This is a genomic window from Amycolatopsis sp. NPDC004169, from assembly GCF_040610315.1.
Lineage (GTDB): Bacteria > Actinomycetota > Actinomycetes > Mycobacteriales > Pseudonocardiaceae > Amycolatopsis.
Window position 1 is genome coordinate 57,224 of the sequence record NZ_JBEXMD010000028.1, and the last position, 54,806, is coordinate 112,029.

At 71.4% G+C, this 54,806-nt stretch carries 59 protein-coding genes (2 of these 59 running past the window's edge); 39 read left to right on the top strand and 20 right to left on the bottom strand.

Features of this window, described 5'->3' with window-relative positions; all coding sequences use genetic code 11:
• The 4 genes in view from hisD to ABZX11_RS31425 are tightly spaced (each overlapping or abutting the next) and all read left to right on the top strand, a layout consistent with a single transcriptional unit that may run on beyond the window.
• Positions 1-1,067, top strand: partial view of a histidinol dehydrogenase gene (hisD, locus tag ABZX11_RS31410; RefSeq protein WP_354919706.1) — the 3' portion only. It extends 259 nt beyond the left edge of the window; only the last 1,067 of its 1,326 coding nucleotides appear in the window; the start codon falls outside the window, past its left edge; the stop codon is at positions 1,065-1,067.
• Positions 1,064-2,164 (top strand): histidinol-phosphate transaminase, encoded by a 1,101-nt coding sequence (locus ABZX11_RS31415; RefSeq protein WP_354919709.1) that lies wholly within the window; start codon positions 1,064-1,066, stop codon positions 2,162-2,164. Before hisD ends, ABZX11_RS31415 begins: the two co-directional genes overlap by 4 nt.
• A complete protein-coding gene (gene hisB / locus ABZX11_RS31420; RefSeq protein WP_176175795.1) occupies positions 2,161-2,760 on the top strand; it encodes an imidazoleglycerol-phosphate dehydratase HisB in 600 nt (199 codons plus the stop codon). Before ABZX11_RS31415 ends, hisB begins: the two co-directional genes overlap by 4 nt.
• Positions 2,757-2,915 carry a hypothetical protein gene (locus ABZX11_RS31425; RefSeq protein ID WP_176175796.1) on the top strand — a complete coding sequence of 53 codons (159 nt, stop codon included), beginning with the start codon at positions 2,757-2,759 and terminating at the stop codon, positions 2,913-2,915. The genes hisB and ABZX11_RS31425 overlap by 4 nt, the downstream gene beginning before the upstream one ends.
• A 51-nt stretch (positions 2,916-2,966) precedes the next feature.
• Here the strand turns inward: ABZX11_RS31425 and ABZX11_RS31430 are convergent, their stop codons facing one another.
• Positions 2,967-5,141 (bottom strand): MMPL family transporter, encoded by a 2,175-nt coding sequence (locus tag ABZX11_RS31430; protein WP_354919714.1) that lies wholly within the window; start codon positions 5,139-5,141, stop codon positions 2,967-2,969.
• 207 nt (positions 5,142-5,348) lie between these two features.
• Here ABZX11_RS31430 and ABZX11_RS31435 point away from each other — a divergent pair, with 207 nt between their 5' ends.
• Entirely contained in the window at positions 5,349-5,942 is a 594-nt protein-coding gene (locus ABZX11_RS31435; RefSeq protein ID WP_354919717.1) for a TetR family transcriptional regulator, read from the top strand.
• Positions 5,943-6,372: 430 nt separating this feature from the next.
• Here the strand turns inward: ABZX11_RS31435 and ABZX11_RS31440 are convergent, their stop codons facing one another.
• Positions 6,373-6,921 (bottom strand): RNA 2'-phosphotransferase, encoded by a 549-nt coding sequence (locus ABZX11_RS31440; protein ID WP_354919720.1) that lies wholly within the window; start codon positions 6,919-6,921, stop codon positions 6,373-6,375.
• Between the two features lie 34 nt (positions 6,922-6,955).
• Positions 6,956-7,417 (bottom strand): redox-sensitive transcriptional activator SoxR, encoded by a 462-nt coding sequence (gene soxR / locus ABZX11_RS31445; RefSeq protein ID WP_176175800.1) that lies wholly within the window; start codon positions 7,415-7,417, stop codon positions 6,956-6,958.
• A 52-nt stretch (positions 7,418-7,469) separates the two neighbouring features.
• Between soxR and ABZX11_RS31450 the strand changes: the two genes are divergently transcribed.
• The 3 genes from ABZX11_RS31450 to ABZX11_RS31460 are packed head-to-tail and all read left to right on the top strand — an operon-like array spanning position 7,470 to position 9,527.
• On the top strand, positions 7,470-8,162 hold the full coding sequence (locus ABZX11_RS31450; protein WP_176175801.1) for a thiamine pyrophosphate-dependent enzyme: 693 nt from the start codon (positions 7,470-7,472) through the stop codon (positions 8,160-8,162).
• A 4-nt stretch (positions 8,163-8,166) separates the two neighbouring features.
• Positions 8,167-9,060, top strand: coding sequence for a transketolase (locus tag ABZX11_RS31455; protein ID WP_354919724.1), 894 nt, complete (start codon positions 8,167-8,169; stop codon positions 9,058-9,060).
• Between the two features lie 38 nt (positions 9,061-9,098).
• On the top strand, positions 9,099-9,527 hold the full coding sequence (locus ABZX11_RS31460; RefSeq protein ID WP_354919727.1) for an NUDIX hydrolase: 429 nt from the start codon (positions 9,099-9,101) through the stop codon (positions 9,525-9,527).
• Here ABZX11_RS31460 and ABZX11_RS31465 read toward each other — a convergent pair.
• The 3 genes from ABZX11_RS31465 to ABZX11_RS31475 are packed head-to-tail and all read right to left on the bottom strand — an operon-like array spanning position 9,513 to position 11,490.
• Entirely contained in the window at positions 9,513-10,055 is a 543-nt protein-coding gene (locus tag ABZX11_RS31465) for an NIPSNAP family protein (protein WP_176175803.1), read from the bottom strand. The genes ABZX11_RS31460 and ABZX11_RS31465 overlap by 15 nt on opposite strands.
• 37 nt (positions 10,056-10,092) lie before the next feature.
• Positions 10,093-11,265, bottom strand: a complete 1,173-nt coding sequence (locus ABZX11_RS31470) for an acyl-CoA dehydrogenase family protein (RefSeq protein WP_176175804.1) — start codon at positions 11,263-11,265, stop codon at positions 10,093-10,095.
• A 48-nt stretch (positions 11,266-11,313) separates the two neighbouring features.
• Positions 11,314-11,490, bottom strand: a complete 177-nt coding sequence (locus ABZX11_RS31475; RefSeq protein ID WP_354919731.1) for a hypothetical protein — start codon at positions 11,488-11,490, stop codon at positions 11,314-11,316.
• A gap of 171 nt (positions 11,491-11,661) precedes the next feature.
• Between ABZX11_RS31475 and ABZX11_RS31480 the strand changes: the two genes are divergently transcribed.
• The 3 genes from ABZX11_RS31480 to priA are packed head-to-tail and all read left to right on the top strand — an operon-like array spanning position 11,662 to position 13,964.
• On the top strand, positions 11,662-12,540 hold the full coding sequence (locus ABZX11_RS31480) for a hypothetical protein (protein ID WP_354919734.1): 879 nt from the start codon (positions 11,662-11,664) through the stop codon (positions 12,538-12,540).
• A 32-nt stretch (positions 12,541-12,572) separates the two neighbouring features.
• Positions 12,573-13,190 (top strand): imidazole glycerol phosphate synthase subunit HisH, encoded by a 618-nt coding sequence (gene hisH / locus ABZX11_RS31485; protein WP_354919872.1) that lies wholly within the window; start codon positions 12,573-12,575, stop codon positions 13,188-13,190.
• 36 nt (positions 13,191-13,226) lie between these two features.
• Positions 13,227-13,964, top strand: coding sequence for a bifunctional 1-(5-phosphoribosyl)-5-((5-phosphoribosylamino)methylideneamino)imidazole-4-carboxamide isomerase/phosphoribosylanthranilate isomerase PriA (priA, locus tag ABZX11_RS31490; RefSeq protein WP_176175807.1), 738 nt, complete (start codon positions 13,227-13,229; stop codon positions 13,962-13,964).
• Here the strand turns inward: priA and ABZX11_RS31495 are convergent.
• The 3 genes from ABZX11_RS31495 to ABZX11_RS31505 form a co-directional block, all read right to left on the bottom strand.
• On the bottom strand, positions 13,924-14,298 hold the full coding sequence (locus ABZX11_RS31495; RefSeq protein WP_354919737.1) for an SDR family NAD(P)-dependent oxidoreductase: 375 nt from the start codon (positions 14,296-14,298) through the stop codon (positions 13,924-13,926). The two genes, priA and ABZX11_RS31495, sit on opposite strands and share 41 nt — an antisense overlap.
• Entirely contained in the window at positions 14,295-14,444 is a 150-nt protein-coding gene (locus ABZX11_RS31500; protein ID WP_354919740.1) for a hypothetical protein, read from the bottom strand. The genes ABZX11_RS31495 and ABZX11_RS31500 overlap by 4 nt, the downstream gene beginning before the upstream one ends.
• Before the next feature lie 73 nt (positions 14,445-14,517).
• Positions 14,518-14,955 (bottom strand): SgcJ/EcaC family oxidoreductase, encoded by a 438-nt coding sequence (locus ABZX11_RS31505; RefSeq protein ID WP_354919743.1) that lies wholly within the window; start codon positions 14,953-14,955, stop codon positions 14,518-14,520.
• 73 nt (positions 14,956-15,028) lie between these two features.
• Here ABZX11_RS31505 and ABZX11_RS31510 point away from each other — a divergent pair, with 73 nt between their 5' ends.
• Genes ABZX11_RS31510 through ABZX11_RS31520 form a run of 3 tightly spaced genes read left to right on the top strand, consistent with a single transcriptional unit; the run spans position 15,029 to position 16,656 of the window.
• The gene (locus ABZX11_RS31510; RefSeq protein ID WP_354919746.1) at positions 15,029-15,478 is read left to right on the top strand and encodes a MarR family transcriptional regulator; all 450 of its coding nucleotides are present in this window, start codon (positions 15,029-15,031) and stop codon (positions 15,476-15,478) included.
• 50 nt (positions 15,479-15,528) lie between these two features.
• Positions 15,529-16,119, top strand: coding sequence for a TetR family transcriptional regulator (locus tag ABZX11_RS31515; RefSeq protein ID WP_354919749.1), 591 nt, complete (start codon positions 15,529-15,531; stop codon positions 16,117-16,119).
• 60 nt (positions 16,120-16,179) lie between these two features.
• Entirely contained in the window at positions 16,180-16,656 is a 477-nt protein-coding gene (locus ABZX11_RS31520) for a GNAT family N-acetyltransferase (protein WP_354919752.1), read from the top strand.
• On the opposite strand, the gene ABZX11_RS31525 is transcribed toward ABZX11_RS31520, so the two are convergent.
• Positions 16,640-17,026, bottom strand: a complete 387-nt coding sequence (locus ABZX11_RS31525; RefSeq protein WP_354919755.1) for a PPOX class F420-dependent oxidoreductase — start codon at positions 17,024-17,026, stop codon at positions 16,640-16,642. The genes ABZX11_RS31520 and ABZX11_RS31525 overlap by 17 nt on opposite strands.
• 312 nt (positions 17,027-17,338) lie before the next feature.
• Between ABZX11_RS31525 and ABZX11_RS31530 the strand changes: the two genes are divergently transcribed.
• Positions 17,339-18,268, top strand: a complete 930-nt coding sequence (locus ABZX11_RS31530) for a hypothetical protein (RefSeq protein ID WP_354919758.1) — start codon at positions 17,339-17,341, stop codon at positions 18,266-18,268.
• Here the strand turns inward: ABZX11_RS31530 and ABZX11_RS31535 are convergent.
• Both ABZX11_RS31535 and ABZX11_RS31540 read right to left on the bottom strand, forming a co-directional pair.
• Positions 18,258-19,235: a hypothetical protein gene (locus ABZX11_RS31535; protein WP_354919761.1), complete on the bottom strand. Its 978-nt coding sequence runs from the start codon at positions 19,233-19,235 to the stop codon at positions 18,258-18,260. The genes ABZX11_RS31530 and ABZX11_RS31535 overlap by 11 nt on opposite strands.
• Entirely contained in the window at positions 19,232-19,732 is a 501-nt protein-coding gene (locus ABZX11_RS31540; protein ID WP_176175813.1) for a SigE family RNA polymerase sigma factor, read from the bottom strand. The genes ABZX11_RS31535 and ABZX11_RS31540 overlap by 4 nt, the downstream gene beginning before the upstream one ends.
• Positions 19,733-19,899: 167 nt before the next feature.
• Here ABZX11_RS31540 and hisF point away from each other — a divergent pair, with 167 nt between their 5' ends.
• From hisF to ABZX11_RS31560, 4 genes are read left to right on the top strand one after another with little or no spacing between them, the layout of a single operon-like run.
• A complete protein-coding gene (gene hisF, locus ABZX11_RS31545) occupies positions 19,900-20,673 on the top strand; it encodes an imidazole glycerol phosphate synthase subunit HisF (protein ID WP_176175814.1) in 774 nt (257 codons plus the stop codon).
• Positions 20,670-21,047: a hypothetical protein gene (locus ABZX11_RS31550; RefSeq protein WP_176175815.1), complete on the top strand. Its 378-nt coding sequence runs from the start codon at positions 20,670-20,672 to the stop codon at positions 21,045-21,047. Before hisF ends, ABZX11_RS31550 begins: the two co-directional genes overlap by 4 nt.
• A complete protein-coding gene (hisI, locus tag ABZX11_RS31555) occupies positions 21,044-21,406 on the top strand; it encodes a phosphoribosyl-AMP cyclohydrolase (RefSeq protein ID WP_176175816.1) in 363 nt (120 codons plus the stop codon). Before ABZX11_RS31550 ends, hisI begins: the two co-directional genes overlap by 4 nt.
• Positions 21,403-21,765 (top strand): DUF1304 domain-containing protein, encoded by a 363-nt coding sequence (locus ABZX11_RS31560; RefSeq protein WP_354919766.1) that lies wholly within the window; start codon positions 21,403-21,405, stop codon positions 21,763-21,765. Before hisI ends, ABZX11_RS31560 begins: the two co-directional genes overlap by 4 nt.
• Before the next feature lies 1 nt (position 21,766).
• Here ABZX11_RS31560 and ABZX11_RS31565 read toward each other — a convergent pair whose 3' ends face one another.
• Both ABZX11_RS31565 and ABZX11_RS31570 read right to left on the bottom strand, forming a co-directional pair.
• Positions 21,767-21,934: a DUF397 domain-containing protein gene (locus ABZX11_RS31565; RefSeq protein WP_354919769.1), complete on the bottom strand. Its 168-nt coding sequence runs from the start codon at positions 21,932-21,934 to the stop codon at positions 21,767-21,769.
• A gap of 11 nt (positions 21,935-21,945) precedes the next feature.
• Positions 21,946-22,782: a helix-turn-helix transcriptional regulator gene (locus ABZX11_RS31570; protein WP_354919772.1), complete on the bottom strand. Its 837-nt coding sequence runs from the start codon at positions 22,780-22,782 to the stop codon at positions 21,946-21,948.
• A 198-nt stretch (positions 22,783-22,980) separates the two neighbouring features.
• On the opposite strand from ABZX11_RS31570, the gene ABZX11_RS31575 reads away from it, so the two are divergent.
• On the top strand, positions 22,981-24,000 hold the full coding sequence (locus ABZX11_RS31575) for a DUF3592 domain-containing protein (protein WP_354919775.1): 1,020 nt from the start codon (positions 22,981-22,983) through the stop codon (positions 23,998-24,000).
• A complete protein-coding gene (locus tag ABZX11_RS31580) occupies positions 23,997-25,010 on the top strand; it encodes a DUF3592 domain-containing protein (RefSeq protein WP_354919777.1) in 1,014 nt (337 codons plus the stop codon). The genes ABZX11_RS31575 and ABZX11_RS31580 overlap by 4 nt, the downstream gene beginning before the upstream one ends.
• Here ABZX11_RS31580 and ABZX11_RS31585 read toward each other — a convergent pair.
• The gene (locus tag ABZX11_RS31585; protein ID WP_176175821.1) at positions 24,986-25,600 is read right to left on the bottom strand and encodes a TetR family transcriptional regulator; all 615 of its coding nucleotides are present in this window, start codon (positions 25,598-25,600) and stop codon (positions 24,986-24,988) included. The two genes, ABZX11_RS31580 and ABZX11_RS31585, sit on opposite strands and share 25 nt — an antisense overlap.
• A 95-nt stretch (positions 25,601-25,695) precedes the next feature.
• On the opposite strand from ABZX11_RS31585, the gene ABZX11_RS31590 reads away from it, so the two are divergent.
• The 6 genes from ABZX11_RS31590 to ABZX11_RS31615 all read left to right on the top strand — a co-directional run bounded on the left by ABZX11_RS31590 (position 25,696) and on the right by ABZX11_RS31615 (position 31,530).
• Positions 25,696-27,255 carry an anthranilate synthase component I gene (locus ABZX11_RS31590; RefSeq protein ID WP_354919780.1) on the top strand — a complete coding sequence of 520 codons (1,560 nt, stop codon included), beginning with the start codon at positions 25,696-25,698 and terminating at the stop codon, positions 27,253-27,255.
• A 58-nt stretch (positions 27,256-27,313) separates the two neighbouring features.
• Positions 27,314-27,841, top strand: a complete 528-nt coding sequence (locus tag ABZX11_RS31595) for a Trp biosynthesis-associated membrane protein (RefSeq protein ID WP_176178256.1) — start codon at positions 27,314-27,316, stop codon at positions 27,839-27,841.
• A gap of 124 nt (positions 27,842-27,965) precedes the next feature.
• Complete coding sequence (trpC, locus tag ABZX11_RS31600; RefSeq protein WP_176175823.1) at positions 27,966-28,775, top strand: indole-3-glycerol phosphate synthase TrpC; 810 nt, start codon at positions 27,966-27,968, stop codon at positions 28,773-28,775.
• Entirely contained in the window at positions 28,754-29,983 is a 1,230-nt protein-coding gene (gene trpB / locus ABZX11_RS31605) for a tryptophan synthase subunit beta (RefSeq protein ID WP_354919875.1), read from the top strand. Before trpC ends, trpB begins: the two co-directional genes overlap by 22 nt.
• On the top strand, positions 29,980-30,771 hold the full coding sequence (gene trpA / locus ABZX11_RS31610) for a tryptophan synthase subunit alpha (RefSeq protein WP_354919783.1): 792 nt from the start codon (positions 29,980-29,982) through the stop codon (positions 30,769-30,771). The genes trpB and trpA overlap by 4 nt, the downstream gene beginning before the upstream one ends.
• A gap of 99 nt (positions 30,772-30,870) precedes the next feature.
• Positions 30,871-31,530, top strand: a complete 660-nt coding sequence (locus ABZX11_RS31615) for a peptidoglycan recognition family protein (RefSeq protein WP_354919786.1) — start codon at positions 30,871-30,873, stop codon at positions 31,528-31,530.
• On the opposite strand, the gene ABZX11_RS31620 is transcribed toward ABZX11_RS31615, so the two are convergent.
• Complete coding sequence (locus ABZX11_RS31620) at positions 31,522-32,880, bottom strand: glutamine synthetase family protein (RefSeq protein WP_354919789.1); 1,359 nt, start codon at positions 32,878-32,880, stop codon at positions 31,522-31,524. The two genes, ABZX11_RS31615 and ABZX11_RS31620, sit on opposite strands and share 9 nt — an antisense overlap.
• 53 nt (positions 32,881-32,933) lie before the next feature.
• On the opposite strand from ABZX11_RS31620, the gene ABZX11_RS31625 reads away from it, so the two are divergent.
• Genes ABZX11_RS31625 through lgt form a run of 4 tightly spaced genes read left to right on the top strand, consistent with a single transcriptional unit; the run spans position 32,934 to position 37,755 of the window.
• On the top strand, positions 32,934-34,361 hold the full coding sequence (locus tag ABZX11_RS31625) for an APC family permease (RefSeq protein ID WP_354919792.1): 1,428 nt from the start codon (positions 32,934-32,936) through the stop codon (positions 34,359-34,361).
• On the top strand, positions 34,358-35,482 hold the full coding sequence (locus ABZX11_RS31630; RefSeq protein ID WP_354919795.1) for an amidohydrolase family protein: 1,125 nt from the start codon (positions 34,358-34,360) through the stop codon (positions 35,480-35,482). Before ABZX11_RS31625 ends, ABZX11_RS31630 begins: the two co-directional genes overlap by 4 nt.
• Complete coding sequence (locus ABZX11_RS31635; RefSeq protein WP_354919798.1) at positions 35,479-36,648, top strand: amidohydrolase; 1,170 nt, start codon at positions 35,479-35,481, stop codon at positions 36,646-36,648. Before ABZX11_RS31630 ends, ABZX11_RS31635 begins: the two co-directional genes overlap by 4 nt.
• Before the next feature lie 18 nt (positions 36,649-36,666).
• Positions 36,667-37,755 (top strand): prolipoprotein diacylglyceryl transferase, encoded by a 1,089-nt coding sequence (lgt, locus tag ABZX11_RS31640; protein ID WP_354919801.1) that lies wholly within the window; start codon positions 36,667-36,669, stop codon positions 37,753-37,755.
• A 526-nt stretch (positions 37,756-38,281) separates the two neighbouring features.
• On the opposite strand, the gene ABZX11_RS31645 is transcribed toward lgt, so the two are convergent.
• Entirely contained in the window at positions 38,282-39,067 is a 786-nt protein-coding gene (locus ABZX11_RS31645) for an SDR family oxidoreductase (RefSeq protein ID WP_354919804.1), read from the bottom strand.
• Positions 39,068-39,366: 299 nt separating this feature from the next.
• Here ABZX11_RS31645 and gltB point away from each other — a divergent pair, with 299 nt between their 5' ends.
• The 6 genes from gltB to ABZX11_RS31675 all read left to right on the top strand — a co-directional run bounded on the left by gltB (position 39,367) and on the right by ABZX11_RS31675 (position 51,650).
• Complete coding sequence (gene gltB, locus ABZX11_RS31650) at positions 39,367-43,920, top strand: glutamate synthase large subunit (RefSeq protein ID WP_176178258.1); 4,554 nt, start codon at positions 39,367-39,369, stop codon at positions 43,918-43,920.
• Positions 43,921-43,988: 68 nt separating this feature from the next.
• The gene (locus tag ABZX11_RS31655; RefSeq protein WP_354919807.1) at positions 43,989-45,497 is read left to right on the top strand and encodes a glutamate synthase subunit beta; all 1,509 of its coding nucleotides are present in this window, start codon (positions 43,989-43,991) and stop codon (positions 45,495-45,497) included.
• 115 nt (positions 45,498-45,612) lie between these two features.
• Entirely contained in the window at positions 45,613-48,837 is a 3,225-nt protein-coding gene (locus ABZX11_RS31660) for a hypothetical protein (RefSeq protein ID WP_354919810.1), read from the top strand.
• Between the two features lie 109 nt (positions 48,838-48,946).
• Entirely contained in the window at positions 48,947-49,822 is an 876-nt protein-coding gene (locus ABZX11_RS31665; RefSeq protein ID WP_354919813.1) for a peptidase, read from the top strand.
• Positions 49,823-49,903: 81 nt separating this feature from the next.
• Positions 49,904-51,298 (top strand): alpha/beta hydrolase, encoded by a 1,395-nt coding sequence (locus ABZX11_RS31670; RefSeq protein WP_354919816.1) that lies wholly within the window; start codon positions 49,904-49,906, stop codon positions 51,296-51,298.
• A 40-nt stretch (positions 51,299-51,338) separates the two neighbouring features.
• Positions 51,339-51,650 carry a hypothetical protein gene (locus ABZX11_RS31675; RefSeq protein WP_354919819.1) on the top strand — a complete coding sequence of 104 codons (312 nt, stop codon included), beginning with the start codon at positions 51,339-51,341 and terminating at the stop codon, positions 51,648-51,650.
• Between the two features lie 9 nt (positions 51,651-51,659).
• Here ABZX11_RS31675 and ABZX11_RS31680 read toward each other — a convergent pair whose 3' ends face one another.
• Positions 51,660-52,256 carry a hypothetical protein gene (locus tag ABZX11_RS31680; RefSeq protein ID WP_354919822.1) on the bottom strand — a complete coding sequence of 199 codons (597 nt, stop codon included), beginning with the start codon at positions 52,254-52,256 and terminating at the stop codon, positions 51,660-51,662.
• A 24-nt stretch (positions 52,257-52,280) separates the two neighbouring features.
• Here ABZX11_RS31680 and ABZX11_RS31685 point away from each other — a divergent pair, with 24 nt between their 5' ends.
• Complete coding sequence (locus tag ABZX11_RS31685) at positions 52,281-53,672, top strand: class II 3-deoxy-7-phosphoheptulonate synthase (protein ID WP_176175837.1); 1,392 nt, start codon at positions 52,281-52,283, stop codon at positions 53,670-53,672.
• On the opposite strand, the gene ABZX11_RS31690 is transcribed toward ABZX11_RS31685, so the two are convergent.
• Positions 53,669-53,959 (bottom strand): hypothetical protein, encoded by a 291-nt coding sequence (locus tag ABZX11_RS31690; RefSeq protein ID WP_354919826.1) that lies wholly within the window; start codon positions 53,957-53,959, stop codon positions 53,669-53,671. The genes ABZX11_RS31685 and ABZX11_RS31690 overlap by 4 nt on opposite strands.
• A gap of 80 nt (positions 53,960-54,039) precedes the next feature.
• On the opposite strand from ABZX11_RS31690, the gene ABZX11_RS31695 reads away from it, so the two are divergent.
• Positions 54,040-54,165: a hypothetical protein gene (locus ABZX11_RS31695; protein WP_354919829.1), complete on the top strand. Its 126-nt coding sequence runs from the start codon at positions 54,040-54,042 to the stop codon at positions 54,163-54,165.
• Here the strand turns inward: ABZX11_RS31695 and ABZX11_RS31700 are convergent.
• Positions 54,162-54,806: the 3' portion of a wax ester/triacylglycerol synthase family O-acyltransferase gene (locus ABZX11_RS31700; protein ID WP_354919832.1), read on the bottom strand. It continues 651 nt past the right edge of the window; only the last 645 of its 1,296 coding nucleotides appear in the window; the start codon falls outside the window, past its right edge; it ends in the stop codon at positions 54,162-54,164. The two genes, ABZX11_RS31695 and ABZX11_RS31700, sit on opposite strands and share 4 nt — an antisense overlap.

Here is a 54,806-nt window from a genome sequence, read left to right on the forward strand (position 1 = left end):
TGGAGGAGTCGATCACCCGGGCGCGGAAGGTGCACGCCGAGCAGCGCCGCACCGACGTCACGACGACCGTCGTCGAGGGCGGCACGGTCACGGAGAAGTGGGTGCCGGTCGAGCGCGTCGGGCTGTACGCCCCGGGCGGGCTGGCGGTGTACCCCTCGACCGTCGTGATGAACGTCGTCCCGGCGCAGATCGCCGGCGTCGGCTCGCTCGTCGTCTGCTCGCCGCCGCAGGCCGCGTTCGGCGGGCTGCCGCACCCGACCATCCTCGCCGCGGCCGAGCTGCTCGGCGTGGACGAGGTGTGGGCGGCCGGCGGCGCGCAGGCCGTCGCGCTGCTGGCGTACGGCGGCACGGACACCGACGGCGCCGAGCTGGCGCCGGTCGACATCGTCACCGGGCCGGGCAACATCTACCTCACCGCGGCCAAGCGCCTGCTGCGCGGCCTGATCGGCATCGACGCCGAGGCCGGGCCCACCGAGATCGCCATCCTCGCCGACGAGACGGCCGACCCGGTGCACGTCGCCGCCGACCTGATCAGCCAGGCCGAGCACGACCCGCTGGCCGCGAGCGTGCTGGTCACGACGTCGGTGGAGCTGGCCGACGCCGTCGACGAGGAACTGGTGAACCGCGTCGCCGCGACCAAGCACAGCTCGCGGGTCGCCGAAGCGCTGGCGGGCAAGCAGTCCGGCATCATCCTGGTGTCCACTGTGGAGGACGGACTGCGCGTCGTCGACGCCTACGCCGCCGAGCACCTGGAGATCCAGACGGCGGACGCGCGCGCGGTCGCGGCCCGGGTCCGCAACGCGGGCGCGATCTTCGTCGGCGCGTACGCCCCGGTCTCGCTCGGCGACTACTGCGCCGGGTCCAACCACGTCCTGCCCACCGGCGGCTTCGCCCGCCACTCCTCGGGCCTGTCCGTGCAGAGCTTCCTCAAGGGCATCCACGTCGTGGACTACTCCGAGGACGCGCTGCGGGAGGTCGCCGGCCGCGTCGTCGCGCTGGCCGACGCCGAGGACCTGCCCGCGCACGGCGAGGCCGTCACCGCGCGGTTCGGAGGTTCGGTCCGATGACGATCGGCGAAGAGGTCACGCTGGACCAGCTGCCGCTGCGCGAGGACCTGCGCGGCAAGTCGCCCTACGGCGCGCCGCAGCTGGACGTTCCCATCCGGCTGAACACGAACGAGAACCCGTACCCGCCGCCCCCTTCGCTGGTCGCCGACGTGGCCGAGGCCGTTCGTCTCGAGGCCGCCGAGCTGCACCGCTACCCGGACCGGGACGCGGTGGCGCTGCGGCAGGACCTGGCCGACTACCTGAGCGTGTCGACGCGGGTGGTGCTGTCGGAGGCGAACGTCTGGGCCGCGAACGGGTCCAACGAGGTGCTGCAGCAGATCCTGCAGGCGTTCGGCGGGCCCGGGCGCAGCGCGCTCGGCTTCGAGCCGTCGTACTCGATGCACCCGATCATCGCGTCCGGCACCCGCACCGAGTGGGTCCCGGCGCCCCGTCGGGACGACTTCACGCTCGACACGGCCGCGGCGGCCGCGGTCATCGCTTCCCGGCAGCCGGACATCGTGTTCGTCACCAGCCCGAACAACCCGACCGGCGGCTCGATCCCGCTCGGCGAGCTGCGTGCGGTGCTGGACGCGGCCACCGGGATCGTCGTGGTCGACGAGGCGTACGCGGAGTTCTCGTCGCAGGACAGCGCGGTGCACCTGCTGGCCGACTACCCCTCGCGGCTGATCGTCTCGCGCACGATGAGCAAGGCGTTCGCCTTCGCGGGCGGTCGCCTCGGCTACCTGGCGGCGGCGCCGGCGGTGGTCGACGCGCTGCAGCTGGTGCGCCTGCCGTACCACCTCTCGCGGCTGACGCAGGCGGCGGCACGGGCGGCGCTGCGGCACGCGGACGCCACTTTGGCCAGCGTGCACAAGCTGGCGGCCGAGCGTGACCGCGTCGTGGAAGCCCTGGCGGGCCTGGGTTACGACCCGGTGCCGAGCGACTCGAACTTCGTCCTCTTCGGACGGTTTTCGTCCCCTTCGGACGCTTGGAAGTCCTATTTGGACCGCGGGGTGCTGATCCGCGACCCGGGCATCCCCGGGCACCTGCGCGTCAGCATCGGCACCCCGGAAGAGAACGACGCCTTCCTCGAGGCGAGTAAGGAAGTTTCCCGATGACCCGCATCGGCAAGGTCGAACGGACCACCAAGGAGTCCTCGATCTCCGTCCAGCTGGACCTCGACGGCACGGGCGAGGTCGAGATCTCGACCGGCGTCCCGTTCTACGACCACATGCTGACCGCGTTCGGCGTCCACGGTTCGCTGGACCTGAAGGTCGAGGCCACCGGCGACGTCCACATCGACGCCCACCACACGGTGGAGGACACGGCGATCGTGCTGGGCCAGGCGATCCGCCAGGCACTGGGCGACAAGAGCGGCATCCGCCGCTTCGGCGACGCGTGGATCCCAATGGACGAAACCCTGGCCCACGCGGCGATCGACGTCTCCGGCCGGCCGTACTGCGTGCACGTGGGCGAGCCGGAGCAGTTCAACACGTTCACGATCGGGAACAACTACCCGTTCGTGCTCACCCGGCACGTGTTCGACTCGCTGGCGTTCCACGCCCAGATCGCCCTGCACGTCCGGGTGATCCACGGCCGCGACCCCCACCACATCGCGGAGGCGGAGTACAAGGCGGTGGCAAGGGCCCTGCGCGCGGCGACGGAGCCCGACCCCCGCGCGGGCGGCATCCCGTCGACGAAGGGCGTCCTGTGAGCAACGGAGTCGTCGGCGTGCTCCTGCTCGCCCTCGGCGGGTTCCTCGTGGGCGGCGTCTGGTCGACCTGGAAGACGGCCAAGTTCCTGGCCGTGGTCCTGGGCATCGCGGCCGTCCTCGCCATCGGTGGCGCGATCTTCTGGTTGTCGAGCTGAGAAACGGCGAAGGGCCCCTCTCGCACGAGAGGGGCCCTTCGCCGATTTTCGCTAGCGGTTCGCGCCGACCAGTTCCCGCTCCTCGGGCTCGTCCAGGTGCTTCGTGAGCTTCTCGCCCTCGACGTCCACGTCCGGCAGGATGCGGTCCAGCCACTTCGGCAGCCACCACGCGCCGCGGCCGAGGAGGGACATCACCGCCGGGACCAGCGTCATGCGGACCACGAACGCGTCCACCAGCACGCCGAACGCCAGCGCGAAGCCGATCGACTGGATCAGCGACGACTCGGCCAGGATGAACCCCGCGAACACGCTGATCATGATCAGCGCCGCCGCGACGACCACCCGTGCGCCGTGGCGGAAGCCCGTCACCACCGCTTCCTGCGGCTCCGCGCCGTGGACGTGCTCCTCGCGCATCCGCGTCACGAGGAACACCTGGTAGTCCATCGCCAGCCCGAACAGCACGCCGATCAGCAGGATCGGCAGCATGCTCATGATCGGGCCGGTCGAGGCGACGCCGAGCAGGTCCGTCAGCCAGCCCCACTGGAACACCGCGACCACCGCGCCGAACGTCGCCGCGACCGAGCCGAGGAAGCCGATGGTCGCCTTGAGCGGCACCACCACCGAGCGGAACACCAGCATCAGCAGCACGAACGCGAGCCCGACGATCAGCGCCAGGTACGGCAGCATCGCGTCCGACAGCTTCTCGGAGACGTCGATGTTCGCCGCGGTCTGGCCGGTGACGGCCAGTTTCGCGTCCAGCGAGCCGGATTCGGCGCGGATCGCGGCCACCAGATCTTCGGTCTGCGTGCTGCTCGGGCCGCTCTTCGGGATCACCGTGAGCAGCGCCGTGTCACCGGCCTGGTTGACGCGCGGCGGCGTGACGGCGGCGACGTCCGGCAGCTTCTGGATGCCGGCCGCGGCTTGGCCGAGCGCGGCCTGGCGGTTGGCGCTGCCGGAGACGTCGACGACGACCAGCAGCGGCCCGTTGGAGCCTTCGCCGAAGCTGCGGCTGGCGATCTCGTACGCCTTGCGCTGCGTCGAATCCGGTGCCGCGGTGCTGTCGTTGGGCAGGCCGAGCTGCATGCTCAGCGCGGGCAGGGCGACGACGGCCATCCCGGCCAGCGCGACCAGCAGCACCGGGAGCCGGTGGCGGCCGACGAACCGCGCCCAGCGTTCGCCGTGCGTCGTTTCGACCGGCTTGCGGCGAAGGCGGATACGGCCGCCGGCGACCCGGGCGCCGGCGAAGCCGAGGATCGCGGGCAGCAGCGTCAGGGCGATGAGCACGGCGATCGCGACGGTGACGGCGGCGGCGACGCCCATCTGGCCGAGGAACGGGATGCCGATCACGGTGAGGCCGGCCAGCGCGATGATGACGGTGAGGCCGGCGAAGACCACGGCCGAGCCCGCGGTGCCCGCGGCGCGTCCGGCGGCTTCTTCGGGGTCGCGGCCGATGGCCAGTTCGTGGCGGTAGCGCGACACGATGAACAGCGCGTAGTCGATGCCGACGGCGAGGCCGATCATCAGCGCCAGGACCGGCGTGTTCGAGTTCAGTTCGAGGAAGCCGGAGGCGAGGAAGATGCCCGCCATCCCGGTGCCGACGCCGATCAGCGCGGTGAGCAGCGGGATCCCGGCCGCGAGCAGCGAGCCGAAGGTGATGATCAGCACGACGGCGGCGACGGCGACACCCAGACCCTCGGTGGCCCCGGTCGCGGGCACGCCCTGCACGGCGTCCCCGCCGAACTCGATGGTGAACCCGGCGGCGCGGCCGGCGTTGGCGCTGTCCAGGAGGGCCTGACGGTCCTCGTCGGTCAGTTCGTACGCTTTCGCTCCGTAACTGACCTGGGCGAGCGCGACGCGTCGATCGGGTGAGATCGACTGCGCCTGGAACGGGTCGACCACCGCGGCGACCTTCGGCGCCGTCTTCAGTTGCCCGACGAGCGCTTCGACGGCCGCCTTGCCCTTGGCGTCGGTCACCGTGGTGCCGGCCGGGGCTTCGATGACCACGCGCGCGGTGGCGCCACCGGCGTTGGCCTGCGGGAACTTCTCGGTGAGCTGGTCGATCGCCCGCTGCGACTCGGTGCCGGGGATCGTCACCGAGTTCGACAGCTGGCCCGAGAGCGTGAGCGCGCCCAGGCCGAGTGCCACCAGGACCGCCGCCCAGACGGCCGCGACCAGCGCTCTGCGCCGGAAGGAAAACCGGCCGAGCCGGTACAGGAAGGTCGCCACGAGTCAGCTCCGTTTCGCCCGAACGGGGTCGGTTCACTCCATAGGGTCCCTTCCCAAGCTAGCCGATCGGCAAGGAGAGGTCCAAGCCGATCGGCAAGTATGTGACTTGCCGAACAGCAAGGTTTATCGCTAGCCGTTCGGCTAGTAAGGCGGTTTGCCGATCGACAGAGCGTGACGTAGGCTCCGACGGCTCGCTGAGGAGGAAGAATGACCGCCGGCCCGGCCGAGGACACCCGGACCCGACTGCTGCAGACCGCGCTGCGGCTGTTCACCGAACACGGGGTCGAAGGCACGTCGCTGCAGATGATCGCGGACGCGCTGGGCATCACGAAGGCGGCGGTGTACTACCACTTCAAGACGAAGGCGGAGATCACCGAGGCGGTCGCCGAGCCGGGCGTCCGTGATCTGGACGAACTGGTCCGCCGCGCGGCGGCGCAGAAGCGCCGCGGTGCGCAGGTGGACCTGCTGCTGGAGGGGTTCGTCGACCTGGTGATCCGCCACCGCGCGCTGGTGGCGCTGTTTTCGAGTGACCCGGGCATCGCCCGTGCGATCGAGAAGTCGGCCCACGGCGGCATGGAGGGCTTCGGCCAGGCGCTGCTGGGCATCCTGTCCGGCCCCGACCCGGACACGACGGCCCGGGTGAACGCCTTGGTGACGTTGACCGGGATCGCGATGGCGGGAGGTTCCCCGGACCTGGCCGGCCTCGGCGACGAAGAGCTGCGCACGGAACTGCTGGATGTGGGCCGCCGCCTCCTCGGCCGCCCCCGCCGCCGAACCCTCACCCCGGTTTCCCCGCTCTAGATCCGCTTGCAGTCACGCGAGATCCGGCCTTGATCACGCGAGTCACGGGTACTTGAACGGCCGACTCGCGTACCTGGGCGGACGACTCGCGTGCCTGGATGGCCGACTCGCGTATCTGGAGTGTCGGTTGGCGTACCTGGGCGGACGACTCGCGTACCTGGATGGACGACTTGCGTATCTGGAGGGTCGGTTGGCGTACCTGGGCGGACGACTCGCGTACCTGGATGGACGACTTGCGTATCTGGAGGGTCGGTTCGCGTGCCTGGAGGGTCGGTTCGCGCGGCTGAAGGCGGAACTTGCGTGACGGAAGTCCGAACTCGCGTGATTGGAGCCGGATCTCGCGTGACTCGAGGCGGGTCTCGTGTGATTGGAGCCGGGGCTCGTGTGATTGGGTGGCGATCTTGCGTGATTGGAGGGGCATCACGCGTGATTAGCGGGGTATCTCGCGTGAGTGGGGGGTTAGGTAGGGCGGGGGGACTGTGGCGGTGAGCCAGACTCCGTTGGCGCTCAGCTGGAACGTGTGGCCGGCGGCGGACATTGCGGCCGCGTCGATCTGAAGGATCACCGGTTTGCCGCGGCGGGCGCCGACGTTTCGGGCCGTGTCGAGGGTGGCCGAGAGGTGGACCGCGTGGCGGTTCATCGGGCGGAGGCCCTCGCGGAAGATCGCGTCGAGGGAGGCCGCCACCGTTCCGTGGTACAGCACGTCCGGCGGTGGGGTGTCCGGCAGCCCCAGGTCGACCGGGACGCTGTGACCCTGGCTCGCGCGGATGCGCGTTCCCGTTCCGTCGAACGCGAAACGGCGCTTGTTGTTCTTCTCGACCACTTCGTCGAGTTGTGCACGCGTGATCGAGAGCGCGCGCAGGAGGGTGTCGACCGGCACCCAGCCGCCGGGGGCGAGGGTCAGGCCGATGGCGGCCGGGTCGTGGCGAAGGTGCCGTGAAAGCCGCTTCGAGATGCGGATCAGTTCCTTTTCGTTCATTTCCTCCCCAGCATCCTCCCCGCGCGCAAGCGGTTTAGATGCCGCCTTCGACCGCCGGGCGGAGCTTGCTCGCACCCGGGCCGAAGCGGGAGAGCTCGTCGTCGTTGTTGTACAACGCGCAGCTGCGCAGGGACAGGCACCCGCAGCCGACGCAGCCGGTGAGCCGGTCGCGCAGGCGCTGCAGGGCGTCGATGCGCGCGTCGAGCTCGTGCTGCCAGTCGCGGGACAGGCGCGCCCAGTCCGCCTTCGTCGGGGCGTGGTCCTCCGGCAGCGTTTCCAGCGCCGTGCTGATGTCCTCGAGCGAGAGCCCGACCCGTTGTGCCGCACGGATGAACGCGATCCGGCGCAGCACCGAGCGCGGGTACCGGCGCTGGTTGCCCGCCGACCGCTCGGAACTGATCAGCCCCTTCTCCTCGTAGAACCGCAGTGCCGTGTGCGGAACCCCGCTGCGTTCCGCCACCTGTCCGATGCTGAGATGTTCAGCGAGCCTGGTCACCTGGTCAGGCTATCCTTGACTTCGAGTTTAGTCGAGGTTGCATCGTCGGGTCATGACCACTGCGACCGAACTCGGCTACGCCGATCTGCCCCGGCTGATTTCGCTGATGACCGGGGACGAAAAGCACACCGCCGCCGCCGAGTCCACTTTGGACGTGCTGTGGGTGCTCTACGACCGCGTGCTCGACGTCACGCCGGAGAACTTCCGCGAGCCCGGCCGCGACCGGTTCCTGCTGTCCAAGGGACACGGGCCGATGGCGTACTACGCCGTGCTCACCGCGAAGGGCTTCCTCGCCGAGGCGGAACTGGCGACGTGGTCCGACCCGGTGTCACGGCTGGGCCACCACCCCGACCGGCGCCGCGTCCCCGGCGTCGAGATCTCCAGCGGCTCCCTCGGCCACGGCCTGCCGATCGCGTTCGGCACCGCGCTCGGCCTGCGCGCCCGCGGCCTGACGAACGCGAAGGTCGTGACGCTGGTCGGCGACGCCGAGCTGGACGAGGGCTCGAACCACGAGGCGATCGTCGTCGCGGCCCGCGAAGGCCTCGAGAACCTGACCACCGTGGTGGTCGACAACCAGTCCTCGACGCGCGGCTGGCCGGGCGGCATCGAGCGCCGGTTCGCCGTCGAAGGCTGGGCGACGCGCACGGTGTCCGGCCGCGACCACGACGCGCTCTACGACGCCTTCACCACCTCCCACCCCGGCCGGCCGCTGGCCGTGGTCGCCGTCGTCGAACCGAAGGGCTGAACCCATGGCACCGATGCGGGAAACCTTCCTCGCCACCACCGAGCGGATCATCGACACCGACCCCGACGTCGCCGTCGTGCTCGCCGACATCTCGGCCGCCCAGCTCGCCGGCGCCGCGCGGCGGCACCCGGACCGGGTGATCAACGTCGGGATCCGCGAGCAGCTGCTGGTCAGCACCGGCGCCGGGCTGGCCTTGGCGGGCCTGCGGCCGATCGTGCACACGTTCCCGCCGTTCCTGGTGGAGCGCGCGTTCGAGCAGATCAAGCTCGACTTCTCGCACCAGGAGGTCGGCGGGGTCCTGGTGTCGTGGGGTGCGTCCTACGACATGTCGACGGCGGGACGCACGCACCAGTCCCCCGGCGACGTCGCCCTGATCGATTCGCTGCCGGGCTGGACGGTCCACGTGCCGGGTCACCCGGCCGAGGCCGAGCGGCTGCTGCTGGAGTCGATCCCCGGAGACGGCCGCGTCTACCTGCGGCTTTCCGCGCAGGAGAACGCCTCCCCGCACCTGGGGGTGGGGTTCACGACGGTGCGCTCCGGATCGTCCGGCGTGGTGGTGGCGGTGGGCCCGGTGCTGGACCGCGTCCTGCGCGCGACGGCGGGCCTGGACGTGACGGTGCTGTACGCCTCGACGATCCGCCCGTTCGACGCGGCGGGGTTGCGGACGGCGGTGCACGCGGCAGCTCCTTCCGTGGTGCTGGTGGAGCCGTACCTCGCGGGGACGTCGGCGTGGTGCGTGGCGGAGGCGCTTTCCGATGTGCCCCACCGCTTGCGGTCCCTGGGCGTCCGGCGGGACGCGGAGGTCCGGGTGTACGGCGGGATCGAGGACCACGACCTCGCGCACGGGCTGGACGCCGGCTCGCTCGGGCTGTCGATGCGGGAGTTCCTCGGGAAGTAGCAAGGTCGCGGGCGGGGCGGACCGATACCGTTACGCCCATGGCGTTCAGGATCCGGCCGCTCGCGTTGGGGATCGTCCGGCGCGGTGACGCGCTGCTCGTCTTCGAAGGGCGCGATGACTTCAAGGGCGAGACCTACTACCGGCCGCTCGGGGGTGGGATCGAGTTCGGGGAGAGTAGCAAGGAGGCGCTCGAGCGCGAGTTCGGCGAAGAACTCGACGCCGCGATCACGGTGGGCCACCGGATCGGGGTGCTCGAGAACGTCTTCACCTGGCAGAACCGGCCTGGGCACGAAATCGCCTTTCTCTACGAAGTCGAGTTCGTCGACGCCGGGTTCTACCGGCGCGACGAAATGAAGATCCTCGACGACCCCGCCACCGCGCGGTGGGTCGACGTCGCCGAGTTCCGGGACGGGCGCAAGATCCTCTACCCCTACGGGCTCACCGAACTGCTCTCAGCGGATCAGTGACCGCGCGGTCGGCACCAGCTCGAACGACGACGGCGACGCCACCCGGCTGAACCACACCGAGAACGGGCCGTCCGCGCGGACCGGCAGCTGCGGGAACGTGTTCTCCGACGGCTCGGTCTCGAACGCCGCGAACGCCGAATCGGGCGGGGGAGCGGGCGGCGACACCGTCACGTGCACGCCCGTGCCCGGCGGTGGCGCGGCCAGCCCGGGGCGGACCGGGCGCAGGAGCAGCACGTTGTCGGAGTCGATCATCGTCGCGTTCGCCGCCGACCGGTGGGCCTTCCAGACCGGGCCGAAGTAGAACTCCTCCAGTGCCGCCTTGCGCTCGGCCATCGACCGGAACCCGCGCAGCCACACGAACTCGTCCGGCGACGCCCGGGAGCGGAACAGCCCGAACAGGTGCGCACCCGCGGCCTCCTGCGGCTCGACGAACTCGCGCTCGAACAGCTCGATCAGCTCATCGCGCCGGCCGGGGTGCAAGGTGTACCGCCGCAGTTCCACCACGGCTTCGAAGTCGGAAAACGTCATGTCGGCGAAGCTAGCGGGCACCACCGACAAAAACGGATCAGCGGAAGGCCGCGAGCCCCGTGACCGCCTGACCGAGTGACAGCGCGTGCATCTCCTCGGTGCCCTCGTACGTCAGCACCGTCTCCAGGTTCGCCATGTGCCGCATCACCGGGTACTCCAGCGAAATCCCGTTGGCGCCGAGCATCGACCGGGCCGTGCGGGCCACGTCCAGCGCCGAGCGGACGTTCGCCATCTTCCCGAAGCTGACGTGGTTGTGGTGCAGGGCGCCGGTGTCCTTCAGCCGGCCGATCTGCAGCGCCACCAGCCCGGCGCGGTTGACCTCGACGACCAGGTCGGCGAGCTTGCGCTGGGTCAGCTGGAACCCGGCCAGCGGCTTCCCGAACTGCGACCGCGAGAGCGTGTACTCCAACGCCGCCTCGTAGCACGCGCGCGCCGCGCCGACCACGCCGAACAGAATGCCGTAGCGCGCTTCGTTCAGGCAGGACAGCGGTCCGCGCAGGCCCCGCACCTCGGGGAACGCGGCCGACTCGGGCAACCGGACGCCGTCGAGGACGAGTTCGGCGGTCAGCGACGCCCGCAGCGACAGCTTGTGCTTGACCTCGTTCGCGGTGAACCCCGGCGTCGACGTCGGGACGACGAAGCCGCGGATGCCGTCGTCGGTCTGCGCCCAGACGACCGCGACGTCGGCGACGGTTCCGTTGGTGATCCACATCTTCGTGCCCGAGAGCACCCAGTCCGACCCGTCGCGGACCGCCCGCGTGCGCATCGAGCCCGGGTCGCTGCCCGCGTCCGGCTCGGTCAGGCCGAAGCAGCCCAGCGCCTCGCCGGTGGCCATCCGCGGCAGCCACTCCTGCCGGTGCTCTTCGCTGCCCCACTTGTGGATCGCGTACATCGCCAGCGACCCCTGCACCGAGACGAAGCTGCGCAGCCCCGAGTCGACGGCCTCGAGTTCGCGGCACGCGATGCCGTACGCGACGGCGCTGGTGCCCGCGCAGCCGTAGCCCTCCAGGTGCATGCCGAGCAGGCCGAGCGAGCCGAAGCCCTTCGCGAGCTCGGCGGCGGGGAGGGAGCCCGTTTCGTACCAGTCGGCGACGTGGTCGAGCAGCTGGTCCTTCGCGTACGCGCGGACGGCGTCGCGGATGGCGCGTTCCTCCTCGGCGAGCCCGGCGTCGAGGTCGAGGAAGTCGTGCGGGTCAGGGGTGCGACTCATGAGGACTCCCGGGGGACGCGTCGATGCGGCCACCGCAGGAAACCACAGTCAGGCGTCTGTCCTCCGCGTGGCGTTCGTCACGCGCGCGGCAGACGGGCCGGACGCGTGCCGGGAGCGGGTCTGCTGGCGGGGGATCAGCAGCTCGGTGAACTGCGGGAACGGCACGCTCTCGATGTCGTCACGCCAGGCGTGCAGCATCCGGGACAGCAGGTCGTCCTCAGCCATCTTCGCCTCCTCGGCGTCCGGTCGTGCCGTCTTTGGCCACACGATCGGGTGAAGTGATACCCGGCGGGCGGGACGGTCAAACGGGGTTTCTTCAAGATCTTTTCGGGGCGTGCGTGGTCTGTGGCAGGATGGCGCTGCCGCCGCCAAGGCCTCAACTCCCGAGGAGCGCACATGCGCGCACTGCGGACGGCAAGTCTGCTCGGCTTCACCACTGCCACCCTGCTCGCGGGAACCGGCGCCACCGTCGCGACCGGCGCCACCGCGCACGGCAGCCACTGGCGGCAGGTCGGCCACACCACCGTCGAGAACCGCATCAGCGGAGAGGGCCTGGCGACCCGCCGGCTGCCGGGGCAGGCCACCGAGCTCGTCTACCGCAACGGCGCCACCATCCCGCAGCCGCTCAAGGACGAAGGCTGGGGCCACGTCGGTGACCCCGACTCGCTGCGCGGATACGTCTTCGACGTCTACCAGGACACCCGCACCCCGGCGCCGGCCACGAAGATGTACCTGGTCACCCGGCCCGACGGGACGACCACGGAGTTCGTCCACCCGTTGCAGCCCGACGAACCGGCCGCCAACGCGAACGCCCAGGTCGCGGCCACCCCGGACGGTCAATGGCTGGTCTCCGGTCCGCTGGGGGAGATCGACCGGCTCTACGTCTCGCCGACGCCGTTCCTCAACCCGCGCGGCCCCCGGCAGGCCGGCGACCTCCCGGTCGCCGCGCGCATCCACCTCGACCACCACATCCGCAGTGCCCAGGGCTGCGACTTCGTCGGCCCGACCCGCCTGATCTGCGCGACGAGCGACCCGTACAACGACCTGTACCCGACGAACCTGCAGCTCCTGCAGATCGACCTGCCCCGGCCCGTCAACGGCCGTGACGTCACGGCGAGGGTGCAGGAGATCGGCCAGGTCCCGCTGGTCAGCACCTGTACGGGCACCTTCACCCCCGAAGGCGTCGACTACGACGACGGCGTCCTTCGGGTCGAGGTCGTGCCGCCATCTCCGTGCAACACCGTGACCGACGTCTATTCGTTCGAACGGCACTGAGAGGGACGGCTACGCTGGGTGGCGTGTCTCGTGTGGTGATCCTCGACTACGGTTCCGGCAACCTCCGCTCCGCCGAACGCGCTGTGGCGCGCGCGGGCGCCGATGTCGAGGTCACCGCCGATCCGCATGCCGCCGTCGAAGCCGATGGGCTGGTCGTGCCCGGGGTCGGGGCCTACTCCGCCTGCATGGCCGGGCTGCTGGACGTGCACGGGCACCGGATCATCGGCAAGCGGCTGGCCGGCGGGCGGCCCGTGCTCGGCATCTGCGTCGGCATGCAGATCCTCTTCTCCCGCGGCGTCGAGCACGGCGAAGAGACCGAGGGCACCGGCGAATGGCCCGGCGTCGTCGACCGGCTGCACGCCGACGTCCTGCCGCACATGGGGTGGAACACCGTGCGGGCGCCCGCGGACTCGCAGCTGTTCGCCGGTCTCGACCCGGACGAGCGGTTCTACTTCGTGCACTCCTACGCCGCGCGCAAGTGGGAGCTCGACGGCTTGGCCGGGCAGGAACCCAAGGTCACCTGGGCTCACCACGGCGAGGACTTCGTCGCCGCGGTCGAGAACGGGCCGCTCTGGGCCACCCAGTTCCACCCGGAGAAGTCGGGTGACGCCGGGGCGCAGCTGCTGCGCAACTGGCTGGCGACCCTCTGACCGGGTGATCCGGGTCTCCGCCCTAGAGTTACCCGCGTGACTTTCACGCTGCTTCCCGCCGTTGATGTGGCCGATGGCCAGGCCGTCCGACTCGTCCAGGGCGAGGCCGGCACCGAAACCTCCTATGGCAGCCCGCTCGAAGCGGCGCTCGCCTGGCAGCGCGACGGCGCCGAGTGGATCCACCTGGTCGACCTCGACGCCGCCTTCGGCAAGGGCAGCAACCGCGAGCTGCTCGCCGAGGTCGTCGGCACGCTCGACGTCCAGGTCGAGCTGTCCGGCGGCATCCGCGACGACGCGTCCCTGAAGGCCGCGCTGGACACCGGGGCCCGCCGGGTCAACCTCGGCACCGCCGCGCTCGAGGACCCGGAGTGGACCTCGCGGGTCATCGGCGAGTACGGCGACCGGGTGGCGATCGGCCTCGACGTGCGCATCACCGACGCCGGCCACCGGCTCTCGGCCCGCGGCTGGACCTCCGACGGCGGCGACCTCTGGGAGGTCCTGGAGCGCCTCGACCGCGACGGCGCGTCCCGCTACGTCGTCACCGACGTCAGCAAGGACGGCACCCTCCGCGGCCCGAACCTGGAGCTGCTGCGGGACGTCGTCGCCCGCACGGACGCGCCGGTGATCGCCTCGGGCGGGGTGTCGAGCGTGGCCGACCTCGTCGCGCTGGCCGGCCTGGCGTCCGACGGTGTCGAGGGCTCGATCGTCGGGAAGGCGCTGTACGCCGGAGCGTTCACGCTGCCCGAGGCGTTGGCCGCGGTCGCGAAGGTCTAGCCGAACAGGGACACCGCGGTCCGGCGGGGCAGCAGCCCGGCGACCGCGGTGAACACGGCGTTCGGCCGGCCCGAGACCACCGTTGGGCCCTGGCGAGGGCTTCCGAGAACGACGTCACGAACGCCTTGGTGGCGCTGTGGACGCCGAGTCCGGGCTTGGGTGTGAACCCCAGCGTCGAGGACACGTTCACCAGCGCGGCGCCCGGCCGTGCGTGGGCGAGGAAGGCGTGCGCCAGCGTCACCACCGCGCGGCAGTTGAGGTCCAGCACTCCCAGTGAGTCCTCGAGCGGCGTTTCCGCGAAGCCGCCGTGGACTGCGAAGCCCGCGTTGTTCACCAGCAGCGTGTAGGGCCCGGAAAGCGTTCGGCCGTCGCCCGCAGGCCCTCGGCCGTGGCCAGGTCCGCGGCCAGGTGGTCATGGCCCGGCCCGAGTTCCGCCATGAGGGCGGTGAGGCGGTTTTCGTCGCGGGCGACGGCCGTCACCGCGTACCCCGCGCCCGCCAGTCCCGTGGCGAACGCCCGGCCGATGCCCGCGCTCGCCCCGTCACCAGTGCTTTCACTGCTTCGGCTTCGTTTCCGGCGCGAACGCGAACGAGATCCGCTCCACCAGCGGCTTCCGCTGGGTGTTGTGGAACGCCGCGACGAGCCAGCGCCCGCCGTCGCGGAGCAGCGTGTACGTCTGGACCTTCGACAGCTTCTTCGGCGCTTCGCCCTTGTACGTGTCCCCGTTGGTGCTCACGATCGCGACGTCCGCGCCGAGGAATCGCACGTCCAGGAACTCGTGCGCGAGCTTGGTGCCCTTGAGGAACTTCTCGAACAGGACGCGGTGGCTGCTCACGACGTCGTCACGACCGGAGTAGCGGGTGCCGACGAAGGTCACGTACGTCGCGTCTTCGGTGAAGTGTGCGCCGTAGGCGTCGGCGTCGCCGCGGTTCCATGCGTCGGCGAGGGAATCGAGCACGGCGGTGACGGCGGCGCGGTCGGTGGTCATCATGGTCGTCTCCTATACTTAGCTTCACTCGTGCAGTATCTGCACGCGTGCAGATATTAATCAGGAGGAGGAGCCGGTGGCAAGGGAACGGCACGTGGTGTTCCGGCGGTACCTGGACGCGGTGGGGCTGCACGGCCTGGCGGGCGCGGAGGCGGCCGGGCTGCACGCCACCGAGTGGTACGCGCTCAGCCTGCTCGACCTGGAAGGCGCGCTGACCTCGGGCGAGCTGTCCACGCGCACGGGCCTCACCACCGGCGCGACGACCCGGCTGATCGACCGGCTGGAGCGCGCGGGGTACGTCCGCCGCGCCGCCGACCCGGCCGACCGCCGCAAAGTCGTGGTCGAGCCGGTGCCGGACGCGCTCGCCGGCGTCGAGGCGATCGTCGGGCCGGCGCGGGCGCGGATCGCCGAGGTCATCGGCCGGTACTCGGCGGCGGAGCAGGAGGTGTTGTTCGACTACTTCGCGCGGGCGGCGCCGGCGTACCGCGCGGCTTCGGAGGAGATCCGGAAGGCGACGCGGAAGTAACTCCAGATGTAGTACTTTGGCCGAAGTGCTTCTACGACCGGAGCGACACCATGGTGCGACGCAACCCCGAGCGGCGGGCGGCCCTGCTGGACGCCGCGATCGAGGTCCTGGCCGGTGACGGCGCGCGCGGGCTCACCTTCCGCGCCGTCGACCAGCGGGCCGGTGTGCCGGTCGGCACGGCGTCCAACTACTTCTCCAGCCGCGGCGAAATCCTCATGCACGCGGGGGAGCGGGTCTACGAGCGGCTGGTGGACGACGCGGTGATCGCGGGCGGCCTGGAAGGGCCGCGCGACCGGGCGCGGGTGACGCAGCTGATGCACGAGCTCGTCGACCGGGTGGCCGCGTTCCCCACCGGCTTCCTCGCCCTGCTGGAACTGCGGCTCGAAGCCACGCGCCGCCCGGAGCTGCGGGACGTGCTCACCCGGCGGATCCGCGCGGACGTCGACTTCAACGTCGGGTACCACGAGAAGTCCGGCCTGCCCGGCGACGGCACGACGGTCGTCCTGCTCTGGCTCGCGCTGAACTGGCTGATCCTGGAACGGCTGACGCTGCCGGACCTGTTCACCGACGAGCAGCGCCTCGACCTCGTCACGGCGTTGGTCGAGCGGCTGCTGGCCGGGCAGCCGACACCGCCGCCGTGATCGGCCGCTTGAGGCCGAAAAGCGGCTGACAGCGACCCACTCGGGTCGTAGGTTGCCGCGGTGGAGGAGATCGTCACCCAGCTGGAAATGACCGCGCCCGATCAGCTCAACCCCGCTCCGCCGGTCGACGGTGTCGGGCTCCGGACCGTCCGGCCCGGGCCACTGATCCGTGCGCTGCACGTCCGGATCGGCACGCCGTACCGGTGGCCGAGCGTCACCCGCGGGGACGACGAGTGGGACCGCTGGCTCGCCGAACCGCGCCGCGAGTACCGGCTCATCGAGTACCGCGGTGAGATCGCCGGCGCCGCGGACTTCGAGCCGCAGCCCGGGAACGATGTCGAGATCACCACCTTCGGCCTGGTGCCGGAGTTCGTCGGCAAGGGCCTCGGCGGGTTCGCGCTCACCCTCGTCGTCGCCGACGCGTGGGCGCTGCCCGGGACGCGGCGGGTCTGGCTGCACACCTCGACCCTCGACCACCCGAACGCGCTGCCGAACTACCTGCGGCGCGGCTTCCGGGGCTTCAGCCGTCCACTTTGACCGCGATGCCGACCGTCCGGTCCTCCGGCCCGCGCAGCTTCGAGAAGAACATCGTGACGCGCCCGACGATGCCGTACTTGCGGGCGATCGCGCGCCGGACCTGCTCGGTCTCCGCCGCGTCCAGCAGCCGGGCCTGGCCGGACACCTTCGCGCCGTGCGTCTTCCGGCCGCGGACGTCGCAGGCCTGGACCTCGACGCGGCCGTCGTTGCGGATGCGCTTGACCTTGCCGGCCGCGCGCACCGACCAGAACACCAGCTCGCCGTCGCGGCCGGCCACCCAGATCGGGGTCGGCGCGGCCCGCCCGTCGCGCCGGAACGTGGTCAGGACGACGTAGCGCTCGGCGGCGAGGCGGTCGGTCTCGGAGGTCATGCGCCCACGGTAGCCGGGTGGCGGACGGCGATGCCCGGGTAGCGGGTGATCAGCTTGGTGTCGTCATACTTGACGACGCAGCTGAAGCCGAACGCCGGCGCCGCGGCCCGGCCGCCGGCGGGCAGGGTTGAGCGGTGCCTCGGAAAGGTGCCGCCAGGTGGCGGTCGCGGGGAAGGCCATGTCCCACCGTGACCAGCGTGAAAAATGCCTAGGCCGTTCGTCACCGAAACCCCACACGCTCGGCCGAAGCGTTTCACTGCCCCCTCCTGCAACGCTTCGATCGCTGGATTCCCCGCACACTGGAGGGCATCGATGGCGGTCGGACAGCAAGTACCGGTTCATCCTCAAGCAGGCTTCTTCGGCGCCGGACCGTACCCCGCGCGCCGGGCCGCGATCGCCGTGGCCGCGGTCGTCGCGGGGTTCGTGCTGACCGCCATCTGGTCGGCACCCTTCGTCGACTCCGTCATCGGGGACAGCGTCGCGAACGGCCTCCTCGGCTACGACGCCAAGGCCACCCCGATCAGCGGCGTCCTCGCCGGGACGCTGTTCGCGTTCGTCTCCGGCCTCGCGGGCTCCTTCACCGCCTGCAACATCGCCGCCTTCGGGGCCGTCGCTCCGCTCGTGGGCGACCGGACGGCCAACAAGTTCAAGCCGCTCGGCTGGATCGCCGCCGGGATGCTCACCATCTCGGTCGTCTACGGCGTGATCGTCGCGCTCGTCGGCACGCGCATGCCGCAGTTCGACACCGCCAAGACCACCGGGCTCTCGCCGCGCAGCGTCCAGTCCATGATCGCCTTCGGTGTCGTCGGCCTGGTCTTCCTGCTGATGGGCCTGGTCGCGCTCGGCATCCTCCGCAACCCCTTCGCGGACTTCACCCGGCGGCACCCCGCCGCGCCGCTGGTCCTGATGGGCGCCCTGATCGGCGGCTTCCTCATCGGACGGCCGTACCCGCTCTTCCGGATCATGTTCCGCAGCGCCGCCGAGCAGCACAACGTCCTCTACGGCGCCGCCGCGTTCGCGCTGCAGTCGCTCGGCAACATCGTGGTCATGGCCGTGTTGTTCCTCGTCCTGACCTACGCCACGGGCGGGCGCGTGCAGCGCTGGCTGGCCGCGAAACCGGCGCGGGTCGCGATCGTGACCGGGGCCGCGCTGCTGGTCGGCGGCACGTTCACGCTGCTCTACTGGGACGTCCGCGTGCTCGGCAGGCTCGGGATCATCTGGTTCCCGATGATCAACTGGTGACCTTCCCGAGCCAGCCGTAATCGGGTGCCGGGTCGAGCTGGACGCCGTTCGCGACGGCGACCAGCTCGGCCTCGGGCCGCGCGCCCGACACCCGCAGCCAGCGCCCCGACGGCAGCCGGGTGAACACCATCGCGTCCCGCCCGGGCGCCGGGGCCACGAAGAATCCCTCGCCGCCGCGGACGGTCACCGACAGCGCCACGTCCGGCGTGGGCGGGTTCGGCCCGGCGGTGACGCGCACCAGCGGCACCGACGGCCGGGCCGGGTCGGCCGCGGTCAGCTCGGTGCCGGCGTTGCCGGGTCCGGAGCCCTGCACCACGGCCGAACGCTCGGCCAGGCCGGCCGGCAGTGCGCCGAACCGCACCTCGCCGCGGACCCCGACCTTCCGGCCGGTAACCGAGTCGGCGACCCGCTGAGCGGTCGCGCGGGCGTCAGGGAGCCCGAGGACCTGCACGACCAGCACGTGCTCGTCGTCGGCCAGCCAGGTGAGCTCCGCGGTGCCGCCGGTGCCGGTGAGCATGGCGACCCGGCCGTGCACCAGGGCCTGGTCCTTGATCGCCGCGATCTTCAGCGCCGTCTGCGACCACTCGGGGTCGGCGGTGGAGTACGCCGTCAGCGTGACCCGGGCCGCCCCGGCCGCCCACTGCCGGACCTGCGGGGCGATCCCTGGCCCGCCTTCGCGGTACTGCTCGGTGAAGCCGTCCGGCAGCCACTCGGGACCGTAGCCGAGCACCGGGCGGCTCGCGGCAGGCACCGGATCGGGCCTGGTCAGCAGCTGCGTGCCCGCCACGACGCCGACGATGAGCACCACCACCGCGGCGGCGACGAGCGCCAGCCGGCTCGACGGCTGCCGCTTCCGCCCGGCGCGCGTGAGCGCGTCGCGGACCGCGTGCCCGTCCGGGGCGCGGGTGGCGAGGCGTTCGAGGCTGTCCCGGATCAGCGTCTCGGTCTCGTGCTCGCTGCGGGTCATTCGGGGGCTCCGGTGGTGACGGTGGTGTGGTTCAGCCCGGCCTGGCGCAGGGTGGCCAGCGCCCGGGAGATCTGGCTGCGGACGGTCGAGACGCCGCACCGCAGGACCGCGGCGATCTCGGCGTCGGAGTAGCTTTCGTAGTACCGCAGGACGATCGCCGCCCGCTGCTTGCGGGGCAGCGTGGCGAGCAGGCCGAGCATCGCGTCCCGCTCGTCGTAGGCGGCCGACGGGTCGGGTTCCGGCGGGCCGAGCGCGTCGAGGACGTCGTGGCTGCTCGACACCATCCGCCGCACCGCCCGCCGCCGCCAGGACAGGTACTCGTTGGTGATCATCCGCCGCACGTAGGTCGGCGGCGCGGCGATGCCGTCCCACCGCTGCTGGGCGCGCAGGAGCACGTCCTGGACGACGTCCTGCGCCAGGTGCGGGTCACTGGTCAGGACGGTGGCGTAGCGGAGCAGCCCGTCCAGCCGCTCCGCCACGAACTCTTCGAAAGTCACACGCGTCCTCTCCGTCACCCTCTGGACGCGCGAGGGGGCGGCGCCGCTGCACGGCGGACGCGAGTTTTTTCACCGCGGCAGGACGTCCTCCAGCCGGACGAAGGCGAATCGGGTGGCCGGGCCGTGCCATCCGCGGAGGTCCGAACCCCCTTGACTACGCTGAAGGCATGTCTGTCGCGGTGCGGGTGATCCCCTGTCTCGACGTCGACGCGGGCCGGGTCGTGAAGGGTGTCAACTTCGCCGGCCTCCGTGACGCCGGTGACCCTGTCGAGCTGGCCCGGCGCTACGACGCCGAGGGCGCCGACGAGCTCACCTTCCTCGACGTCACGGCCTCCTCCGGCGACCGCGAGACCACCTACGACGTGGTCCGCCGGACCGCCGAGCAGGTCTTCATCCCGCTCACCGTCGGCGGCGGCGTCCGCAGCAACGACGACGTCAACCGGCTGCTGCGGACCGGCGCCGACAAGGTCAGCATCAACACCGCCGCCATCGCCCGGCCCGAGTTCCTCAGCGAGGCGTCGAGACGGTTCGGTGCCCAGTGCATCGTGCTGTCCGTCGACGCCCGGCGCGTGCCCGAGGGCGGCGAGCCGACCGCGTCGGGCTTCGAGGTCACCACGCACGGAGGCCGCCGGGGGACCGGCATCGACGCCGTCGAGTGGGCCGCCCGCGGCGAGGAGCTCGGCGTCGGCGAGATCCTGCTGAACTCGATGGACGCCGACGGCACGAAGAACGGCTTCGACCTCGAGCTCATCCAGCTCGTGCGCAAGGCCGTGCGCGTCCCGGTGATCGCCAGCGGCGGCGCCGGGGCCGTCGAGCACTTCCTGCCCGCGGTGCGGACCGGGGCCGACGCCGTGCTCGCCGCCAGCGTGTTCCACTTCGGACAGCTGAAGATCGGCGACGTCAAGAGCGCCCTGCGCGAAGGCGGGGTCGAGGTCCGGTGAAGTCCTGGCAGGCACCCGTCGAGGTGAAGGTGACCGCCGGCCTGCTGGTCGGGCTGCCGGTGGCGTGGGCGCTGCTGAACCTCGTCCTGGTGCTGAGCGCCGGGTCGAGCCTGGCGGTGTACCGGATGCCCGCGCTCGCGCTGATCCTCGGCGGCGTGGTGACCACCGGCCTCGTGCTGAAGATGGGCAGCGCCCGCATCGGCGGGCTGGTCGTCACCGTCGCCTTCGCCCTGCTGCACGCGTTCCTGCTGCTCGCCGCCGAGCTGTGGTGGATCAAGCTGTTCTCCGGTCTGTCCTTCGCCGGCTACGGCTACGCGTTCGTCCTGCTGAACTCGATGCCGCTCAAGCGGCACATCCTGGGAGCCACCGCATGACCCTGGACGCGGCCGTGTCGGCGCGACTCAAGCGCAACGCCGACGGCCTGATCGCCGCGGTCGTCGTCGAGCACGCCACTTCGGACGTGCTGATGATGGCCTGGATGAACGACGACGCCCTCGCGGCGACGCTGGCCACCCGCCGCGGCACGTACTGGTCGCGCAGCCGCGGGAAGCTGTGGGTCAAGGGCGAGACGTCCGGCCACTACCAGCACGTTCGCGAAGTGCGCATCGACTGCGACGGCGATACTGTCCTGCTGCGCGTCGACCAGACCGGCCCGGCCTGTCACACCGGCACGCACACCTGTTTCGACACCGAGGAGCGCCTCCTCCTGGCGGATGAGAAAGAGCACGCGTGACCATCGTCGCCGACATCCTGGTCGGGCTCGTCGCCCTGATCCACCTCTACATCGTGGTCCTGGAGATGTTCCTCTGGACGACCCCCCGCGCCCGCGCCGGCTTCGGCACGACGAAGGAGTTCGCGGAGGAGACCAAGACGCTCGCCGCGAACCAGGGGCTCTACAACGGCTTCCTGGCGCTCGCGCTGATCTGGGGGCTCATCGCGAGCGACCCGACGGGCTTCCAGCTCAAGCTGTACGGGATCGTCTGCGTGATCGTCGCGGGGCTCTACGGCGCGGCGACGGCCAGCAAGCGGATCCTGTTCGTGCAGGTGGTGCCGGGCACGCTGGCGCTCATCGCACTGCTGCTGGCGCGGTAGGTCAGCGAAACCGGTCGAGAACGGAACGCCAGGCCCGCGCGGAGACCGTCAGCTGACCGGCCCGGCGGGCCTTGGTGTCCCGCACGCCCACGACCGGCCCCAGCGCCACCTCGACACAGTTGTCGTTGGGGCCGCTGCAGGAAGACTTGCGCCAACCGGTTGAGCCCACGATCGCCTCCGTTATCGGGCGGCCTCCCGCAGCAGGGCCTGGGAAGCCTCTTCGCTCAGAGCTAGTCCGCGCAACACCTTAGCATCGTGCTTATGGCCGGTGACCTGCGATTCCTCGTGCAGGAAGGCGGTCGAGTAGATGTGTTCGACGGAAGCGATCGCTGGCGAGCCGGGAAACTCGTAGATGTCGAAGGGGCCCATCAGGCCGGGGTGGTAGCCGATTCCGGCGGGAACGATGTGCAGGCTGATGTTCCGGCGCGCCGACATGTCCAGCAGGTGATCGAGCTGATCGGACATGACTCCGGCACCGCCGAAGTTTTCCTGCAGGGAACGCTCGCCGAGCAGCGCGGTGAATCGGACCGGGTCGGAGCGGGTGAGGATCTTCTGGCGGGCGAGCCGCATTCGCAACCGCTTGTCGGCCTGCTCGATCGTCACCCCCGCGGAATTGTCCATGATCGACCGGATGTAGTCCGGGGTCTGCAGCAGCCCGGGAATGATCAACGGCGACCAGGTGATGATGGCGGTCGCGGTCCGTTCGAGATCCAGCCTCGTGGTGAGGGCGAAGGGAAGATCGGCGTTGCTCGACGCGAGCCAGTTGGGTTCGCGGGCGTGGCGGGCGAGCGTCCGGATCCGGTCGCGTTTCTCGCCGTGGATGCCCAGCAGCGCGAGGATCGCCGACACGTCCTCGACGCTCGGCAGGCGTTGCCCCTTTTCCCACGCCGACAACAGCTGCGGCAGGATTCCCAGCTCGTCGGCGAGCACGCGCAGACCGACGTTGCGTGCTTCGCGTTCTTCGCGCAGTGAAGCGGCGAGAGTGCGCGCGGCGGGCCCCGAAGACGTTGGCTTCATGAGCCGATAATACGAATCCCGTCGATTCCCCGAATGTGCGAATGGTGTCCACGAAATGCGAGAAAGTGCCATTCCTTCCGGCATCCGGGTGACGATCGCCTGCTCACTTGCACGCTCGGCGCGGCCGTCCGGTTGCCTTCGTCCGCTGTGCCTTTTCTCGCAGCGTCACCGCAGCTCACGAGCTTCTAAGCTCGGCTGATGGATCCCTTCGGCGGTTTCGTCCGGCGGCGGTGGGTGTGGTTCGCGCTCCCGGCGGCCGTGGTGGCCGTTTTCTCCGCCTCCCCGGAAGTGGTGGCGGCTTACGGGATGGTTCCCGCTCTCTTCGTCGCGCTCGTCGCGGTGGCCGGTTCGGCGGTGTGGGCCGTCCGCCGCCTGCTGGTGTCGGCCCGGAACCGCGCCGCCGCTGGCGCAAACGGGTTCGGGGGCTGGCTGCCGCCGCCGACCGATCACGACCACGACCGCCGGATCGACTTCGCGGCCGAAACCGGGCGGCTGCGCGGGATCGCGTGGCGCACGAGCGGGTTCGTCCTCGTCTGGGCGGCGCTGGCCGGAGCCGGCGTCACCGGCCTCGTCCTGCTCGACCAGGCCGCCGACGAACTCCTCGCGACCGGTGCCCGGTTCCCCGGCGAGGTGGTGTCCGTGCAGACCTACAGCCGAGGCGGGATGGCGTTCCAGGTGACTTACGGCGCCCGCACCGCCGAAATCGTCCGCGACTCGAGGCACACCTACCACGTCGGCGAGCAGGTCACCGTGATCGTCGACCGCGCCGATCCGGACCGGGTGCGGACGTCGTCCGAGACGAACGAGAGCCGGTTCGCCGTCAACCTCGGCATCGTCTCGATCGTGGCCGGCTCGCTCGGGACGCTGTTCGCCGCACTGGCCGCGGTGAGCTGGTGGCTCCGGGCCCGCGCGGTCGCGGTCACCGGCTGGCGCAACGCGACGGTCGACATCGTGCGCGTCTTCGTCCCCAGAGGCCGTTCCGTGCGGCGGCCGCCGCCGGAAATCCACGTCCGCTACCGCGAGGGCACCGGGATCACCCTGCGGGCGATGTCGTCGACGCACGGCGCCAACGCGCTCGCGGACTTCACCGACCGGCTCGCCTGGGTCGGCGGCTGGGGACGGCACATGGTCGTCCTGTTCCCGAACGGCCCGCGCCGCCCCGGGCCGTACGCGGTCCCGGCGTACGCGCTGGCGAGGCGCACCGAGGACCGTCGGTGACCGGGCGGCGGGGGTGGCTCGTGCTGATCGTGGCCGCGGTGCTCGTCTTCCTGTTCTTCGGCGCGGGCACGGCGTACTCGCTGCTGACCCCGGACTACGCCTTCGCCGACGGCGAACTCCTCGGCGAGGCCGCCATCCTGACCGGTTCCCTGGCGCTCGCCGCGTTCGGTGCCCGTCGCCTGCACGCACCCGATGTGCGGCTGCGCGACCAAGTGCCGGACTTCGGCGCCTGGCTGCCCGGGCGCGAGGGCTCCCACGGCGAAGGCCGCGTCGACCTGGACGCCCAGACCGCGCGCCTGCGCCGGACCGCCCTGGTGGCCACGGCGATCGCGGGCGCCTGGGCGCTGCTGTTCGCGAGCGGCCTCGCCGCCGTGATCGCCGCCGACCGCGCGGCGGCGGACCTGCTGGCCACCGGCGTCCACGCCGAGGGCACGGTGCTGTCGGTCGAGGAGCCCGCCCGGGGCGCGCCGACGATGTGGGTGCGCTACCACACACCGGGCGCGTCCTGGACCGAGGAAATCGTCCGCGATTCCGGGCGCGACTACCACGAGGGCGAGACGGTGACCGTGGTCTACGACCCGGCCGACCCGGCGCACGTTCGCACCACCCTCGAAGCCAACGGGAGCCAGGTCGTCGGATGGCTCGCCGTCGCGGCTCTGGTGGCCGGGTTCCTCGCGCTGCCGTTCGCGGCGAGCGCGGCGTGGGGCTGGTGGCGCCGGGCCCGCGCGGTCGCGGAGACGGGGTGGCGGATCGCGACGGTGACCGTCGTGCCGCGCGTCCAGCGCGGGCAGTGGATCGAGGCCGCCTACCGCGACGGTAGCGGGATCGGGCTGCGCTGCGTCCCGTCCCTGCACCGTCCGGGCGAGCTGGCCCGCCGCCGCGCGTGGGTGGGCGGCTGGGGACGGCAGATGGTGGTCCTGTTCCCATACGGGCCGGACAAGCCGGGGCCGCAGCACGTCCCGGTGCTCGCGGCCGGGCCGCGGGCTCAGCCGATGTCGCCGGTGAGATAGCGCTGCAGGGTCGGCGCGATCGCCCGGACGAGGACCTCGACGTCCTCGGTGGTGACCGGCTCGAACTTCGCCACGTACCGGACCATGCCCAGGCCCACCATCTGCGTCGCGCACAGGTTCATCCGCAGCGGGATGCGGTCCGAGTCGATCGAGGTGATCAGGGCGCTGAAGAAGCGCTGGAAGAAGTCGCGCAGGACGTGGCCGGCCTGCTCGTGGCCGGTGATGCTGCGGATGAGCGCCACGAACTGGCCGCCGCCCGCGCTGTCCCAGCGGGTGATGAACGTGCGGACGATCCGCTCGCCGAGCTCGTCGTCCGGGCCCTGGCGCAGCGCCTTCTGCAGCTCCACGGGGTCGAACGGCAGCTCGAGGACCGCCTGCGCGAACAGGCCCTCCTTGCTGCCGAACCAGTGGTTGACCATCGCCGCGTCGACGCCGGCGCGGGTGGCGATCGCCCGCACGGTCGCACCGTCGTAGCCGGTCTCGGCGAACACGGCCCGCGCTGCTTCGACCAGCGCCGTGCGGGTGTCCTGGCCGGCCGGCCGGCGGCCGCGGCGGCGGGCGTTAGTCTCGGTGTTCCCGGTGGTGCTCACGGCTCCATCATGACGGACGGGCCCACCGAATTCAACATTCATTGAATTTGACACCCGGCATCGCCCGCCGACGGAGAACCCAGCACAATGGGGCCATGGTCAGCGCATCCGCCGGTTCGGCCGGTCCCGGCACGGTCAGCCCGTCCCGCGAGGACTTCCGCGTCCTCGCCGAGAGCCGCCGCGTGATCCCGGTCGTGCGCCGGGTCCTCGCCGACGGCGAGACGCCGATCGGGGTGTACCGCAAGCTCGCCGCCGACCGGCCCGGCACGTTCCTGTTCGAGTCCGCCGAGAACGGCGCGTCCTGGACCCGCTGGTCGTTCATCGGCGTCCGCAGCCCGGCCGCGCTCACCGTCCGCGACGGCGAAGCGGTCTGGACCGGCACCCCGCCGGTCGGCCTGCCGTCCGAAGGCAACCCGCTGCAGGTTCTGCGCGAGACCATCGAAGCCCTGCACACCGAGCCGCTGCCCGGGCTGCCGCCGCTGACCGGCGGCATGGTCGGCTACATCGGCTACGACGCCGTCCGCTGGCTGGAAAAGCTGCCCGAGCTGGCCGAGCGCGACCTCGACGTGCCCGAGCTGACCATGCTCCTGGCCACCGACCTGGCCGCCTTCGACCACCACGAGGGCACGGTCACGCTCATCGCGAACGCCGTCAACTGGGACGACTCGCCCGAGCGCGTGGACGCGGCCTACGACGACGCCGTCGCCCGGCTCGGCGCGATGACCGAGCAACTGCAGGTGCCCGCGCCCGCCACCGTCGCCGCGTTCGACCGGCCCGCGCCCGAGTTCACCCGGAAGCGGTCCAAGGAAGACTTCCACGCGGCCGTGGAGAAGGCCGTCGAAGCGATCAAGGCCGGCGAAGCGTTCCAGATCGTGCCGTCGCAACGGTTCGAGATCCCGACCGCGGCCGACGCGCTCGACATCTACCGCGTGCTGCGGACGTCCAACCCGAGCCCGTACATGTACCTGCTGCGGCTGGAGGGCTTCGACATCGTCGGCTCCAGCCCCGAATCCCTGGTCACCGTGCGGGACGGCAAGGCGACCACGCACCCGATCGCGGGCACCCGCTGGCGCGGCGCCGACCCGGAGGAGGACGCGCAGCTGGCCAAGGACCTGCTGGCCGACGAGAAGGAGCGCGCCGAGCACCTGATGCTCGTCGACCTCGGCCGCAACGACCTCGGCAAGGTCTGCAAGCCCGGCACCGTGCGCGTCGTCGACTTCTTCCAGATCGAGCGCTACAGCCACGTCATGCACATCGTGTCCACCGTCACCGGCGAGCTGGCCGAGGACAAGACGGCGTTCGACGCGGTCACCGCGTGCTTCCCGGCCGGGACGCTGTCCGGCGCGCCGAAGGTCCGCGCGATGCAGCTGATCGAGGAGCTGGAGCCGGTCCGCCGCGCGCTGTACGGCGGCGTCGTCGGCTACCTCGACTTCGCCGGGGACGCCGACACCGCGATCGCGATCCGCACCGCGCTGGTCAAGGACGGCATCGCGCACGTGCAGGCCGGGGGCGGGGTGGTCGCCGACTCGGTGCCGGACTACGAGGACACCGAATCGCTGAACAAGGCCAGGACCGTGCTCTCGGCGGTGGCCGCGGCCCAGACGATGGTGGCGGCGGGTGCCCTGGACCCGGCCGCGGACGCGGCCCATGTCTGACGCGCCGGAAGGGGTGTCCGTGGACACGGCCGCCCCGGTCTCCAAGCGTCCACTGTGGATAATCGTGCTCGCGCTGCTGCTCGGCGCGGCCGCGCTGTGGGGTGCGTCACGGCTGACCTGGTACGCCGAGTTCCGCGACGGCGGCGTGCGGGGCACGGTCCTCTACCGCGAGTCCGGCGAGCAGCGGGCGAGCGCGCTCGTGCCGCTCGCGCTGCTGGCACTGGCCGGCGTGGCCGGGCTGGTGGCCACCGGCGGCTGGGCGCGGCGCGTGCTGGGCGTCGTGCTGGCGCTGGCCGGCGTGGCGGCGGTCTGGAGCGGCGTCGCCGGTGCCCGGTTCTCCGGCTACGCCGACGGGCTGCCGGTCACCCAGATGCTGCTCGGGCGCGGTCTCGCCGTGCTCGGGGGAATTCTCGTGGCCGCCGGCGGGTTGGCCGCTGTCAAGGGCGCGGCCCGGGCCACCCGGCTCGGGGCGAAGTACGCGGCTCCGGCGACCCGGAAAAAGGTCCGTGACCCGGACGCCGAGCTGTGGGAGGCGCTGTCCGAGGGTGAAGACCCCACGGACGTCCGGGGCAGGCATTCGGAGTAACGCGCACACCCGGAACCGGGCCTCTCCGATGCGGGGGTTAGCATCGTTTCGGCGGGAAGGGGAAGGTTTTTGTGAGCGACCTTGCGAGTGAATCCGTGAGCACGCGCCCTGGTGGGGGCGCCCGGTGAGCGTGCTCGAAGACATCGTCGCCGGCGTGCGGGAAGATCTCGCCGTGCGGGAATCCGCGCTGCCGTTCGACGAACTGAAGATCCGCGCGGCCGCCGCCCCGGCGCCCCGCGACGTCATGTCCGCCCTGCGCGAGTCCGGCATCGGCGTCATCGCCGAAGTCAAGCGGCGCAGCCCCTCGAAGGGTGAGCTGGCCGACATCCCCGACCCGGCCGCGCTGGCGAAGGACTACGAAGCCGGCGGGGCGCGCGTGATCAGCGTGCTCACCGAGCAGCGCCGCTTCGGCGGTTCGCTGGCCGACCTGGACGCGGTCCGCGCCGCGGTGGACATCCCCATCCTGCGCAAGGACTTCGTCGTCAGCCCCTACCAGGTGCACGAGGCCCGCCTGCACGGCGCCGACATGGTGCTGCTGATCGTCGCCGCGCTGGAGCAGAACGCGCTCGTCGCCCTGCTCGACCGCGTCGAGTCGCTCGGCATGACCGCCCTGGTGGAGATCCACAACGCCGAGGAAGCCGACCGGGCCCTCGAAGCGGGCGCCAAGGTCATCGGCGTCAACGCGCGCAACCTGCACACCCTCGAGGTGGACCGGGACGTCTTCTCGCGGCTGGCCCCCGGCCTGCCGATGGACGTCTACAAGGTCGCCGAGTCCGGCGTCCGCGGCCCGGGCGACCTGATGTCGTACGCCGGCCACGGCGCCGACGCGGTGCTGGTCGGCGAGGGTCTCGTCGCGTCCGGCGACCCGAAGGGCGCCCTGGTCAAGCTGGTCACCGCCGGTTCCCACCCCGCCTGCCCGAGGCCGTCCCGGTGACCGCTGAGCACGACAAGCACGACCCGGACGAGCGGGGCTACTACGGCCCGTACGGCGGGCGGTTCATGCCGGAGGCGCTGATCGGCGTCGTCGACGAGGTCGCCACCGAGTACGACAAGGCCCGCCACGACCCGGAGTTCCTGAACGAGTTCAACCGGCTGCTGCGCGAGTACGCGGGCCGCCCGTCGCTGCTGACCGAGGCCAAGCGCTTCGGCGAGCACGCCGGGGGTGCGCGGGTGTTCCTCAAGCGCGAGGACCTCAACCACACCGGCTCCCACAAGATCAACAACGTGCTGGGCCAGGCGCTGCTCACCAAGCGGATGGGCAAGAAGCGCGTGATCGCCGAGACCGGCGCTGGCCAGCACGGCGTCGCGACGGCCACCGCGTGCGCGCTGCTCGACCTCGACTGCGTCGTCTACATGGGCGAGGTCGACACCGAGCGCCAGGCGCTGAACGTGGCCCGGATGCGGCTGCTCGGCGCCGAGGTGATCCCGGTCAAGACCGGCTCGCGGACGCTGAAGGACGCGATCAACGAGGCGCTGCGCGACTGGGTCACCAACGCCGACACCACGCACTACCTGTTCGGCACGGCCGCCGGGCCGGCGCCGTTCCCGACGATGGTGCGCAACTTCCACCACGTCATCGGCACCGAGGCCCGCGAGCAGATCCTGGAGCAGGCCGGGCGCCTGCCGGACGTCGTCGCGGCCTGCGTCGGCGGCGGATCGAACGCGATCGGCATCTTCTCGGGCTTCTACGACGACCCGTCGGTGCGGCTGGTCGGCCTGGAGCCGGGCGGCGAGGGCATCGAGGGCAACCGCCACGGCGCGACCCTGACCAAGGGCACGCCGGGCAACCTGCACGGCGCGATGACGTACCTGCTGCAGGACGAGGACGGCCAGACGGTCGAGTCGCACTCGATCTCGGCCGGCCTGGACTACCCGGGCGTCGGCCCGGAGCACGCGTGGCTGAAGGACACCGGCCGCGCCGAGTACCGCCCGGTCACCGACGCCGAGGCGATGGACGCGTTCAAGCTGCTGTCTCGCACCGAGGGCATCATCCCGGCGATCGAGTCGGCGCACGCGCTGGCCGGCGCGCTGGTGCTGGGCCGCGAGCTGGGGCCGGACGGGCTGATCGTGGTCAACCTGTCGGGCCGCGGCGACAAGGACATGGACACGGCGGCCAAGTGGTTCGGACTGGTGAACGAATGAGCGGGCTGGACGACCTCTTCGCTGCCACGCGGGCGGAGGGCCGTGGCGCCCTGATCGGCTACCTCCCGGCCGGGTTCCCGACGGTGGCGGGGTCGAAGGACCTGATCGCGGCCTGCGTCGACGGCGGCGCGGACCTGATCGAGGTCGGCGTCCCGTATTCGGACCCGGTGATGGACGGCCCGACCATCCAGGCCGCGTCGGTGACCGCGCTGGACAACGGCTTCCGCCTCAAGCACCTGTTCGAGGTGGTCGAGTCGGTGTCGTCCCGCGGCGGCCGCGCGGTGGTGATGACGTACTGGAACCCGGTGAACCGCTACGGCGTGGACCGCTTCGCGCGCGACCTGGCGTCGGCGGGCGGGCTCGGCCTGATCACGCCGGACCTGATCCCGGACGAGGCTTCGGCCTGGATCACGGCCTCGAAGGAGCACGGCCTGGACCGCACGTTCCTGGTGGCGCCTTCGTCGTCGGAAGAGCGCCTTGCTTTGACGGCCGCTGCGTCGTCGGGGTTCATCTACGCGACCGCGGTGATGGGCGTGACTGGTGCTCGCGACCAGGTCGGCGCGGGTGCGGAGGAACTGGTCCGGCGGACGCGGGCGCACACATCGCTCCCGATCGGCGTGGGCCTGGGTGTGCGGTCGGGCGACCAGGCGGCCGAGGTGGCCTCGTTCGCGGACGCGGTGATCGTGGGTTCCGCCCTGGTCACGGCGGCGGCGGAGGGTGCTGAGGGGGTTCGTGCGTTGTCGGCGGAGCTGGCGGACGGCGTGCGCCGGGCGGTTGCGACCGCTTAAGCCGGATATCGGGCTCAGGTGCGCCGGTAACCCCACAATCCGCCTCGCCTGACCGGCCTTTGTACGAAAGCTGTACGCCGCCGCGGCAAAGTCCGCCCCATGGACATCGCACACCTCCCGCGGCGCGGCTTCCTCCGCGGTGCCGCCGGTCTCGCCGTCGCCGGGGCCGCCGGCCTGGTCCTCCCGCGAGCCGCCCGGGCCGCTCAAAGCGCCGAGCCGCGGATCTACAGCTGTGCCGAGTGGGGTGCGCGGCCGCCGGCCGATGCGCTCACCACGCTCGACCACCCCGCCAACCGGATCCTCATCCACCACATCGCCGGCGCCAACAGCACCGACTACTCCCTCGCCCACGCCTTCCAGGTTGCCCGCGACGACCAGCACGACCACATCGACAACAACGGCTGGTCCGACACCGGCCAGCACTTCACCGTCAGCCGCGGCGGGTACCGGCTCGAAGGGCGGCACGGCAGCCTCGACGCGCTGCGCGGGCGGACCACCATGATCCAGGGCGCGCACTGCCCCGGGCAGAACACCAACGCCATCGGCATCGAAAACGAAGGCCTCTACACCAGCGTCGAGCCGCCCCAGCCGCAGTGGGAATCGCTCGTCGTCTTCTGCGCGTACATCTGCCGCCAGTACGGGATCCCCGTCGAGGAGATCAAGGGCCACCGCGACTACTACAACACCGAATGCCCCGGTGACAGGCTCTACGCCAAGCTCCCGCAGCTCCGGAGCGAAGTCGCGAAAGCGTTAATGTAGGTACCGCATCACGGCGCACAGCTCGTCCGGCGGCAGCGCACCCAGCCGGTCGAGCTCGCCGCGGCGGACGTCCACCAGGGTCGTCGCCAGCTCCGGGCCGAACGCCGACGTCAACGCCGCATCCGCCTCGAACGCCGCCACCGCCTCGGCCAGTGACGTCGGCAGCCGCGACGCCGAGGGGAGCGTGCCCGGGTCGACGTCGACCGGCTCGGGCAGCGTCTCGCGGGCCGACACCCCGGCCAGGCCCGCGAACAGCAGCGCCGCCACCACCAGGTACGGGTTCGCCGTCAGGTCGAAGCACTTGACCTCGAAGTTCGCCGCCCGGTCGCGCTGCCCGGCCGGGCCCTGGACCAGCCGCAGCGGCGCCTCGCGGTTCTCCAGCCCCCACACGCGGAACACCCCGGCCCAGTGGTGCGGCTCGAGCCGCAGGTAGCTGACCACCGACGGCGCGCCGATCGCCAGCAGCGCCGGCAGCCGCGAAAGGATCCCGGCGCCGAACGCCTCCGCCGTCTCCGTGAGCCCGAACCGCCGGTCGCCGCCGGCGCACAGGTTGCGGTCGCCGTCCCAGATGCTCAGGTGGACGTGGCCGCCGTTGCCGACGCCGTCCGGCGCGAACTTCGGCGTGAACGACGCCCGCAGCCCGTACTGCTCGCTGACCGTCCGGATCGTCTCGCGCGTCAGCACCGCGACGTCGGCCGCGCGCACCGGGTCGCCCGCCGCCACCGAGACCTCGAACTGCCCGGCCGCGTACTCCGGGTGGATCTGTTCCACCGCGATGCCCTGGGCGGCCAGCGTGGACACCAGTTTCCGCAGGTAGCCCGCCTGCGCCGACAGCCGTGCGTAGCCGTAAGCCGGGCCCGCGGTGGCCGAGCGCGGGTCGTCCGGCGCGTCGGCCGCCGTGATCACCCACTCGATCTCGAACGCCGTCCGCGCTTGGTAGCCGAGGTCGGCGAGGCGGGCCGTCGCGGTCGCGGCCAGCGCCCGCGCGTCCTGCGGGTGCGGCTCGCCTTCCTGGTCGTAGCGCCAGGCCGGCGCCCACGCCCAGCCCGGCTGCGCGGCCAGCGGCACGAGCGCGCCGAGGTCCGGGTGCAGCCGCAGGTCGCCGACCGGGCCGCGCGAATGCGTGCCGCCCACGATGTCGTCGGTGGCCAGGAAGAAGTCGAACGAGTTCGACGCGCCGACGCCCCACGCCGCCGCGGACCACAGCCGGTCCACCGGGACCGCCTTCACCCGCGCGATCCCGCTGTTGTCCACGAAGGTCAACGCAACCAGCTCGACGCCGGCGGCGCGCAGCGCGTCGGCACGGAGTGCGCCCTGTTGCGCGAGTTCTGCCCGATCGAGCTGGCTCATCCCGCCCCCGTCGATGTTCACTGAGTTCTCGCCTGAAGAATGAGGTGAAGATCGTGTCAGACACCGTCGAAACCCGTCCAGGTCTGCGCCGCTCCCTCTCCGTCTGGCAGGCCGTCGGCCTGTCCGTGGCGTTGATGGCCCCGAGCATGGCCGCCAACATCAACCCCCAGCAGACCGCGGCCGCCGCCGGGCGCGCCGTGCCGCTCGCCTTCCTGCTCGCCGCGGTCGGCGTCCTCCTGGTCGCGTACGGCTTCGTCAAGCTCTGCCAGTACTACCAGCACGCCGGTTCGGTGTACGCCTTCGTCGGCGCCACCCTCGGCCCGCGCGCGGGTGTCGTGTCCGGCATCGGGCTCCTCGGGACGTACACGTTCTACGCCGTCGTCACCAGCTCGGCCGCGGGCACGCTGGGCACAGCTTTCCTGACGCAGGTGGGAATCTGGCCGTCGCCGCCGTCCTGGGGCCCGTTCGTGCTGACGGCCGTCGCGCTGATCGGCGCGTGGCTGCTGGCGGTGCTGCCCGCCCGCCGCGGCACGAGCACCCTGCTCGCCGTCGAGGGCGCGACGATCGCGGTGATCCTGCTGGTCACCGTGGTGATCCTGGTTCGGCTGCTGGCCGGGAACGCCCCCGGCGGCGCCCGGTTCTCGATGGCCGTCTTCGTCCCGGAAACCGGGCTGTCCGGGGTGTTCCTCGGCGCGGTGTTCGGCTTCCTGTCCTTCGCCGGGTTCGAAGCCGCCGCGACGCTCGGCGAGGAAACCCACGACCCGAAGCGCAACATCCCGCGCGCGATCCTCGGCACGGCGGTCTTCGGCGGCCTCTACTTCGTGGTGGTGACGGCCGTGGAGATGATGGCGTTCGGCAGCGACGCGACCGCGTTCCACGACTCGCCGTCCCTGCTCGGCGACCTCGGCGGCCGGTACGCGGGCGCGTGGGTCGGCGACGTGATCAGCGTGGGCGCGGCGATCAGCGCGTTCGGCTGCTGCCTGGCCTGCGTCGTCGGCGGCTCGCGGCTGCTCTACGCCCTCGGCCGCGACGCGGGCGGCGGCCTCGGCCGGACGTCCTCGCGCGGAACGCCCGTGGCCGCGGTGACGGCCGTGACCCTCGCGGCGGTGCTGATCATCGTGGTGTGCGCGGTGTTCTTCGGCGCGACCGCGTCGGACACGTTCGCCTGGTCCGGTTCGATCGGCACGCTCATCCTGCTGGTCATCTACCTGCTCACCACGGCCGGCGCGATCCTGCTGCTGTTCGTGAAGCGCCGGATGCGCGTGCCGGCCTGGCACCTCGTCTTCCCGATCGGTGCGCTCGCCGTGCTCGGCTACACCGTGTACGTCAACGTCGTGCCGTACCCGACCGAGGGGCCGGCGCGGTGGTTCCCGGTGGTGGCCGCGGCCGTGCTGGTGCTCGCGGTGCTCGCCGTCCTGTCCGCACCGCGGTTCGCTCGTAGGGTGGGGGAAAGGCTGACGAGTGTGGACGGAGGCGCATGAGGAGATTGCTCCCGTTCGTCGCGGATCTGCCGCTGGTGGACCACCACTGCCACGGCGTGGTGACCCGCGACGTCACCCGCGGGGACTTCGAGGCGATGCTGACCGAGGCCGACGCGTCCTCGCCGCTGGGCACGAGCCTGTTCGACTCGCTGATCGGGCTGGCCGTGCGCGCCCGCTGCGCACCCGTGCTCGACCTGCCGAAGCACGCCCCGGCCGAGGCCTACCTGCAGCGCCGCGCCGAACTGGGCGCGGCCGAGGTGGCCCGGCGGTTCCTGCGGGCCACCGGCACCACCGACTTCCTGCTGGACGGCGGGTTCCTGCCGGACGCGCTGACCGGCACCGCGGAGTTCGCCGGGCTGGCGTGCACCCGCGCGCACGACGTCGTCCGGCTGGAACAGGTCGCCGAAGCGGTGCTCCCGGGTACGACCGCGGCCGGGTTCGCCGCGGCTTTCGCCGACGAGCTGGGGAAACGCGCCGCGACGGCGGTCGGGCTCAAGTCGATCGCCGCCTACCGGGTCGGGCTCGGGCTGGCGGGTTCGCGGCCGTCGGCGGCGGAGGTCGAAGCCGCGGCCGGGCGGTGGCTGGCCGCCGGTGGTGGCCGCCTGGCCGACGAGGTGCTGCACCGGCACCTCGTCTTCACCGGCCTCGACCTCGGCCTGCCGGTGCAGTTCCACGTCGGCTACGGCGACTCCGACGTCGACCTGCACCGCGGCGACCCGCTGCTGCTCACCGGCCTGCTGCGGGCCACGCGCGGCAGCGGCGTGCCGATCCTGCTGCTGCACAACTACCCGTTCCACCGCCAGGCCGCGTATCTGGCGCAGGTTTTCGAGCACGTGTTCGTCGACGCCGGGCTCATCACGCACAACGCGGGCTTCCGGGCGCCGGCCGTGCTGGCCGAGCTGCTGGAGCTGGCGCCGTTCGGGAAGGTGCTCTTCTCCACCGACGCCTTCGGCCTGGCCGAGCTGTACCACCTGGGCACGGCGCTGTTCCGGCAGGGCCTGTCGGACTTCGTGCGCGCCGCGCTCGACGCCGACGCGATGTCCGAAAAGGACGCCGTCCGGCTGTGTGCTTTGGTGGGACACGAGAACGCGAAGAGGATCTACCGCTTGGAGCACGTGTGAGTGATCTGTGGACCCGGTGGACGCAGGCGATCGCCGACGAACTGCCCGCCGCCGTCGAGCTCCGGCACGCCGTGCACGCCGACCCCCGCGGGTCCGGCGACGAGGAGGACACCGCCCGCCTGGTGGCCGGCGCGCTCGGCGCGGGCGAGGGCACCCGCGTCGCCAAGACCGGCCGGGCGATCCCGCTGCCCGGCGGCGAAGGCCCGGCCGTGGCGCTGCGGGCCGAGCTCGACGCGCTCCCGGTGCTGGAGGGCACCGGGGTGCCGTGGGCGTCCGGGAACGAGTTCATGCACGCGTGCGGCCACGACGTCCACCTCGCGGCGCTGGTCGCGGTCGGCCGCGCGGCGGTCCGGGTGGGCGTGCCCCGGCCGATCCTGGCGCTGCTGCAGCCGCGGGAGGAGACGTCCCCGCCCGGCGCGCTCGACGTCGTCGAGTCCGGGGTGCTGGCCGCGCACGGGGTGGACACGGTGATCGGCGCGCACGTCCAGCCGCGGATCGCGCACGGCGTCGTCTCGGCGGTGCCGGGGCCGGTGAACGCCTCGACCGACGAGTTCGAGGTCACCATGCACGGCCAGGGCGGCCACGCCGGCTACCCGCAGCTGCTGCGCGACCCGATCCTGGCGCTGTCCCAGCTGGTGGTGAGCCTGCAGCAGCTCGCGTCCCGCCGGATCGACCCGGTGTTCGGCGCGGTCTGCTCGATCGGCCGCATCCAGGGCGGCGCGGCGGCCAACGTCGTCCCGAACAGCGCGAGCGCGTTCGGCTCGCTGCGCCTGATGCGCGCGAAGGACCGCGAACGCGCGCTGGAGGCCCTGGCCGACATCGTGCACGGCACCGCGCGGGCGCACGGCTGCACGGCCGAGCTGGAGATCAGCCCGTGCGAGCCGGTCCTGGACAACGACGCTTCGCTGGCCGCGGGTGCCCAGCAGTGGCTGCGGCACGCGGGCTTCGTCGTGGACGACAAGTTCCGCTCGTTCGGCGCCGACGACTTCGCCCACTACTGCGGCGGCGGCACCCGCGGGCTGATGCTCTTCGTCGGCCTCGGCGACACCGCGGGCGTCCCGAGCCTGCACGACGAACGCTTCCTGCCGCGTGACCAAGCCGTCACCCAGGTCGCGCACGCGCTGGTAGCGGGCTACCTGGCCGCCTTGGAAGCTCCGGCGTCTTAGCGCTACGGTGGCCGCGTGATGAGCGCCTACCTCGCGACGATCCCGAGCCCCGACCGCGGTGTCTGGCACCTGGGGCCGATCCCGCTCCGCGCGTACGCCCTGTGCATCATCGCCGGCATCATCGTGGCGATCTGGTGGGGCGAGCGGCGCTGGATCGCCCGCGGCGGCACCAAGGGCACGGTGATCGACATCGCGGTGTTCGCGGTGCCGTTCGGCCTGGTCGGCGGCCGGTTGTACCACGTGATCACCGACCCCGAGCTGTACTTCACCGAGGGCCGCAACCCGTGGAACGCGTTCGCGATCTGGGACGGCGGCCTCGGCATCTGGGGCGCGATCGCCCTCGGCGCGGTGGGCGCGCTCATCGCCTGCCGCCGCAAGGGCATCCCGCTGCCGGCAATGGCGGACGCGGTGGCGCCGGGCATCGTCGTGGCGCAGGCGATCGGCCGCATCGGCAACTACTTCAACCAGGAGCTGTACGGAGCGCACACGGACCTCCCGTGGGGGCTCGAGGTCTACCAGCGCTTCAACGTCGATGACCCGAGCAACCAGCTCAATGGAGTCGCTACGGGCCACATTCCGCTGGACGTCAGCCCGGTGCATCCGACGTTCCTGTACGAGCTCATCTGGAATCTGCTGGTGGCGCTGCTGGTGGTGTGGGCGGACCGCAAGTTCAAGCTCGGGCACGGGCGCGCGTTCGCGCTGTACGTGGCCGGGTACACGGTGGGCCGCGGCTGGATCGAGCTGATGCGGACCGACACGGCGAACCACATCCTCGGGCTGAGGGTGAACGTGTGGACGTCGATCCTGCTGTTCCTGGGGGCGATGGCGTACTTCGTGGTCGCCGCGAAGCGGGGGCCGCGGGAGGCGCCGGAGACCCTGGTGAGCAAGGACGCTGTGGGGCCGGACGAGGTTCCGGTGGCCGACTCCGCAGCTGCCGACGAGCGGGAGCACGCGAAGGTCGCGGCTTCGCCGGAGGCGGCCTCGGCGTCGGCCTCGGCGTCGGCTTCGGCTTCGGGCGAGGCCGAGCAGGCACCTGCTGCCGCGGAGAAGCCCGCCTCGGACGCGGCGCCCTCGACCGAGGAGCCGAAGAAGACCGACGAGAGCTGAGCGCTTTCCGAAGGCCGCTGCCGGACGCCGGTGGCGGCCTTCGTCGTGTCCGCCCCGGCGGCGCTTTCCCGTTTTCGACGACGAGGTGCTCCGGTGCATCGGCCAGATGGCAGGCGAGTACCCGGAGCCGGCCAGACGGACCGACCGCCGCTCGCCGGTGGGGCACCGATTGGTCACCGGCCCCAGGGGAGCCGTCCGGCCCGCGATCGCGCCGACGGCAATGTTCTGCCTCGCCATCATCAGCGCAGTCATCGCGTGGAGCGTCCTCCGAGCGCCCCCGGAGACCGCACGGCGGCCGGCTCGCGGTCGTACTCGTGCTGGTGGGGCCGGGGATGATGTTCCTCGCGAGCCTGGCCTTGGCAGCCCGAACTCCGTTTCGGCGGGACCGACGAGAGCTGAGCGCTTTCCGAAGGCCGCTGCCGGACGCCGGTGGCGGCCTTCGTCGTGTGCGGGGCTGGGGCGCCGCCCCCCGGTTTCCACGCTACCGGGAGGCACCGACAGTTTCGGGCGGTCTCGCCGGGAGGGCTCAGAGGTCCGGCAGGCCCAGCTCCAGGTTCGGCGTCTGCAACCCACCGTCGACCTCGAGGATCTTGCCCGTGATGTACCCACCGGCCTGCGACGCCAGGAAAACCACCGTCGCCGCGATGTGGTCCGCCTCGCCGATCCTCCGCAGCGGTGTGGCAGCCTCCATCTTGGCGCGAAGCTCCGGGTTCCCCACCACGATCTCCAGCGCCGACGTCGCCACCGAACCCACCGAGATCGCATTGACCCGGACGCGAGGGGCCAGGTCCGCCGCCGCCAGGCGTGTGTAGTGCGCCAGTGCTGCCTTCGCCGTTCCGTATGCCGCGAAGCCGCGGCCGGCCACTCGGCCCATCACCGAAGAGATGTTGACCACCGAGCCGCCCGTCTTCAGCAACGCCGGGCCCGCCGCCACCGTCAACGCGTGGGCCGTCGCCACGTTGAAGCGGAACGCTTCCTCCATGAACTCGACCGAGCTCTCCAGCAACGGCCGCGGGTACGTGCCGCCCACGTTGTTGACCACCAGGTCGAGCCGGCCGAACTCGGCTTCCGCCGTCGACGCCAGTGCCGCCGCCGCGTCCGGGGAAGACAGGTCCACCGGCACCTCGACCGCGCGCCGTCCGGCCGCCGCGACCAGGGCGGCGATCTCGGAAAGCTGGGAGGCGGTGCGGGAGGCGATCACCACGTCCGCGCCCGCTTCGGCGAGGGCCACGGCGGTGGCCGCGCCGATGCCGCGTCCGGCGCCGGTGACCACCGCGACCTGGTCGGTGAGCTTGAACCGATCGAGGATCATGCGGCGAAATGTAACACGTTCTAGTGACCGCGGACACAGCGAGCCGATCAGGTCACGTTAGACTCGACCGGAGTTTCCGGGCCGTATACTTAGCGGAACGAACTACCGGAAGCCCATCAGGAACTACGTCGTTCCGCGCAGCCAGATCGTTACCGTCCGACGCCGTCCGGGGCGCTCTGAGATGCTGCTGGCATGTTTCCCAGGTGTTAAAGTCGCGCTAACAAGCGGGCCATCGTCGTCCCGTGCGCTCCCCGGCCGGTAGCCCGGCCCCGCACGACAAGACGACGAAGGAGGTCCCGTTGATCTTCTCCGCCATGCCCGGCAAGCAGGGTCTGTACGACCCGGAGACCGAGCAGGACTCCTGCGGTGTGGCCATGGTGGCCGACATCCGCGGGCGCCGATCCCACGGCATCGTCACCGACGGCCTGGCCGCGCTGACCAACCTCGACCACCGCGGCGCCGCGGGCGCCGAACCCACCTCCGGCGACGGTGCCGGCATCCTCCTCCAGCTGCCCGACGTGCTGCTGCGCGCCGAGGCCGGCTTCGAGCTGCCCGGGCCCGACGAGCAGGGCCACCACACCTACGCCGCCGGCATCGCCTTCCTGCCGCAGGACGCCGAGCAGCGCCGCAAGGCCGTCGAACTCTGCGAACGCATCGCCGTCGAAGAAGGCCTGGAGGTCCTCGGCTGGCGCGAGGTCCCGGTCGACGCCGACCGGGCCGACATCGGCCCGACCGCCCGCTCGGTCATGCCGCACTTCGCCATGCTCTTCGTCACCGGCGACGGAAAGTCCGGCCTGCAGCTGGATCGGCTGGCCTTCTGCCTGCGCAAGCGCGTCGAGCACGAAAGCGTCACCGCCGGCTGCGGCACGTACTTCCCGTCCCTGTCCTCCCGGACGCTCGTCTACAAGGGCATGGTGACGCCGGAGCAGCTGCCGGCGTTCTTCGCCGACCTGCGCGACGAACGCCTGGAAAGCGCCATCGCGCTGGTGCACTCCCGCTTCTCCACCAACACCTTCCCGTCGTGGCCGCTGGCGCACCCCTTCCGGTTCGTGGCCCACAACGGCGAGATCAACACCATCCGCGGCAACCGCAACCGCATGCGGGCGCGGGAGGCGCTGCTGGAGTCCGACGTCCTCACCGGCGACCTGAGCAGGCTATTCCCGATCTGCTCGCCGGACGCGTCGGACTCGGCGTCCTTCGACGAGGTCCTCGAACTCCTGCACCTCGGCGGCCGGTCGCTGCCGCACGCGGTGCTGATGATGATCCCGGAGGCGTGGGAGAACCACGCCACCATGAAGCCCGAGCGCCGCGCGTTCTACCAGTTCCACGCCAGCCTGATGGAGCCGTGGGACGGCCCGGCCTGCGTCACCTTCACCGACGGCAGCCTGGTCGGCGCGGTCCTGGACCGCAACGGCCTGCGCCCGGCGCGCTGGTGGCGCACGGCCGACGACCGCGTCGTGCTGGCCAGCGAGGCCGGCGTGCTGGACGTCGCGCCGAAGGACGTCGTGGCCAAGGGGCGGCTCAAGCCCGGCAGGATGTTCCTGGTCGACACCGAGGCCGGCCGGATCGTGGACGACGAAGAGGTCAAGTCCGCGCTGGCGAGCGAGCTGCCCTACGACTCGTGGCTGCACGCGGGCCTGCTCCAGATCGCCGAGCTGCCCGACCGCGACCACGTCGTGCAGAGCCACGACTCCGTGCTGCGGCGCCAGCTTTCCTTCGGCTACACCGAAGAAGAGCTCAAGATCCTGCTCGCGCCGATGGCCGAGAAGGGCGCCGAGCCGATCGGCTCGATGGGCTCGGACACCCCGCCCGCGGTGCTGTCGAAGCGGTCCCGGCTGCTCTACGACTACTTCAAGCAGAACTTCGCCCAGGTGACCAACCCGCCGCTGGACGCGATCCGCGAGGAGCTCGTCACCTGCATGGCGCGGATCATGGGTCCGGAGCGCAACCTGCTGGCTCCCGGCCCGGCGTCCTGCCGGCACCTGAAGCTGCCGTACCCGGTCATCGACAACGACGAGCTCGCCAAGCTCATCCACATCAACGACGACGGCGACCTCCCCGGCTTCGCCTGCAGCGTCCTTTCCGGACTGTACGAAGTGGACGGTGGGGCCGAGGCGCTGGCGGGCGCGATCGAGCGCGTCCGGCGCGAGGCGTCCGAGGCGATCGCGGCCGGCGCGCGCACGCTCGTGCTGTCCGACCGCGACTCCGACCACCGGATGGCGCCGATCCCGTCGCTGCTGCTGGTCTCCGCGGTGCACCACCACCTGGTCCGCACCAAGGAACGCCTGCGCGTCGCGCTGGTCGTCGAATCCGGCGACGCCCGCGAGGTGCACCACATCGCGCTGCTGCTCGGCTACGGCGCCGCCGCGGTCAACCCGTACCTGGCCTTCGAGACCATCGAGGACATGATCGGGCAGGGTGCGGTCACCGGCATCGAGCCCGCCAAGGCCGTCCGCAACTACGTGCAGGCGCTGGTCAAGGGCGTCCTGAAGATCATGTCCAAGATGGGCATCTCGACGGTCGGCGCGTACACCGCCGCCCAGGTCTTCGAGTCCCTCGGCCTGAGCCAGGACCTGCTCGACGAGTACTTCACCGGGACGTCGTCGAAGCTCGGCGGCGTCGGCCTCGAGGTGCTCGCCGAAGAGGTCGCGACGCGGCATCGCCGTGCCTACCCGGAAAACCCGACCGACCGCGTCCACCGTGGACTCGAGACGGGTGGCGAGTACGCCTACCGCCGCGAGGGCGAGCTGCACCTGTTCACGCCGGAGACGGTGTTCCTGCTGCAGCACGCGTCCAAGACCGGCCGCGACGAGGTCTACCGCAAGTACACCGACGAGGTGCACCGCCTCTACCGCGAAGGCGGCACGCTGCGCGGGCTGTTCAAGTTCAAGGAAGGCGTCCGCGAGCCGGTGCCGCTCGACGAGGTCGAGCCGGCCGAGGCGATCTTCAAGCGCTTCAACACCGGCGCGATGTCGTACGGCTCGATTTCCGCCGAGGCGCACGAAACCCTGGCCATCGCGATGAACCGCATCGGCGGCCGGTCCAACACCGGCGAGGGCGGCGAGGACCCCGAGCGGCTCTACGACCCCGAGCGCCGCAGCGCGATCAAGCAGGTCGCGTCGGGCCGCTTCGGCGTCACCAGCGAATACCTGGTCAACGCCGACGACATCCAGATCAAGATGGCGCAGGGCGCGAAGCCCGGCGAGGGCGGCCAGCTGCCGCCGAACAAGGTGTACCCGTGGATCGCGCGGACCCGGCACTCGACGCCGGGCGTCGGCCTCATTTCGCCGCCGCCGCACCACGACATCTACTCCATCGAGGACCTGGCCCAGCTGATCCACGACCTCAAGAACGCCAACGAGCACGCCCGCATCCACGTGAAGCTGGTGTCCTCGTTGGGCGTCGGCACGGTCGCGGCCGGCGTGTCCAAGGCACACGCGGACGTCGTGCTCATCTCGGGCCACGACGGCGGCACCGGCGCGTCCCCGATGAACTCGCTCAAGCACGCGGGCACGCCGTGGGAGATCGGCCTCGCCGAGACCCAGCAGACGTTGCTGCTCAACGGCTTGCGCGACCGGATCACCGTGCAGGTGGACGGCGCGATGAAGACCGGCCGGGACGTCGTCATCGCGGCGCTGCTCGGCGCCGAGGAGTACGGCTTCGCGACGGCGCCGCTGGTCGTGGCGGGCTGCATCATGATGCGCGTCTGCCACCTCGACACCTGCCCGGTCGGCGTCGCCACGCAGAGCCCGGAGCTGCGCAAGCGCTACACCGGCCAGGTCGAGCACGTCGTCAACTTCTTCAAGTTCGTCGCCGAAGAAGTCCGGGAAACCCTGGCGGCGCTGGGCTTCCGGACGCTCGACGAGGCCATCGGCCACGCCGAGCTGCTCAACACCGACGAGGCCGTCGACCACTGGAAGGCGTCCGGTCTGGACCTGGCGCCGATCTTCGAGATGCCTTCGGAGACGCCTTACGGCGGCGCCAAGCGGCGCACGCGCGGCCAGGACCACGGCCTCGAGCACGCCCTGGACCGCACGCTGATCCAGCTCGCCGAGGCGGCGCTGGAAGACGCGCACCAGGTCAACATCGAGTTGCCGGTGCGCAACGTCAACCGGACCGTCGGCACGCTGCTGGGCTCGGAGATCACCCGCCGCTACGGCGGGGACGGCCTGCCCGAGGGCACGATCCACGTCACGCTCACCGGTTCGGCCGGCCAGTCGCTCGGCGCGTTCCTGCCGCGCGGCATCACCCTCGACATGGTCGGCGACGCGAACGACTACGTCGGCAAGGGCCTCTCCGGCGGCCGGGTCGTCGTCCGCCCCGACCCGGAGGCGTCCTTCGCCGCCGAGGCGCAGACGATCGCGGGCAACACGATCGCCTACGGCGCCACCGGCGGCGAGATCTTCCTGCGCGGCCAGGTCGGCGAACGCTTCTGCGTCCGCAACTCCGGCGCCACGGTCGTCGCCGAGGGCGTCGGCGACCACGCCTTCGAGTACATGACCGGCGGCCGTGCGGTGGTGCTCGGCCCGACCGGGCGCAACCTGGCGGCCGGCATGTCCGGCGGCATCGCCTTCGTCCTCGACGTCGACGCGAAGAAGGTCAACCAGGACATGGTCGACCTGCTGCGGCCGACCGCCGACGACCTGGCGTGGCTCAAGAAAACCGTGCAACAGCACTACGATCTCACCCGCTCCGCGGTCGCGGCCTCGCTGCTCGGCGACTGGCCGCGCCGGTCCGTGGCGTTCACGAAGGTGATGCCGCGCGACTACCAGCGGGTCCTGGACGCGGCGAAGGCGGCTCGCGCCGCCGGCCGCGACGTCGACGAGGCGATCATGGAGGCAGCTCGTGGCTGACAATTGGCGGAGCCCCGGCCACGAGGGCCGACTGGGTGCGGGTATCCCGCAGGACACAGGGGCCGCTCGTGGCTGACCCGACCGGTTTCCTGAAGTTCGAACGCGAAGAGCCCGCGAAGAAGTCTTACGAGGAAAGGCTTTCCTCGTGGGGCGAGGTCTACGCGGAGGTCGACCCGGGCGAGCGCAACGAACAGGTGCGCAAGCAGGCGTCGCGGTGCATGGACTGCGGCATCCCGTTCTGCCACTCGGGGAGTTCCGGCTGCCCGCTGGGCAACCTGATCCCGGAGTGGAACGACCTGGTCCGCCGCGGTGACTGGGCCGCGGCGAGCGACCGGCTGCACGCGACCAACAACTTCCCCGAGTTCACCGGGAAGCTGTGCCCGGCGCCGTGCGAGGCGGGCTGCGTGCTGTCGATCTCGCCGCTGTCGGGCGGCCCGGTGTCGATCAAGCGCGTCGAGCAGACGATCGCCGACCAGTCCTGGGAAGCGGGGTACGTCCAGCCCCAGGTGTCCGAAGTGTCCAGTGGCCGCCGCGTGGCGATCGTCGGCTCCGGCCCGGCCGGCCTCGCGGCGGCGCAGCAGCTGACCCGCGCGGGTCACGAGGTCACGGTGTACGAGCGCGACGACCGCCTCGGCGGGCTGCTGCGCTACGGCATCCCCGAGTTCAAGATGGAGAAGAAGGTCCTCGATCGCCGCCTGGCGCAGCTGCGCAAGGAGGGCACCCGGTTCGTGACGGGCTGCGAGGTCGGCGTCGACCTGTCGGTGGAGGACCTGCGCGCCCAGTACGACGCGGTGGTGCTGGCGGTGGGCGCGTTGCGCGGCCGCGACGACACGACGACACCGGGCCGCGAGCTGGCGGGCATCCACCTGGCGATGGAGCACCTGGTCCCGGCCAACAGGTACGTGGAGGGCGACGGCCCCCCGGCGATCGACGCCCGCGGAAAGCACGTCCTGATCATCGGCGGCGGCGACACGGGCGCGGACTCGTACGGAACGGCAACGCGCCAGGGCGCGCTGTCGGTGACCCAGCTGGACCAGTACCCGATGCCGCCTGCTGTCCGGGACGACTCGCGGTCCCCGTGGCCGACGTGGCCGTACATCTTGCGCACGTACGCGGCGCACGAAGAGGCGGGCGAGCGCAAGTTCGCGGTGGCGGTGCGCCGGTTCGTGGGGTCCGACGAGGGCCACGTGACGGCGGTGGAGCTGCAGCAGGTCCGCGTCCAGAAGGACCCGGCCACCGGGCGGCGCGAGGTCATCCCGGTGAACGACGAGGTGGAGACGCTGCCGGCGGACCTGGTCCTGCTGGCGATCGGTTTCGAGGGCGTCGAGGAGATGCCGCTGCTGTCCGGGTTGGGTCTCTCGTTGACCCGCCGCGGAACGTTGTCTTGTGGCGCGGACTGGCAGACGGAGACGCCCGGGGTGTTCGTGTGCGGGGACGCCCACCGCGGAGCGTCGCTGGTGGTGTGGGCGATCGCGGAGGGCCGTTCGGTGGCGAACGCGGTGGACACGTACCTGACGGGGGCGTCGGACCTGCCGGCGCCGGTGCACCCGACGGCGCTGCCGCTCGCGGTGGTTTGATCGGTTCGGTTCGAAAGGCCCCCTCACCGCTGGTGAGGGGGCCTTCGGCGTAACACCGGGCGGTTTCGCAGCGACGCTGGGAGAGCCAGCGAACGGTGACGGGGGAGGATCGTCGATGACCAAGCCGCCGGAGCGGATCGTCAACTCGGCCTCCGTCGGCGACGGCAACACCGGCGACCTCGTCCAGGTCGGGATCGTGGCAGGCGACTTTCACTACGGCGCGACCGGCGCGGCGAAATCCTGGTACCTGGGCAAGGTGCGCGAGCTGGCTCCGGACACGCTCGTCGGCCGGGAGACCGAGCTGGCCGAGCTGAAGCGGTTTTGCCTGGCGGCTGATCCTGCGTCTCCCTACGCGTGGTGGAGAGCCGACGCCTGGAGCGGCAAGACCGCCCTCATGGCCTCTTTCGCGCTCGATCCGCCCGAGGGAGTCCGGCTGGTCCCGTTCTTCGTCCGGGCGCCGGACGCGGAAGCCGATGGCCGGGCGGGCTTCCTGACCGAGGTGGACCTGCAACTGGCGGAGGTACTGGGTATCCCGCTGCCGGAGAACGCCGGCGCGTCGGGCTTCCCGGGACTGCTGGACGCGGCCGCGGAAGTCACTGAGCGCCTCGGCCACCGGCTGATCCTGATCGTCGACGGGCTCGACGAGGACCGCGGAGCGGGGGAGAACGACGGAGCGGGGAGCATCGCCGCACTGCTGCCCCGCCGGCCGACACACGGCATGCGCGTGATCGTCACGGGGCGGCCGAACCCCGGCATCCCGCCGGCGTTGCACCCGGACCACCCCCTGCGCGATCCGGCGATCGTGCGCGAACTCGTTTCGTCGTCCGCGGCTTCCGCAGCCGAGCTGGAGATGAAGGGCGATCTCGACCGGCTCCTGGACGGGGAGGCCGAAGCCAGGGACGTGCTCGGCCTGCTGGTCGCCGCCCGCGGCGGCCTGAGCCGGGACGACCTCGTCGAGCTCGTCGGCAGGCAGGCGGATTCGGTGCACCGCATCCTGGACAGTGTCGAGGGCCGGGCGTTCAGCCGACGGCGGGCCCGGTGGAATTTCGGCCCGGAGGTCTACGTGCTGGCGCACGAGGGCCTGCAGGCACGGGCGGTGGGCCGGTTCGGCTCGGACGGTCTGCAGGCCTACCGGGACCGTCTCATGGCTTGGGCCGACGAGTACCGGGATCGAGGGTGGCCCGCGTCGACGCCCCAGTTCCTCCTGCTGGGCTATCCGCGGCTTCTGCAGGAGACCGGGCAGCTCCAGCGTCTGGTCGAGTGCGTCACGGACCTGGCCAGGCAAGAACGGCTGCAGGACGTCTCCGGCGGTGAGGCCGCGGCTCAGGCCGAGATCGCGGCCGCCCACGCGGAGGTTTCGGCGTCGGCCCAGCCCGACGTAGTCGGCCTGCTCAAGCTGTCGATGCACCGCGACGACCTGGAAGCCCGGAACGCCCGGACCCCGGCGCGGTTGCCGGCACTGTGGGCGCGGCTGGGCCAATTCGCTCGCGCGGAGGCGCTCGCGCGTTCGATCTCCGAGCCGAAACGGAGAGCCGACGCGGTCTACGAACTGGTCCCGGTAATGGTTCGAGCCGGGCGGGCTGACCGGGCCGACCGAATCGTGACCGAGGCCGTCGACGAAGCAGAGTTTCCGATCGTCAGACAGTATCTCCTCACCGAGATCGCGGCCGCCGGCGATCTCCCGCGCGCTATGGCGATGGCCGAAGCCATCGGGGATGCCAGCTGGCGTCGCCGGGCACTGCTCACTTTGGCGGCCCCGCGTCCCTTGACCGACCCGGCCACGATGCTGGCCGCTGCTGACAAGATTCCGGACGACAAGGCGAGGATCAATACGCGCCACTTCGTGGCTCGTCGGCTGATCGAACAAGGGGACGTTGCCCGCGCTGTCGCAGTCGCCGAGGATTTAGACCTTTCTTCCAGCGTCGACGTGATCACTCGGGCCGCGCGCCGGCTCCGGGACGACGGAGATCCGGAAGCAGCAGCCGACCTCGCTGCCTCCGCGGCCGCGCCTGGGATCGTCTTCTCAATGGAACTCGAAGACCTGGCCCGCACCGACCTCGAACGCGCGAAGGAGAAGGTGCTCGGCCTCGGTGACTCGAATCGCCGCGGGGACTACGTGTGCGATCTCGTCGAGCTGGCCATCGAACAAGGAAGCGTTGGTTTCGCCGAGTCGCTTCTCGACCTCATCTCGCCCGTTCACGGCAGGCGTGCATTGTTCCCTGTCCTCGAGTCACTTGCCGCGCATGACGACAAGCGGGCGATGGAGCTACTCGCGATCAAATCCGACGAGTGGAGCGGATATGTCGGCACGGAGGTCCGTGCGGCGGCCATGACGGCGATCGCCGAAGGCCTGCTGAAGGCCGGCGACACCGCGAAGGCGGAGACTTTGGCGTCGGAGGCCGAATCAGCCGCCCGCAGCCTGAGTGACGAGCACGGCTACAAACCATCATTCCGGCGCGTCGCCGACTTCGTCGTAGCGGCGCGCGATGTGCCGGCTGCCGAACGGTTCGCCCGGGTTGTCTTGGCGTCGGGGGCGCGCCGACACGGCTTTTCGGGGATCGCTGAACTGCTGGCCGAGTCGGGTGATATGGAACTGGCCGAACGGGTGGGGCTGCGGCTGGTGGGCACTTCGGCGATGTTCGAAGTCATGATTCCCCTGGTTCGTCGGCACCGTGCCGCCGGGGCAGCGAAAGAAGTGTGCCGCATCGTCCGCGGTGTCGGCGATCGCGTGGCCGAGCAGTCTCTCATGGAATCCGAGCTGCCTCGACTGGTCGCTCTCCACTGTGCCGCCGGGTTTCCGGATCAAGGACTTGAGATCGCCCGGAAGATCGAAAAATCGTACCATCGTGACAGTGCCTATAAGGTAGTCATCAGGGAATTCTGTGCCGAGGGTCGAATCGAATCGGCAGCCGAGATCGTGCGAGGCGGACCCGTCAATGAATTAGCCCCGTCCCTGCTGGCGGTGGCACTGGCCGAAGCGATGGGTGCCGTCGGTTACGGCGACGGCCTTGAAGTGCTCGACAACCTCGAAGTCAAGCACCGTTCGGCGGCGGTCAAGGCTTTCCTTGAACGATTGGCCGAATGCGACCTCGAGCGGGCTCTTCACCTTGCCAGTACTTCCCTGTCGCCCTTCGAGAGGAGTTCGGCGCTGGTGGCGATGGCCGATCGTTTGGCGGAGCCCGCGCGTTCCAGGCTCCTCGCTCAGGTGGCGCAGTCGAACGAATGGCCGTCGGTCCTGCCGGCCCTCCGCCCGGGCGAGTGTCCCGGCGTGACCGAGGTCGTCGACCAGTTCCTCACCCTGCAGGAGTCGCGGGTGGGTCTCGACCCCGGGAACGGCTGACCGCCTGTCGTTACGCCGAACGGCGGCTGTGCACTCTGTACACAGCCAACTACTTTCGAGGCGTTGTGTCGCCTTTGCGACGATTCACTTCTGCGGAAGGTGGGGCGTCTTGAAGCACACGAAAACCGCGGTGATCACCGCCATCCTCTCTCTCGCGTTCGCCCTCGTCGGCACTCCGGCCGAGGCGAAACCCTTCTGGACCCCCGATGCCATGCGGGCAGCCGTCCCCATGGAGTCGCTCGTCAAGGCCCCGGCAGTCACGCCGAAAGACGTGGCCAAAGGCCAGAGCGCGATCATCCAGAGCATTCCGAACGGCGGTGGCCCCTGGACCGGCGGCGGGAAGGTCACCCAGACCGCCGGGCGTGTCTTCTTCCTCTTCAACGGCCAGAAAGCGTCGTGCTCCGGGGATGCCGTCACCAGCTCCAACGGCAGTGTCGTCGTCACCGCCGGGCACTGCGTCAAGTACCAGGGCACCTGGCACACCCAGTGGGTCTTCGTCCCCGGCTACAACAACGGGAACGCTCCCTACGGCCAGTGGAGCGCCAAGACCACCCTCACCACTCCGCAGTGGGAAGCCGGCGAGGACATCAACTACGACGTCGGCATGGCCGTGGTCAACCCGCTGAACTCGCAGCGGCTCACCGATGTCGTCGGCGCGCAGGGTATTGCCTTCAACCAGCCGAAGAACCAGACCATGTACACCTTCGGCTACCCCGCCGCCTCGCCCTACGACGGGACCAAGCTGATCTACTGCAGCGGCAGCACCTTCACCGACTTCCTGCTGACCAAGGACCACGGCATGAGCTGCAACATGACCGGCGGCTCCAGCGGCGGTCCGTGGTTCCTCTCGTTCAACGAAAGCACCGGCACCGGCGTGCAGGCCTCGGTGAACAGCTTCGGCTACAACTTCCTGCCCGGCTACATGTTCGGCCCGTACTTCGGTGCCGACGCGCAGAACCTCTACACCCGCGCGCAAGCCGCGTGATCCCCGTCAGCCCAGGGGCGGAGCCGTGGTTCCGTTCCCTGGGCTGACGTCTGCGCGAACAGACCGCAGGAAGCTCGGGGCATGCGGAAAACCCTGATCGTCCTGGCCTTCCTGCCCCTGCTCGCGGCACCTCCGGCCGCCGCGGCTGCGAAACTCCGGTGGACGACCCCCTGTCCGGACTACGGGATGTCGCCGTCGCCGACGGAGGGGCTCGAATGCGCCACCCTGCGCGTTCCGCTCGACTACGCGCACCCGGAGCGCACCATCGAGCTCACGCTCTCCCGCCACGCCGCCGCCCCCGGCAGGAAACGGGGCGTGCTGCTGATGAACCCCGGCGGGCCCGGCAGCCCCGCGCTCGCCATGCCCGCCCAGCTGCTGCAGCGGATGGGCGGCTCCGGCCTCCCGGACGCCTACGACGTCGTCGGCTTCGACCCCCGCGGCACCGGCTACAGCACGCCGGTCACGTGCGGCATGACCACGGCCGAGGAACGTGGCGCGGTCCTCGGCCCGTACGCGGACGGGCCGCGGGACGTCGTCGTCACCGCGGCGAAAGCCAAGGCGGTGGCCGAGAAGTGCGGAAATGCGTCCACAAAGGACCTGCTGCCGCACATGACGACCGCGAACACCGCACGGGACCTCGACCGGATCAGGGAAGCGCTGGGGGAGAAGAAGATCTCCTACTACGGCGTCTCCTACGGCAGCTACCTCGGCGCCGCCTACGCGTCGATGTTCCCCGGCCGCACCGATCGGATCGTGCTCGACAGCGTTCTCGGGCCGCGCGGTCTCGACGTCCGCGCCAACCAGCGGTTCGCCGAAGGGTTCGACGACCGCTTCCCGGATTTCGCCGCGTGGGCGGCCGCGCGCGACGACGTCTACCACCTGGGGCGGACGCCGGCCGCGGTGACGGCGAAGTTCTTCCAGCTCGCCGCCGTCCGCGGGCCGGAGTTCCGGTCGGACACCTGGAACGGGCTCTACGACGACGCCTTCTTCCCGGCACTGGCCCGGGAATGGGCGGGCACCACGCGCACCGCGGCCGGCCCGCTCGACGGCGACAACCGCGCCGCGCTCCAGCTCCAGGTGATCTGCAACGACTCCGACTGGCCGGAGCCGGTCGGCTACTACCAGCACGCGGTGGCGCGCGAACGGACCGCCCACCCGATGTTCGGCCCGGCCGCGGCGAACGTGAACCCGTGCGCGTTCTGGCCGGTCGAGCGCGCCGAGCCGCCGGTGCGCGTCGGCGGCCCCGGTCCGGCGAACGTCCTGCTGGTGCAGAACCGGCGCGACCCGGCGACCCCGCTGTCCGGCGCGCGCGAGACGCGGGCGGCGTTCGGCGCCCGCGCCCGGATGGTCACCGTCGACGCCGGCGGGCACGGCGTCTTCACGCGGGAAAACGCTTGCGGGAACGAAGCAGTGCTGGGCTATCTGCGTGACGGGGTCTTCCCCGCCGCGGACCGCTCCTGTCAGTCTGAAGGGTGAGGGGGACATTTCCCCCTCGGGGGAAATGAGGGGAAAATCGATGAAAAGAGTGCTGTTCTTCGTCGTGTCCGTGCTGGCCGCGGCCCTGCTGACCGCCCCGGCGGCGTCGGCCCGGACCACGTTCTGCCTTCCGGAAAGCCTCCGGCTGCTCGGCACGGACGGCAACGACCTCTGCCTCGGGGCGCCGACACCGTCGATCACGCCGCCGTTCACCGCGTTCGCCGAACAAAACGGCACCCAGAACCCCTGGTGCCTTTTCACCGGCCCGAAATACAGCGGACTGGTGCTGCGGATTCCGGCGTTCTCGGGGGCCGGCGTGTTCGCGACGTTCGCCTCGGGACGGCCCTGCTGAGGACCGGGGTCAGGTCAAGGCGGTGAGCAGCACCCAGTAGCCGCCCCCGCCGACGACCACCCCCATCAGCAGGCCGGCCAGCACCTCCGCGGTGGTGTGGTCGCGCAGCGCGACGCGCGACCACGCCACCCAGGCCGCGAGCAGCGCGAGCAGCAGCGCCCACGGGCCGTACGTCAGGGCCAGCACGACGACGGCGGCCGAGGCCACCGCGGCGTGCAGCGAGATCTTGAACTTCGCCCCGAACGTGATCGCCACCGCGACCACCAGGCTCGCCAGCATCGACGCCGCGAGCGCGACCAGCTGCACGGGCGCGCCGCCGGCGAGCAGCACGGCGAACCCGAGGCCCAGCGACACCCCGGCGACCAGCAGCGGGATCCGCCGCCCGGCCCGGTTCGTCACGTGGTGGCCGTCCCACCTGCCGCGCCGGGCGCCGCGCACGATCACCGCCATCGGGATCAGCGAACCGGTGACGGAAATGAGCAGTCCCCAGCTCAGCGTGGGGAGCGGCCGGTGGCCGGTGGCGGCCCAGGCGACGGCGAGCGGCAGTGTCAGGACCCACACCCAGGGGGCCAGGGCTTCGGTGGCCAACCTGGAGAAGCGCAGCACGCGGCGGACCTTATCCTGGTGGGTGTGAACTGGACTGTGGACGTCCCCGTCGACACACTGCCCGAGCTGCCGCCCCTGCCGCCCGAGCTGCGCGCGCGGCTCGACAAGGCGCTGGCGCTGCCGGCGGCCCAGCAGCCGGAGTGGCCCGACCCCGAGGTGACCCGCCGGGTCCGCGGCGTGCTGGAGAGCGTGCCGCCGATCACCGTCCCGGCCGAGATCGACCGGCTCAAGGGGCGGCTGGCCATGGTCGCCCGCGGCGAGGCGTTCCTGCTGCAGGGCGGCGACTGCGCCGAGACGTTCGAGTCCAACACCGAGCCGCACATCCGGGCCAACCTGCGCACGCTGCTGCAGATGGCGGTGGTGCTGACCTACGGCGCGAGCCTGCCGGTGGTCAAGGTCGGCCGCATCGCCGGCCAGTACGCGAAGCCGCGCTCGGCCGCGACCGACGCGCTGGGCCTGCCGGTCTACCGCGGCGACATCATCAACTCCCTGGTCGCCAAGCCCGAACTGCGCGTGCCGGACCCCGGCCGGATGATCCGCGCCTACGCGAACGCGGGCGCCGCGATGAACCTCGTCCGCGCGCTCACCGCCGCCGGCATGGCCGACCTGCACCAGGTGCACGACTGGAACAAGGACTTCGTGTCGGCGTCGCCGGCGGCGCAGCGCTTCGAGTCGCTGGCCAACGAGATCGACCGTGGCCTGCGGTTCATGTCGGCGTGCGGTGTCACGGACACGTCGCTGCAGTCGACGGAGATCTTCGCCAGCCACGAGGCCCTGCTGCTCGACTACGAGCGCTCCATGCTGCGCCTGGACAACGCGGACGCGGCGGACCCCAAGCTGTACAACCTGTCGTCGCACTTCCTCTGGATCGGCGAGCGCACCCGCCAGCTGGACGGCGCGCACATCGCGTTCGCCGAGCTGCTGGCCAACCCGATCGGGTTGAAGATCGGCCCGACGACCACGCCGGAGCAGGCGCTGGAGTACGTCGAGCGCCTCGACCCGCGCAACGAGCCGGGCCGCCTGACGCTCATCGCGCGGATGGGCAACGGCAAGGTCCGCGAGGTGCTGCCCGCGATCGTCGAGAAGGTCGAGGCGTCCGGGCACAAGGTCATCTGGCAGTGCGACCCGATGCACGGCAACACCCACGAGTCGTCCACCGGCTACAAGACCCGCCACTTCGACCGGATCGTCGACGAGGTCCAGGGCTTCTTCGAGGTGCACAACCAGCTGGGCACGTACCCGGGCGGCATCCACGTGGAGCTGACCGGCGAGGACGTCACGGAGTGCCTGGGCGGCGCCCAGGAGATCTCCGACGTCGACCTGTCCGGCCGCTACGAGACGGCCTGCGACCCGCGGCTCAACACGCAGCAGTCGCTGGAGCTGGCGTTCCTGGTCGCGGAGATGCTCCGCGGCTAGACCGGGGCCAGGCCCGCGGTGCGGGCCAGGGTGAGCTCCGGCAGCGGCGCGGGGGACTGCAGCAGCCGGGGGAGCCGGTCCGCGAGGCCGTCGCCGAACACGACGGCCCCGGCGGCGACGTTGCGGATCGCACGGGTGACGTCGGCCGGTGCGGGGTGCGCGGGGAGGAAGCCGCGCACCCCGGCACGCAGGGCGCCCGCGATCACCGTGTCGTCCAGCGCGGGGATCGCCAGGACCGGCACCCCGGCGCGCGCCGCCGCGCCGGCGCCCAGCGCGAGGTCCAGCACCAGGACGTCCGGGCCGTGCTCGCGGACGGCTCGAAGGCAAGCTGCCGCCCGAGGCGCACCGCCGGCTGACGATGGGCCTCATGCTCGTCTACGGGGTCGAGGTGCTGATCGTCACCCGGGACGCGTGCCACCTCGAGCCGGACGAGACCACCGAGGTGATGCACTGGGCCGCCCAGGCGCTGATCCGGGCGGCCGCCGGAGACTAGGAGGCGTCGAGCAGCCGGGCCGCCGACTTCAGGACCGCGTCACGCAGCGACCCCACGTCCGGGACCGCCGCGCCGTTGGCCTGCAGTCCGATGTGGACCGAATCCCGGTACGTCGCCACCGCGATGCCCACCGCGTGGCGCGGGGCCAGTGGCACGAACGGGTAGATCTCGGCCAGGCGGGCGCCGTGCAGCGACAGCCGGGCCGGTGGCAGCGGGACCGTGGTGATCACCAGGTCGAACAGCATCGGCGCGGCCTGGCCCGCCGTGCGCGTGCCCAGGCGGTGCAGCAGCGGCGGGACGTGGTCGGCCAGCAGCGGCAGGGCACCCGCGCCGCGGCTCGGGCCCGCCGCCTTGTTGCGGGTCATCGCCCGGCGGACCGCCCGCAGCCGCTCGACCGGGTCGTCCTCGCCCACCGGCAGGTCGCACAGGTAACCCGAAAGCTTGTTGCCGCCGAGCTGCTCACCGGCCCGGCCGCGCACGCTCACCGGGATCAGCGCGCGCAGCGTGCGGCCGTCGGCGCGCTGCCCCCGGTTCACCAGCCACTCGCGCAGCGCCCCCGACAGCACCGCCAGCACGACGTCGTTGGTCGTGCCGCCGTGCGCGCGGCGTACCCGGCGCAGCTCGGTCAGCGGCAGCCGGAC

What these genes read in the sequence shown, in the direction of transcription:
- ABZX11_RS31505 (WP_354919743.1), bottom strand. Translation starts at nt 14,955, where the DNA reads ATGATGACCACCGACCGCGCCGCCGTCACCGCCGTGCTCGATTCCCTC.
- ABZX11_RS31630 (WP_354919795.1), top strand. Translation starts at nt 34,358, where the DNA reads ATGAGGAGATTGCTCCCGTTCGTCGCGGATCTGCCGCTGGTGGACCAC.
- trpA (WP_354919783.1), top strand. Translation starts at nt 29,980, where the DNA reads ATGAGCGGGCTGGACGACCTCTTCGCTGCCACGCGGGCGGAGGGCCGT.
- ABZX11_RS31455 (WP_354919724.1), top strand. Translation starts at nt 8,167, where the DNA reads ATGGCACCGATGCGGGAAACCTTCCTCGCCACCACCGAGCGGATCATC.
- ABZX11_RS31475 (WP_354919731.1), bottom strand. Translation starts at nt 11,490, where the DNA reads ATGGCTGAGGACGACCTGCTGTCCCGGATGCTGCACGCCTGGCGTGAC.
- ABZX11_RS31450 (WP_176175801.1), top strand. Translation starts at nt 7,470, where the DNA reads ATGACCACTGCGACCGAACTCGGCTACGCCGATCTGCCCCGGCTGATT.
- ABZX11_RS31460 (WP_354919727.1), top strand. Translation starts at nt 9,099, where the DNA reads ATGGCGTTCAGGATCCGGCCGCTCGCGTTGGGGATCGTCCGGCGCGGT.
- ABZX11_RS31620 (WP_354919789.1), bottom strand. Translation starts at nt 32,880, where the DNA reads ATGAGCCAGCTCGATCGGGCAGAACTCGCGCAACAGGGCGCACTCCGT.
- ABZX11_RS31570 (WP_354919772.1), bottom strand. Translation starts at nt 22,782, where the DNA reads ATGAAGCCAACGTCTTCGGGGCCCGCCGCGCGCACTCTCGCCGCTTCA.
- ABZX11_RS31515 (WP_354919749.1), top strand. Translation starts at nt 15,529, where the DNA reads ATGGTGCGACGCAACCCCGAGCGGCGGGCGGCCCTGCTGGACGCCGCG.
- hisI (WP_176175816.1), top strand. Translation starts at nt 21,044, where the DNA reads ATGACCCTGGACGCGGCCGTGTCGGCGCGACTCAAGCGCAACGCCGAC.
- lgt (WP_354919801.1), top strand. Translation starts at nt 36,667, where the DNA reads ATGAGCGCCTACCTCGCGACGATCCCGAGCCCCGACCGCGGTGTCTGG.
- ABZX11_RS31615 (WP_354919786.1), top strand. Translation starts at nt 30,871, where the DNA reads ATGGACATCGCACACCTCCCGCGGCGCGGCTTCCTCCGCGGTGCCGCC.
- hisF (WP_176175814.1), top strand. Translation starts at nt 19,900, where the DNA reads ATGTCTGTCGCGGTGCGGGTGATCCCCTGTCTCGACGTCGACGCGGGC.
- ABZX11_RS31480 (WP_354919734.1), top strand. Translation starts at nt 11,662, where the DNA reads ATGCGCGCACTGCGGACGGCAAGTCTGCTCGGCTTCACCACTGCCACC.
- ABZX11_RS31435 (WP_354919717.1), top strand. Translation starts at nt 5,349, where the DNA reads ATGACCGCCGGCCCGGCCGAGGACACCCGGACCCGACTGCTGCAGACC.
- hisB (WP_176175795.1), top strand. Translation starts at nt 2,161, where the DNA reads ATGACCCGCATCGGCAAGGTCGAACGGACCACCAAGGAGTCCTCGATC.
- ABZX11_RS31530 (WP_354919758.1), top strand. Translation starts at nt 17,339, where the DNA reads ATGGCGGTCGGACAGCAAGTACCGGTTCATCCTCAAGCAGGCTTCTTC.
- ABZX11_RS31575 (WP_354919775.1), top strand. Translation starts at nt 22,981, where the DNA reads ATGGATCCCTTCGGCGGTTTCGTCCGGCGGCGGTGGGTGTGGTTCGCG.
- ABZX11_RS31415 (WP_354919709.1), top strand. Translation starts at nt 1,064, where the DNA reads ATGACGATCGGCGAAGAGGTCACGCTGGACCAGCTGCCGCTGCGCGAG.
- ABZX11_RS31660 (WP_354919810.1), top strand. Translation starts at nt 45,613, where the DNA reads ATGACCAAGCCGCCGGAGCGGATCGTCAACTCGGCCTCCGTCGGCGAC.
- ABZX11_RS31670 (WP_354919816.1), top strand. Translation starts at nt 49,904, where the DNA reads ATGCGGAAAACCCTGATCGTCCTGGCCTTCCTGCCCCTGCTCGCGGCA.
- ABZX11_RS31695 (WP_354919829.1), top strand. Translation starts at nt 54,040, where the DNA reads ATGCTCGTCTACGGGGTCGAGGTGCTGATCGTCACCCGGGACGCGTGC.
- ABZX11_RS31675 (WP_354919819.1), top strand. Translation starts at nt 51,339, where the DNA reads ATGAAAAGAGTGCTGTTCTTCGTCGTGTCCGTGCTGGCCGCGGCCCTG.
- ABZX11_RS31645 (WP_354919804.1), bottom strand. Translation starts at nt 39,067, where the DNA reads ATGATCCTCGATCGGTTCAAGCTCACCGACCAGGTCGCGGTGGTCACC.
- ABZX11_RS31465 (WP_176175803.1), bottom strand. Translation starts at nt 10,055, where the DNA reads ATGACGTTTTCCGACTTCGAAGCCGTGGTGGAACTGCGGCGGTACACC.
- ABZX11_RS31590 (WP_354919780.1), top strand. Translation starts at nt 25,696, where the DNA reads ATGGTCAGCGCATCCGCCGGTTCGGCCGGTCCCGGCACGGTCAGCCCG.
- ABZX11_RS31470 (WP_176175804.1), bottom strand. Translation starts at nt 11,265, where the DNA reads ATGAGTCGCACCCCTGACCCGCACGACTTCCTCGACCTCGACGCCGGG.
- ABZX11_RS31535 (WP_354919761.1), bottom strand. Translation starts at nt 19,235, where the DNA reads ATGACCCGCAGCGAGCACGAGACCGAGACGCTGATCCGGGACAGCCTC.
- ABZX11_RS31440 (WP_354919720.1), bottom strand. Translation starts at nt 6,921, where the DNA reads ATGAACGAAAAGGAACTGATCCGCATCTCGAAGCGGCTTTCACGGCAC.
- ABZX11_RS31525 (WP_354919755.1), bottom strand. Translation starts at nt 17,026, where the DNA reads ATGACCTCCGAGACCGACCGCCTCGCCGCCGAGCGCTACGTCGTCCTG.